Source organism: Wolbachia endosymbiont (group A) of Pogonocherus hispidulus (assembly GCF_964028195.1).
Taxonomy (GTDB): Bacteria; Pseudomonadota; Alphaproteobacteria; order Rickettsiales; family Anaplasmataceae; genus Wolbachia.
The window spans coordinates 1,441,058-1,498,728 of record NZ_OZ034750.1; the positions used below are offsets into that span (position 1 = coordinate 1,441,058).

The 57,671-nt window shown below is 35.7% G+C and carries 46 protein-coding genes, 2 tRNA genes and 4 pseudogenes (2 of these 52 running past the window's edge); 26 read left to right on the forward strand and 26 right to left on the reverse strand.

Going from position 1 to position 57,671, the window contains the following annotated elements:
• The 3 genes in view from rplJ to ABWU58_RS07045 are tightly spaced (at most 58 nt apart) and all read left to right on the forward strand, a layout consistent with a single transcriptional unit that may run on beyond the window.
• Positions 1-246 carry the 3' portion of a 50S ribosomal protein L10 gene (gene rplJ, locus ABWU58_RS07035; protein WP_353283033.1) on the forward strand. It extends 273 nt beyond the left edge of the window, so the window shows 246 of its 519 coding nt (coding positions 274-519); the start codon falls outside the window, past its left edge; the stop codon is at positions 244-246.
• 26 nt (positions 247-272) lie between these two features.
• The gene (rplL, locus tag ABWU58_RS07040; protein ID WP_353283034.1) at positions 273-671 is read left to right on the forward strand and encodes a 50S ribosomal protein L7/L12; all 399 of its coding nucleotides are present in this window, start codon (positions 273-275) and stop codon (positions 669-671) included.
• Positions 672-729: 58 nt separating this feature from the next.
• Entirely contained in the window at positions 730-9,243 is an 8,514-nt protein-coding gene (locus ABWU58_RS07045; RefSeq protein WP_353283035.1) for a DNA-directed RNA polymerase subunit beta/beta', read from the forward strand.
• A gap of 6 nt (positions 9,244-9,249) precedes the next feature.
• Here the strand turns inward: ABWU58_RS07045 and dusB are convergent, their stop codons facing one another.
• Complete coding sequence (gene dusB / locus ABWU58_RS07050; RefSeq protein WP_353283036.1) at positions 9,250-10,212, reverse strand: tRNA dihydrouridine synthase DusB; 963 nt, start codon at positions 10,210-10,212, stop codon at positions 9,250-9,252.
• A 28-nt stretch (positions 10,213-10,240) separates the two neighbouring features.
• A complete protein-coding gene (locus ABWU58_RS07055) occupies positions 10,241-11,524 on the reverse strand; it encodes a hypothetical protein (RefSeq protein WP_353283037.1) in 1,284 nt (427 codons plus the stop codon).
• A gap of 143 nt (positions 11,525-11,667) precedes the next feature.
• On the opposite strand from ABWU58_RS07055, the gene serS reads away from it, so the two are divergent.
• The 5 genes from serS (at position 11,668) to ABWU58_RS07080 (ending at position 16,936) form a co-directional block, all read left to right on the forward strand.
• Entirely contained in the window at positions 11,668-12,945 is a 1,278-nt protein-coding gene (gene serS / locus ABWU58_RS07060) for a serine--tRNA ligase (protein ID WP_353283740.1), read from the forward strand.
• Between the two features lie 34 nt (positions 12,946-12,979).
• Positions 12,980-14,251, forward strand: a complete 1,272-nt coding sequence (purD, locus tag ABWU58_RS07065; protein ID WP_353283038.1) for a phosphoribosylamine--glycine ligase — start codon at positions 12,980-12,982, stop codon at positions 14,249-14,251.
• A gap of 708 nt (positions 14,252-14,959) precedes the next feature.
• Positions 14,960-15,514, forward strand: a complete 555-nt coding sequence (locus tag ABWU58_RS07070; protein ID WP_353283039.1) for a hypothetical protein — start codon at positions 14,960-14,962, stop codon at positions 15,512-15,514.
• Between the two features lie 133 nt (positions 15,515-15,647).
• Positions 15,648-16,175 carry a c-type cytochrome gene (locus ABWU58_RS07075; protein WP_353283040.1) on the forward strand — a complete coding sequence of 176 codons (528 nt, stop codon included), beginning with the start codon at positions 15,648-15,650 and terminating at the stop codon, positions 16,173-16,175.
• A gap of 5 nt (positions 16,176-16,180) precedes the next feature.
• The gene (locus ABWU58_RS07080; RefSeq protein ID WP_353283041.1) at positions 16,181-16,936 is read left to right on the forward strand and encodes an alpha/beta hydrolase; all 756 of its coding nucleotides are present in this window, start codon (positions 16,181-16,183) and stop codon (positions 16,934-16,936) included.
• Positions 16,937-16,940: 4 nt separating this feature from the next.
• Here the strand turns inward: ABWU58_RS07080 and ABWU58_RS07085 are convergent, their stop codons facing one another.
• The 3 genes from ABWU58_RS07085 to ABWU58_RS07095 form a co-directional block, all read right to left on the reverse strand.
• Positions 16,941-17,822 carry an Rpn family recombination-promoting nuclease/putative transposase gene (locus ABWU58_RS07085; protein WP_353283042.1) on the reverse strand — a complete coding sequence of 294 codons (882 nt, stop codon included), beginning with the start codon at positions 17,820-17,822 and terminating at the stop codon, positions 16,941-16,943.
• Positions 17,823-18,144: 322 nt separating this feature from the next.
• The gene (locus ABWU58_RS07090) at positions 18,145-20,058 is read right to left on the reverse strand and encodes an ATP-dependent helicase (protein ID WP_353283043.1); all 1,914 of its coding nucleotides are present in this window, start codon (positions 20,056-20,058) and stop codon (positions 18,145-18,147) included.
• Positions 20,059-20,180: 122 nt separating this feature from the next.
• Positions 20,181-20,609, reverse strand: a complete 429-nt coding sequence (locus ABWU58_RS07095; protein WP_353283044.1) for a hypothetical protein — start codon at positions 20,607-20,609, stop codon at positions 20,181-20,183.
• A gap of 204 nt (positions 20,610-20,813) precedes the next feature.
• On the opposite strand from ABWU58_RS07095, the gene ABWU58_RS07100 reads away from it, so the two are divergent.
• The 10 genes from ABWU58_RS07100 (at position 20,814) to ccmE (ending at position 30,321) form a co-directional block, all read left to right on the forward strand.
• Positions 20,814-21,716 carry a hypothetical protein gene (locus tag ABWU58_RS07100; RefSeq protein ID WP_353283045.1) on the forward strand — a complete coding sequence of 301 codons (903 nt, stop codon included), beginning with the start codon at positions 20,814-20,816 and terminating at the stop codon, positions 21,714-21,716.
• Positions 21,717-21,789: 73 nt separating this feature from the next.
• Positions 21,790-22,377 (forward strand): NADH-quinone oxidoreductase subunit J, encoded by a 588-nt coding sequence (locus ABWU58_RS07105; RefSeq protein WP_353283046.1) that lies wholly within the window; start codon positions 21,790-21,792, stop codon positions 22,375-22,377.
• Entirely contained in the window at positions 22,368-22,676 is a 309-nt protein-coding gene (gene nuoK, locus ABWU58_RS07110; RefSeq protein WP_006012916.1) for an NADH-quinone oxidoreductase subunit NuoK, read from the forward strand. The genes ABWU58_RS07105 and nuoK overlap by 10 nt, the downstream gene beginning before the upstream one ends.
• A gap of 4 nt (positions 22,677-22,680) precedes the next feature.
• Entirely contained in the window at positions 22,681-24,537 is a 1,857-nt protein-coding gene (nuoL, locus tag ABWU58_RS07115) for an NADH-quinone oxidoreductase subunit L (protein WP_353283047.1), read from the forward strand.
• A 3-nt stretch (positions 24,538-24,540) separates the two neighbouring features.
• Positions 24,541-25,983 (forward strand): NuoM family protein, encoded by a 1,443-nt coding sequence (locus ABWU58_RS07120; protein WP_353283048.1) that lies wholly within the window; start codon positions 24,541-24,543, stop codon positions 25,981-25,983.
• Positions 25,980-27,368: an NADH-quinone oxidoreductase subunit N gene (locus tag ABWU58_RS07125; protein WP_353283049.1), complete on the forward strand. Its 1,389-nt coding sequence runs from the start codon at positions 25,980-25,982 to the stop codon at positions 27,366-27,368. Before ABWU58_RS07120 ends, ABWU58_RS07125 begins: the two co-directional genes overlap by 4 nt.
• Before the next feature lie 50 nt (positions 27,369-27,418).
• Positions 27,419-28,858 (forward strand): hypothetical protein, encoded by a 1,440-nt coding sequence (locus tag ABWU58_RS07130; protein WP_353283050.1) that lies wholly within the window; start codon positions 27,419-27,421, stop codon positions 28,856-28,858.
• Positions 28,859-28,878: 20 nt separating this feature from the next.
• On the forward strand, positions 28,879-29,802 hold the full coding sequence (locus ABWU58_RS07135; protein ID WP_353283051.1) for a biotin--[acetyl-CoA-carboxylase] ligase: 924 nt from the start codon (positions 28,879-28,881) through the stop codon (positions 29,800-29,802).
• Positions 29,799-29,936: a hypothetical protein gene (locus ABWU58_RS07140; protein ID WP_182158513.1), complete on the forward strand. Its 138-nt coding sequence runs from the start codon at positions 29,799-29,801 to the stop codon at positions 29,934-29,936. Before ABWU58_RS07135 ends, ABWU58_RS07140 begins: the two co-directional genes overlap by 4 nt.
• Complete coding sequence (ccmE, locus tag ABWU58_RS07145) at positions 29,920-30,321, forward strand: cytochrome c maturation protein CcmE (protein WP_353283052.1); 402 nt, start codon at positions 29,920-29,922, stop codon at positions 30,319-30,321. The genes ABWU58_RS07140 and ccmE overlap by 17 nt, the downstream gene beginning before the upstream one ends.
• A 181-nt stretch (positions 30,322-30,502) precedes the next feature.
• Here ccmE and ABWU58_RS07150 read toward each other — a convergent pair whose 3' ends face one another.
• The 4 genes from ABWU58_RS07150 to ABWU58_RS07165 all read right to left on the reverse strand — a co-directional run bounded on the left by ABWU58_RS07150 (position 30,503) and on the right by ABWU58_RS07165 (position 33,185).
• The gene (locus ABWU58_RS07150; protein ID WP_353283053.1) at positions 30,503-30,748 is read right to left on the reverse strand and encodes a hypothetical protein; all 246 of its coding nucleotides are present in this window, start codon (positions 30,746-30,748) and stop codon (positions 30,503-30,505) included.
• Positions 30,749-30,849: 101 nt separating this feature from the next.
• Entirely contained in the window at positions 30,850-31,302 is a 453-nt protein-coding gene (locus ABWU58_RS07155; RefSeq protein ID WP_353283054.1) for a hypothetical protein, read from the reverse strand.
• 45 nt (positions 31,303-31,347) lie between these two features.
• Entirely contained in the window at positions 31,348-32,916 is a 1,569-nt protein-coding gene (locus ABWU58_RS07160) for a magnesium transporter MgtE N-terminal domain-containing protein (RefSeq protein WP_410542039.1), read from the reverse strand.
• Between the two features lie 193 nt (positions 32,917-33,109).
• Positions 33,110-33,185, reverse strand: a tRNA-Ala gene (locus tag ABWU58_RS07165).
• Positions 33,186-33,500: 315 nt separating this feature from the next.
• On the opposite strand from ABWU58_RS07165, the gene ABWU58_RS07170 reads away from it, so the two are divergent.
• Positions 33,501-33,576, forward strand: a tRNA-Lys gene (locus ABWU58_RS07170).
• A 527-nt stretch (positions 33,577-34,103) separates the two neighbouring features.
• On the opposite strand, the gene ABWU58_RS07175 is transcribed toward ABWU58_RS07170, so the two are convergent.
• From ABWU58_RS07175 to ABWU58_RS07215, 9 genes and pseudogenes are all read right to left on the reverse strand, one after another.
• On the reverse strand, positions 34,104-35,669 hold the full coding sequence (locus ABWU58_RS07175; RefSeq protein WP_353283055.1) for a recombinase family protein: 1,566 nt from the start codon (positions 35,667-35,669) through the stop codon (positions 34,104-34,106).
• Positions 35,669-36,040, reverse strand: coding sequence for a DUF2924 domain-containing protein (locus ABWU58_RS07180; RefSeq protein WP_353283056.1), 372 nt, complete (start codon positions 36,038-36,040; stop codon positions 35,669-35,671). The genes ABWU58_RS07175 and ABWU58_RS07180 overlap by 1 nt, the downstream gene beginning before the upstream one ends.
• An 89-nt stretch (positions 36,041-36,129) precedes the next feature.
• Positions 36,130-36,891, reverse strand: coding sequence for an ankyrin repeat domain-containing protein (locus tag ABWU58_RS07185; RefSeq protein WP_353283057.1), 762 nt, complete (start codon positions 36,889-36,891; stop codon positions 36,130-36,132).
• A 192-nt stretch (positions 36,892-37,083) separates the two neighbouring features.
• Positions 37,084-38,244: a phage tail protein gene (locus ABWU58_RS07190; protein ID WP_353283058.1), complete on the reverse strand. Its 1,161-nt coding sequence runs from the start codon at positions 38,242-38,244 to the stop codon at positions 37,084-37,086.
• Complete coding sequence (locus ABWU58_RS07195; protein WP_353283059.1) at positions 38,244-39,050, reverse strand: baseplate J/gp47 family protein; 807 nt, start codon at positions 39,048-39,050, stop codon at positions 38,244-38,246. The genes ABWU58_RS07190 and ABWU58_RS07195 overlap by 1 nt, the downstream gene beginning before the upstream one ends.
• 2 nt (positions 39,051-39,052) lie before the next feature.
• Complete coding sequence (locus ABWU58_RS07200; protein WP_353283060.1) at positions 39,053-39,388, reverse strand: GPW/gp25 family protein; 336 nt, start codon at positions 39,386-39,388, stop codon at positions 39,053-39,055.
• Between the two features lie 5 nt (positions 39,389-39,393).
• A complete protein-coding gene (locus ABWU58_RS07205) occupies positions 39,394-39,648 on the reverse strand; it encodes a PAAR domain-containing protein (RefSeq protein ID WP_353283061.1) in 255 nt (84 codons plus the stop codon).
• 3 nt (positions 39,649-39,651) lie between these two features.
• Entirely contained in the window at positions 39,652-40,116 is a 465-nt protein-coding gene (locus ABWU58_RS07210) for a phage baseplate assembly protein V (protein ID WP_353283062.1), read from the reverse strand.
• Positions 40,103-40,354: pseudogene (locus ABWU58_RS07215) on the reverse strand (hypothetical protein); the annotation flags it as partial. The pseudogene ABWU58_RS07215 and the gene ABWU58_RS07210, both read right to left, overlap by 14 nt.
• A gap of 252 nt (positions 40,355-40,606) precedes the next feature.
• Between ABWU58_RS07215 and ABWU58_RS07220 the strand changes: the two are divergent.
• Positions 40,607-41,626, forward strand: a complete 1,020-nt coding sequence (locus ABWU58_RS07220) for an IS110 family transposase (RefSeq protein WP_353283063.1) — start codon at positions 40,607-40,609, stop codon at positions 41,624-41,626.
• 363 nt (positions 41,627-41,989) lie between these two features.
• Here ABWU58_RS07220 and ABWU58_RS07225 read toward each other — a convergent pair.
• The 8 genes and pseudogenes from ABWU58_RS07225 to ABWU58_RS07260 form a co-directional block, all read right to left on the reverse strand.
• Positions 41,990-42,226: pseudogene (locus ABWU58_RS07225) on the reverse strand (hypothetical protein); the annotation flags it as partial.
• Entirely contained in the window at positions 42,223-42,747 is a 525-nt protein-coding gene (locus ABWU58_RS07230) for a phage tail protein (RefSeq protein WP_353283064.1), read from the reverse strand. The gene ABWU58_RS07230 and the pseudogene ABWU58_RS07225, both read right to left, overlap by 4 nt.
• Positions 42,748-43,053 (reverse strand): hypothetical protein, encoded by a 306-nt coding sequence (locus tag ABWU58_RS07235; protein WP_353283065.1) that lies wholly within the window; start codon positions 43,051-43,053, stop codon positions 42,748-42,750.
• Positions 43,054-43,226: 173 nt separating this feature from the next.
• Positions 43,227-44,142: pseudogene (locus ABWU58_RS07240) on the reverse strand (major capsid protein); the annotation flags it as partial.
• Between the two features lie 32 nt (positions 44,143-44,174).
• Positions 44,175-44,543 (reverse strand): head decoration protein, encoded by a 369-nt coding sequence (locus ABWU58_RS07245; protein ID WP_353283066.1) that lies wholly within the window; start codon positions 44,541-44,543, stop codon positions 44,175-44,177.
• Positions 44,544-44,614: 71 nt separating this feature from the next.
• A complete protein-coding gene (locus ABWU58_RS07250; RefSeq protein ID WP_353283067.1) occupies positions 44,615-46,078 on the reverse strand; it encodes an AAA family ATPase in 1,464 nt (487 codons plus the stop codon).
• 112 nt (positions 46,079-46,190) lie between these two features.
• The gene (locus tag ABWU58_RS07255) at positions 46,191-47,279 is read right to left on the reverse strand and encodes a S49 family peptidase (protein WP_353283068.1); all 1,089 of its coding nucleotides are present in this window, start codon (positions 47,277-47,279) and stop codon (positions 46,191-46,193) included.
• Between the two features lie 30 nt (positions 47,280-47,309).
• Positions 47,310-47,565 (reverse strand): annotated as a pseudogene (locus ABWU58_RS07260) (transposase); the annotation flags it as partial.
• 562 nt (positions 47,566-48,127) lie between these two features.
• On the opposite strand from ABWU58_RS07260, the gene ABWU58_RS07265 reads away from it, so the two are divergent.
• The 6 genes from ABWU58_RS07265 to ABWU58_RS07290 form a co-directional block, all read left to right on the forward strand.
• Positions 48,128-48,370: a hypothetical protein gene (locus tag ABWU58_RS07265; RefSeq protein ID WP_353283069.1), complete on the forward strand. Its 243-nt coding sequence runs from the start codon at positions 48,128-48,130 to the stop codon at positions 48,368-48,370.
• A gap of 318 nt (positions 48,371-48,688) precedes the next feature.
• Entirely contained in the window at positions 48,689-48,829 is a 141-nt protein-coding gene (locus tag ABWU58_RS07270) for a hypothetical protein (protein WP_019078704.1), read from the forward strand.
• Between the two features lie 52 nt (positions 48,830-48,881).
• Positions 48,882-50,126: a group II intron reverse transcriptase/maturase gene (gene ltrA, locus ABWU58_RS07275; protein WP_353276809.1), complete on the forward strand. Its 1,245-nt coding sequence runs from the start codon at positions 48,882-48,884 to the stop codon at positions 50,124-50,126.
• 53 nt (positions 50,127-50,179) lie between these two features.
• Positions 50,180-51,040 (forward strand): group II intron reverse transcriptase, encoded by an 861-nt coding sequence (locus ABWU58_RS07280; protein ID WP_353283070.1) that lies wholly within the window; start codon positions 50,180-50,182, stop codon positions 51,038-51,040.
• A gap of 1,494 nt (positions 51,041-52,534) precedes the next feature.
• Positions 52,535-54,685: an AAA family ATPase gene (locus ABWU58_RS07285; RefSeq protein ID WP_353283071.1), complete on the forward strand. Its 2,151-nt coding sequence runs from the start codon at positions 52,535-52,537 to the stop codon at positions 54,683-54,685.
• Between the two features lie 1,115 nt (positions 54,686-55,800).
• Positions 55,801-57,671, forward strand: the 5' portion of a protein-coding gene (locus ABWU58_RS07290) for a UvrD-helicase domain-containing protein (protein WP_353283072.1). It continues 124 nt past the right edge of the window; the window shows 1,871 of its 1,995 coding nt (coding positions 1-1,871); it begins with the start codon at positions 55,801-55,803; its stop codon lies beyond the right edge, outside the window.

Consider the following 57,671-nt stretch of genomic DNA (forward strand, 5'->3'; position numbering starts at 1 on the left):
AAGTTAATAGTTGATTTTATTAATGCTAACAAAGAAAAAATGTCTGTGATTTGCGCGGCTCATATAAATGAATTGTTAACAGTGGAAGATGTTAATAAACTGGCTAAGTTGCCTTCTCTGGATGAATTGCGTGTTAAAATTATGCATTTAATATCTTATGATATTCCTGCTCGATTGGCGTTGTCTATTAATTCATCTTCTATGAGGCTTATGAGAGTTTTGGATTATTATAGTTCTAAAAAATAAATTTGTTGTTAAGTAAGGTGGTAATTATGAGTAATGTAACAAGTGATTTGGTTGATAAAATATTATCTTTAAACTTATTAGAGGCTTCTGAACTTGTAAAAGTTCTAGAAGAGAAAATAGGGTTACCTGCTGGTTCTTTTCTTGGTGGGGCTGTTGGTGCTGGGGCGCCTATTAGTGATAATGCTGCTCCTGCTGCTCAAGAAAAAGCTGAGTATAAAGTTGTGATTAAAGAAATTGATGCGAGTAAAAAAATAGGAGTTATTAAAGCTGTGAGAGAAGTTAATTCTACATTGGGTTTAAAAGAAGCAAAAGAGTTGGTTGAATCTTTACCTAAAGATTTAACTGCTAATGTTCCTAAAGACGAAGCAGAAAAAATCAAGCAAAAACTTATTGAAGCAGGAGCAACTAAAGTGGAGCTTGAATAACGTTTAATATATTAATTTTATATTGATATAGCTCTTTTAATTAGTTTGGGGTATTTTAATGGTTGATTCTTCTTATATGTACGCTTCCGGTGCTTTTGTTCCTAGAGTTTCTTATTCTAGGTCGATTGATTTAAAAGATTCTTTATTGGATTTGGTTAAGGTTCAAAAAGAATCGTATGATTCATTTGCTCCTAAGAATAAGGGTAATGAAAGACTTGAAGTTATCTTTCATACAATCTTTCCAATAAATGATCCTTTGCGTAGGGCTACTATTGAGTTTATAAGTTGTAGGGTAGATGATCCTAAGTATGATGAATCTGAGTGTATAAAGCGTGGTGTAACTTTTTCTGCTCAGGTTATTGCTTCTATACGTCTTGTTGTTATGCAGGATGGTATTTCTCTTGATGAATATAAATCGATTAAAGAGAGTGGAGATCATTCTAAACTTGCAACCGTTGTAAAATCTATAGAAGAGCAGAAAGTCCACTTTTGTGGGTTGCCTATGATGACTGATAAGGGCACTTTCATCATTAATGGTGTGGAAAAAGTTATCGTCTCACAAATGCATAGGTCTCCTGGTGTATTTTTTGATAGCGATAAGGGAAAAACTTACAATTCTGGTAAATTGATCTATTCTGCTAGAATTATTCCTTATAGGGGTTCTTGGCTTGATATTGAATTTGATGTTAAAGACCATTTGTATTTTCGTGTTGATAGAAAAAGAAAATTGTCAATCTCAGTTTTATTAAAGGCGTTGGGTCTATCAAATAATGATATACTCGATAGATTTTATGAGAAAATAAAGTATGTAAAACATAAAGATGGTTGGAAAGTGCCTTTTGTTCCTGATAAATTTAAAGGAGTGAGGCTGCCTTTCGACTTAATGGATATTGAAGGTAATGTGCTGCTTAAAGCTAACGTTCGTATTACCTCAAGACTAGCTAAAAAGCTATATGATAATGAATTGAAAGAGTATCTGGTTCCTTTTAATTCTATATGTGGTTTATTCCTCGCAGAAGATTTAATGGATAGTGCTAGCTCTACGAAAATTTTATCTGCTGGTGAATCTATAAAGCTGGAAGACATAAAGAAGCTTGAGTTATTGTCTGTGGATGAAATATCAGTATTGAACATAGATAATGTATCTGTTGGACCTTATATATTAAATACGCTTTTCTTAGACGAAAACATGTCTTATCAGGATGCGCTATATGAAATATATAGAGTTTTGCGTCCTGGTGAAGTTCCTGTTTTAGAGATAGTAGAGGAGTTTTTCCGTAATCTTTTCTTCAGTCCGGAATATTATGATTTGTCTAACATTGGTAGGTTGAAGCTTAACTCTTACCTTGGATTAAATTATGATGAGGATTTAACTGTTTTAACGTATGAAGATATTATTGAAATTGTGAAAAAAATAGTATTGTTACGTGACGGTCAAGGATCTGTAGATGATATTGATCATTTAGGAAACAGAAGAGTAAGATCAGTTGGAGAGTTTATAGAAAATCAATTTAGAGCTGGGTTGTTGAAATTGGAACGCGCAATAGTTGATTCTATGTCCACTTCTAGTTTAGATAAAGTTTCTCCATCTGATTTTATTAATCCAAAAGTGTTAACTAATGTCTTAAGAGATTTCTTCAATTCTTCTCAATTATCTCAATTTATGGATCAGACTAATCCGTTATCTGAAATAACACATAAAAGAAGGTTGTCCGCGTTAGGTCCTGGCGGTTTAACAAGAGAACGGGCAGGATTTGAAGTGCGTGATGTTCATCCAACTCATTATGGAAGAATTTGCCCTATTGAGACTCCTGAAGGGCAAAATATAGGGTTAATCAACAGCTTAGCTATATACGCGCGTATTAATAAATATGGTTTCATTGAAAGTCCTTATAGAAAAGTAGTTAATAGGGTTGTTACTGATCAAATTGAGTATCTGTCTGCCATAGATGAAGGTTTATATTATATAGCTGATACCAGCGCAAAGCTCGATGAAAATAATTGCTTTGTTGATGATATGCTATACTGTAGATATGCTAGTAGTTTCATTATGGTAAGTAGTGATCAGGTGAGTTACATTGACGTATCTCCTAAGCAGGTAATATCAGTTGCGGCTTCCTTGATTCCATTTTTAGAAAATGATGATGCTAATAGAGCATTAATGGGCTCAAATATGCAACGTCAGGCCGTACCTTTATTGAAGCCTACCGCTCCTCTGGTTGCTACTGGTATGGAGTCTTTTGTAGCTTCTGGCTCTGGTGCTGTAGTTTTAGCAAAACGCGATGGCATAGTTAATAGTTCTGATAGTAACTCTATAGTTATACATGCTTTTGATAAAGAAAGGGTTAACTACTTGGACGTAGATATTTATCATCTAAGGAAATTTCAGCGTTCTAACCATAATACTTGTATTAATCAAAGGCCGCTAGTGTGCGTAGGTGATTATGTTAAAAAGGGTGATGTAATAGCTGATGGTCCTGCAATTAACAGTGGTGAGTTGGCGCTTGGTAAAAATTTGCTAGTCGCTTTTATGTCTTGGCAAGGTTATAATTTTGAAGACTCTATTATTATTTCTAGTGAAGTTGTTAAAAAAGATCTCTTTACTTCTATTCATATAGAAGAATTTGACTGCGTTGTACATGATACCCCTTTAGGATCAGAAAAAATAACTCGTGCTATACCTGGTATTAATGAAGAAAATCTATATCACTTAGATGATAGTGGTATAGTGAAAATTGGTACAAGAGTTGGTCCAGGCTATATTTTGGTAGGTAAAGTTACACCTAAACCTTCTCTTTCATTGCCTCCTGAAACAAAGTTATTAATGACAATTTTTGGTGAAAAGTCATTCGATTGTGCGGATTCCTCTTTATATACATCTCCAGATGTTGAAGGGACAGTAATTGATGTACAAGTCTTTACACGCAGGGGGGTTGAAGAAAATGAAAGGGCATTACTCATCAAACAAAAAGAGGTAAATGACTTTGAGGAAGAGCGAGATTATATAATCAATGTTACTAGTGAATATTTCTATGATGAACTGAAGAAACTTCTTATTAATTCTGGTTCTCAAGATCGAGAAAAATTTGACTCTATTGAACGTGAGCAATGGTGGGGTATAGGATTAAAAAACCAATCCATTTCTGAGCAAGTTAAGAGCTTAAAAAAAGATTTTGATGAAAAAGTATCACATGCAATAGCACAGTTTAAGCGAAAAGTAGAAAAATTACATGAAGGTTATGACCTGCCTCAAGGTGTGTCGATGTCAGTAAAAGTTTTCATTGCTGTGAAACATAGTCTGCAACCAGGGGATAAAATGGCTGGTAGACATGGAAATAAAGGTGTGATTTCTCGAGTTGTGCCAGTGGAAGATATGCCTTGTTTAGAAGATGGTACTCCTGTTGATATTATTCTTAACCCTCTTGGTGTTCCTTCGCGAATGAATGTAGGGCAAATACTGGAAACGCATGTAGGTTGGGCTTGTAGAAAATTAGGGGAAAAGGTAAGTAATATTCTCGATGAGATCAATAAAATCAAAAGTGCTTTTTGCAAGGGAATTAGGTCCCTTAACGATGATAATTTTACACAATTTGCAGTAGCATACCTTAACAATAAAAAAATTGAAAATATTGATGATGATGAAATAACGGCTTCTGTTTTAAATACACCTAATAAGAATGCACTAAATGACGAGTTGAATGCATTAGTAGAGAGTTATTTGAACTCTTGTAAAAGTTCATACAGCAATTTACGTGACTTCCTGATTGAGGTTTATAGCTGTGGCAGTAACGTATCTATCTGTAATGATATTCGTAATATTAGTGATAATAATCTCATTGAATTTGCACGCAAATTACGTGATGGCGTTCCTGTTGCTGCACCTGTATTTGAGGGTCCAAAAGATGAACAAATAGCAAAATTATTTGGACTTGCTGGTTTGGATAACTCTGGACAAGCTGTATTATATGACGGTTGCAGTGGTGAAAAATTCGACCGCAAGGTTACAGTTGGTTACATGTACATGCTTAAGTTGCACCACTTAGTTGATGGTAAAATTCATGCGCGTTCAGTAGGGCCTTATAGTTTGGTTACTCAACAACCTCTAGGAGGAAAATCTCATTTTGGTGGTCAGCGTTTTGGTGAAATGGAATGTTGGGCATTACAAGCCTATGGTGCTGCTTATACTTTGCAGGAAATGTTAACTGTGAAGTCTGATGATATTAATGGTAGAGTTAAGATTTACGAATCGATAATAAAAGGTGACAGTAATTTTGAATGTGGAATTCCTGAATCCTTTAATGTGATGATAAAAGAACTACGTTCTTTATGTTTAAATGTAGATTTAAAGCAAAATGATGTAGTGATTGAAGATATATCTCACACTAACATTGCACAACCTTTTAATGAGGTTAGCATATCGATTGCTAGCCCTGAAAGTATTAAGCGTATATCTTGTGGTGAGATAGAAGATGTTTCAACTGCAAATTATCGTACGTTCAAAGTTGAGAAAGGTGGATTATTTTGCCCTAAGGTTTTTGGCCCTGTCAATGACGATGAATGTTTATGTGGAAAATACAAAAAAAGAAGACACAGAGGTCGCATATGTGAAAAATGCGGAGTAGAAGTTACATCTTCTAAAGTAAGAAGAGAAAGGATGGGTCATATAGAGCTTGCATCTCCTGTTGCTCATATATGGTTTTTGAAATCGCTTCCTTCAAGAATTGGAGCATTATTGGATATGTCTCTCAGAGATATTGAGAATATTTTATATAGCGATAATTATATCGTGATAGATCCTCTTGTTTCGCCTTTAGAAAAAGGTGAGATTATTAGTGAAAAAGCTTATAATGAAGCTAAAGATAGCTATGGGATCGATAGTTTTGTAGCTATGCAAGGTGTTGAAGCTATAAGAGAGTTGCTAACGCGCCTTGATTTACATGAAATTAGGAAGGATTTAAGACTAGAATTAGAGTCTGTTGCTTCTGAGATAAGAAGAAAGAAAATTATAAAGAGATTGCGTATTGTTGAAAACTTCATTAAGTCTGGAAATAGGCCTGAGTGGATGATACTTACAACTATACCTATTTTACCACCTGATTTGCGTCCTTTGGTATCGCTTGAGAGTGGTCGTCCTGCAGTTTCTGATCTGAATCATCATTATAGGACTATTATTAATAGAAATAACAGGTTGAGGAAATTGTTGAGCTTAAATCCTCCTGAGATTATGATTCGTAATGAAAAAAGGATGTTACAAGAAGCAGTTGATTCTCTTTTTGATAATAGTCGTCGTAATACTTTGGTAAATAAAGCTGGTGCTGTTGGATATAAAAAGTCCATTAGTGATATGTTAAAAGGAAAACAGGGTCGTTTTCGCCAGAACCTCTTAGGAAAAAGAGTAGACTACTCTGGACGTTCTGTAATAGTTGTTGGTCCAACTTTGAAACTAAATCAGTGTGGATTACCAAAAAGAATGGCTCTTGAACTATTCAAACCTTTTGTTTACTCAAAGCTTAAGATGTATGGTATGGCTCCAACTATTAAGTTTGCTAGTAAGTTGATAAGAGCAGAAAAACCAGAAGTTTGGGATATGCTTGAAGAGGTAATAAAAGAGCATCCTGTTTTGTTGAATAGAGCGCCTACGCTACATAGACTTGGTATTCAGGCTTTTGAGCCAATCCTTATTGAAGGCAAAGCAATACAGCTTCATCCGCTTGTCTGTACGGCGTTTAATGCTGATTTTGATGGTGACCAAATGGCAGTGCATGTGCCAGTTTCATTGGAAGCTCAGCTTGAAGCTAGAGTGTTGATGATGTCCACTAATAACGTTTTAAGTCCTTCTAATGGCAGACCGATTATAGTTCCTAGTAAAGATATGGTACTTGGTATATATTATCTGACTTTACAAGAACCTAAGGAAGATAATTTACCATCTTTTGGTGCTTTTTGTGAAGTTGAGCATTCCTTGAGTGATGGTACTTTACATATTCATTCTAGTATAAAGTATAGGATGGAGTATATTAATAGCAGCGGTGAAACTCACTATAAAACTGTTTGTACAACTCCTGGCCGTTTAATATTATGGCAGATTTTTCCTAAGCATGAGAATCTAAGCTTCGATCTAATAAATCAGATATTAACAGTCAAGGAAATAACTGGTATAGTTGATTTGGTATATCGTAACTGTGGTCAAAGTGCTACAGTGGCATTTTCTGATAAATTAATGGTACTTGGCTTTGAGTATGCCACATTTTCTGGTATTTCTTTTGGTCGTTGTGATATGGTTATACCTGAAACTAAAGCTACACATGTTGATCACGCGAGGGGTGAAATTAAGAAATTCTCTATGCAATATCAAGATGGGCTAATAACTAGAAGTGAGAGGTATAACAAGGTTATAGATGAATGGTCTAAGTGTACGGATATGATAGCTAACGATATGTTAAAAGCAATATCTATATATGATGGAAATAGTAAGTACAACTCAGTGTATATGATGGTTAACTCTGGTGCAAGGGGTTCTACTTCACAGATGAAACAGCTAGCAGGAATGCGAGGGCTCATGACCAAACCTTCTGGTGAGATTATAGAAACACCTATAATTTCTAATTTCCGTGAAGGATTGAACGTATTTGAATACTTTAATTCTACTCACGGTGCGCGTAAAGGTTTAGCTGACACTGCGCTTAAAACTGCAAACTCTGGATACTTGACTCGTCGTTTAGTTGATGTGTCTCAAAATTGCATAGTTACAAAGCATGACTGTAAAACAAAAAATGGTCTTGTTGTGAGAGCTACAGTTGAAGGAAGTACTATAGTTGCATCTCTAGAGAGTGTTGTGCTGGGTAGAACAGCTGCAAATGGTATATATAACCCAGTGACAAAAGAATTATTAGTAAAAGCAGGGGAATTAATTGATGAGGATAAAGTAAAGCAAATCAGCATTGCAGGTCTTGATGCTGTAAAAATTAGATCGCCTTTAACTTGTGAAATAAGTCCTGGTGTGTGTTCTTTATGTTATGGAAGAGACCTTGCAACTGGTAAAATTGTTTCAATAGGTGAAGCAGTTGGTGTTATAGCTGCTCAATCTGTTGGAGAGCCAGGTACTCAGTTAACGATGCGTACTTTCCATATAGGTGGAGTAATGACTAGAGGCGTTGAATCCTCGAATATTATAGCTTCTATTAATGCTAAAATAAAGTTAAACAATAGTAATATAATTATAGATAGAAACGGAAATAAAATTGTGATAAGCCGTTCCTGTGAAGTCGTGTTGATTGATAGCCTTGGTAGTGAGAAATTGAAGCACAGTGTACCTTACGGCGCTAAACTTTATGTAGATGAGAGTGAGTCAGTAAAAGTTGGCGATAAAGTTGCGGAATGGGATCCTTATACATTGCCTATTATCACGGAGAAGACTGGTACAGTGTCTTATCAGGACTTAAAAGATGGAATTTCGATCACTGAAGTGATGGATGAATCTACAGGAATATCAAGCAAAGTAGTAAAAGACTGGAAATTGCATTCTGGTGGAGCTAATTTACGTCCTCGTATTGTGCTGCTTGACGATAATGGTAAAGTAATGACACTCGCAAGTGGCGTTGAAGCATGTTATTTTATACCAATCGGTGCAGTGCTCAATGTACAAGATGGCCAGAAGGTTCATGCAGGTGATGTTATTACAAGAACACCAAGAGAGTCAGTTAAAACTCGTGATATTACTGGTGGTTTACCGAGGGTTATAGAGTTATTTGAAGCACGTCGTCCTAAAGAGCATGCTATTGTTAGTGAGATAGATGGCTATGTAGCGTTTTCTGAAAAAGACCGTAGAGGAAAACGCAGTATATTAATTAAACCTGTAGATGAACAAATTTCTCCAGTTGAATATTTGGTATCAAGAAGTAAGCATGTAATAGTCAATGAAGGTGATTTTGTACGTAAAGGTGATCTATTGATGGATGGTGACCCTGATCTTCATGATATTTTACGTGTGCTTGGGTTAGAAGCTTTAGCACACTATATGATTTCTGAAATACAGCAAGTTTATAGATTGCAGGGTGTTCGTATAGACAACAAGCATTTAGAGGTGATCTTAAAACAAATGTTACAAAAAGTGGAAATTACTGATCCTGGTGATACTATGTACTTGGTTGGCGAAAGCATTGACAAGCTGGAAGTTGATAGGGAAAATGATGCTATGAGTAACTCTGGCAAACGGCCTACTCATTATCTTCCTATCCTGCAGGGGATTACTAGGGCAAGCCTTGAAACTAGCTCCTTTATTTCTGCTGCCTCTTTCCAAGAGACAACAAAAGTACTTACAGAAGCAGCATTCTGCGGGAAGAGTGATCCTTTAAGTGGATTAAAAGAAAATATTATAGTAGGAAGATTAATTCCTGCTGGTACAGGTTTGATTATGAATAAGATCAGAGCACTTTCACTTTGTGATAATGTAGATCAATATGAAAAATATTTTGATATTGAAACTTATGATGAGAAATGGTTGATGGATAATGGTTGTCATTTACACTCTGGTGAGGAAGAGAGCGTAGTGGCATATGATCAGTCGAATTGAGTACAGCTAGTGTGTCTCTTGACCAAAAAAGCCAATAATATTTTCTTTTACTTCCGTGCTATCTGTCATGTTATTTACTCTCATGCGAAATTCAGATGAGCTTTGAAGCCCGCTACTGTACCAACCTATGTGTTTGCGGGCCATCTTTATTCCTGTGTCATTTCCATAGTACTCAAGAATATTGTCGTAATGCTCGAGTATGATGCTTAATCTCTCTGAAGCTGTTGGTTCAGAAGTTTCACTTTCACTGAGAAAGTTCATTGCTTGATTAATCAGCCAAGGTTTACCGTAGGCACCACGACCTATCATCACTCCGTCTGCTCCAGATTCTTTGAGAGCATTCTGAATATCATTTAAATTTTTAATATCACCATTCACTATAACTGGGATTTTTACTTGTTCTTTAACATTTCTAACGAATTTCCAATCTGCTTGACCGTTATAGAGCTGCGCTCTTGTTCTTCCATGCACAGTAATCATTTTTGCTCCTAACTCCTCGGCAATTTTTGCTAAACGCGGAGCATTGCGATTTTCATCGTTCCATCCAGTGCGCATTTTCACTGTAACTGGCACATTCACTGCCTTGACTACAGCCTCAATTATCTCAGCGGCTTTTTTCTCATCACGCATTAGCGCTGATCCTGCATAACCGTTTACAACTTTTTTAACAGGACAACCGAAATTTATATCTATTATTTTTGCACCCATATCCTCATTTAGTTTTGCAGCCTCTGCCATTACATCCGGCTCGCATCCAGCAAGCTGAACAGCAGTTAGCTCATCAACTTTTGCTTTTTGTAGACTCTGGCGAGTTTGCATGATCATGGCTCTGCTTGCAATCATCTCTGAAACCAACAAACTTGCACCTAGCTTCTTTACAATACTTCTAAACGGATAATCAGTTACCCCTGACATTGGAGCTAAAATAACTGAAGAATCAATCGTCAAACTTCCTATTTGCAGGGGCATGAGGTTAATGATAATTCTTCATTGTGAACTACGTAATGTTACAAAACGAGCCCGTATGCTGCACCTCTGAAGTAGAAGATGTCTTCGTCCTTGGCGAAAGATCGCATAAAAGTTCATTTTCTAGATTTTCTCTCCACTCTTTATCCTCCATAAGTACTTTTGCAAACTCTCTTCTTTTCCCATTCAAATCAAATTTATATTCTGATAACTTTTTGTCAATCTCATCAAATGATTTGCCTTCATTAAGCATTTGTGTAACTCTACGAGCATTTTCTAATGCGAATATTCCACAGTTATGCCCATCGCTTTGTTGTCTGGCTCCGGAGCTTCTTATATTACAGTTTTCTATTTCCAAAACTGCTTCCAGTGCGCTCACTATATTATCAGTATTTATTGGGACATTAATTAATTCATTTTTCTTGTCCCGACACGTTTGTGCTGTTTTTCGGACATCTTGACCCATTTCTTTTTTTCCTTGTGCATTTAACTCACTGGCTTGGTTAGTAAGAGGTGTAAATAACTTGTCTTTAATTTCATTTGCAAGTTTTATACTACTACGTTTACTACCAGGACTTGGTAATTTAGCACTAAAGGAATCACAGTAATAAGCACTAAATTGTTTATCATCTGGGTTGTACGCGACAACTAGTGTGGTCCAATGAAGATTTCCTAAATTCACCACTGAAGTGAACGTTACTTTTAGATTTTCCTGTTCTGCTTTATTTTTATATTCTTTCAATCTTTCATTTAAAGAGTCAAGATTACCAGGGATACAGAAGAATACACCATCCGTAAAACCTTCTGAATACTTATATTTAATTCTTGCAATATGAGCAATATCATGTTGCTGCAACCAGTAAGCGTAATTCTTTCTATTTGTCTGATGCACAAGAGTGTCCAAATTTTCATGAAACTCTTTACCACCCAAACCACTATCCAAAGAGCTTCTACGGCTACTGTTCCTTGAATCGGGTTCACTGCCTGGTACAATACCACTATCTCCATCTTGAGTTTTTTGCTCACCTTGACCTGCTCCTTTCCCATTAATATAACCCTTCGCTAAGTAAAATAAAGGTTCAACAACCATTTTGTATGCTGCTGTAACAACTATTCCCATTATAATCCAAATCACAGGATGAGAAATTAGCATAGCAAGTGGAAAGGTCAATAGAGGAAATCCTATTATCAACCCCAAACAGCCAACAGCAAATGTGGCTGCTAGGCATACACAAGTAGCGTAGATAACGAATTTCCCACCAGCAAAGTAAGTGCTCTCTTTAAATTGATTATATTTTTCTGTGATGCCCAACATACTATATCCTATGAACGCTAAGTTAATTAAATTTTAACAAATTCTAACAAAAAAATCAACCATAATAATTTTAGTAGTATGAGAAAATATTGAGTATTAAGAGCTTTTGAAGTACAGTAGCAATGTTAGTAATAGCACAATATATGCACGATATAGAATATATACGCAAAAACCCTGAAGGATTTGAAAAGGCAATGAGAAGCAGGGAAATTAGAGAATCTACTGCAAAAGAGATATTAGAAATTGATCACGAGAAAAGGTCATTAACCACTAAATTGCAAGATTTAAATAGGCAGCGCAATGAAATCACAGAGGAAATAAAGAAGCTTAAAATGAGCAAGAGCCCCTGTGAAGAGCAAATAAAATCATCAAAAAGCATCACAAATGAGATAGAGGCAATCAGCTTAAAAGAACAAGCAGAAAAGGATAAGTTAGTGAATGTTTTATCTAGCTTACCAAATACTTCTGCGCAAGATGTGCCAATAGGCGCAGATGAGAACTCTAATTTAGAGGTGAGAAGATATGGAGGAAAAAGACAGTTTGATTTTACAGCAAAATCTCATTATGAACTCGGAGAAAAATTAGGTTTAATGGACTTCGAACAAGCGGCGAAAATTTCCGGATCAAGATTTGCGATATTAAAAGGACAGTTAGCTAAGCTTGGACGAGCGCTAATAAATTTTATGCTTGAAATGCATGTTAATGAATTTGGCTATACTGAGGTGTACCACCCAGCTTTGGTGAAAAACGAAGCTATGTATAATGTTGGTCAGCTACCGAAATTTTCTGACGATTCGTATTTAACTACCGACGAATTGAGGTTGATTCCCACAAGTGAAGTGTTTTTAACAAATTTGGTTGCTGATAAAATAGTAGAGGAAAAAGAACTGCCTATTCGTTTTACTGCGTATTCAGAGTGTTTTCGTAAAGAAGCAGGCAGCGCAGGGCGAGACACGAGAGGCATGATAAGGCAACACCAATTTGGTAAAGTGGAGTTGGTGAGTATTACAACTGAAGACCAATCAAATGATGAACTTGAGCGCATGACGAGTGTTGTTGAAGAGATATTAAAAAAACTAGAATTACCGTATAGAGTAATGCTACTGTGTAGTGGTGATATGGGTTTTGCTGCACAAAGGACTTATGACATAGAGGTATGGTTACCTGAGCAAAATAAATATAGAGAAATATCAAGCTGCTCAAATTGTGGTGCATTTCAAGCAAGAAGGATGAACGCTAAATACTCTTCAGAAACTGATAAAAAGATAAAAAAATATGTTCACACTTTAAACGGCTCAGCTTTAGCTATAGGAAGAACGATTGTTGCCATAATGGAGAATTATCAAAATTCTGACGGGTCGATTGCAATACCAAACGTGTTGCAAAAATACATGAGTAATGATACTGTTATAAGCAAATAATAATTTTGACATATAGAAAAGCGAGGAAATAAAGATGAAGGTTCTGGTTATAGGTTCTGGTGGACGTGAGCACGCTCTACTTTGGGCTCTAAAAAAATCTCCTATCTTGACTGAGTTATATGTAACTCCTGGTCGCCAAGCTATGAAAGATCTTGGGACTCTTGTGGATGTAAATATTCAAAATTCAGTGGATGTTACACAATTTTGCAAGAGAGAAAATATAGAGTTGGTTGTTATTGGTCCAGAACAACCAATAATTGATGGGCTTGCTGATGATTTAGTTGCAGAGGGAATAAATGTTTTTGCTCCGAGTCAAGCAACTGCAAAACTTGAGGGATCAAAGTCTTTCACCAAGGGACTATGCAAGCGATATGGCATACCAACTGCCAAGTATGAGTGTTTTGTTGATGAAGGATTAGCTAAAGATTTTGTACGTAGCAATAAAATAAAGTTTCCACTTGTAGTGAAAGCAAATGGAATTGCAGCAGGGAAAGGCGTGATGATATGTTGCGCAGAAAACGAAGCTTTTTCAGCAATAGATTCAATGCTAGTGGAGAAAAAATTTGGTGAATCAGGTGAAGAAATAATCATAGAAGAATTTTTAATTGGAGAAGAAGTAAGTTTTTTTGCTCTTGTTGATGGGTTGAAAGTAGTAACTCTTGGGTGCGCAAAAGATTATAAGAGAGTGAATGAAAATAATGAAGGCCAAAATACTGGGGGTATGGGATCGTACTCATCACCTTCAATTATAAGTAAGGACATGGAGCAAAAAATCATCCAAAAAATAATATACCCTACAGCTCAAGCATTGGTTAACATGGGTACGCCTTATAAGGGAGTACTCTTTGCTGGTTTAATGATTTGCAGAGATGGCCCAAAACTTCTCGAGTATAACGTTAGATTCGGTGATCCAGAAACGCAATCTATATTACCTAGATTTGATTCAAATTGCGATTTGTTAAAATTGATGTTGTCAGTTGCAGAAGGAAAGTTAAGTACCAAAACGGTAGAGCTTAATAACAAATCTACAATTTGTGTGGTTGTTGCAAGTAAAGGCTATCCGGGTGATTATCAAAAGGGAGAAGTAATTAAGGGATTAGATAAAATTGAAAGCATTCCTGGTATATTGGTATTTCACGCTGGTACTAAATTAGATGAGAGTGGTAATTGGGTTTCAGATGGCGGAAGAGTGCTAAATATAGTAGCAGAAGGGAGCACTATAGAGGAAGCCAAAAGTAAGGTGTACTCAGCATTAAATTTTTTAGAATGGCCAGGGGGCTTCTTCAGATACGATATTGGTAGTTAATGTTAGCTGTCGGTTAACAGGTAGCTCATAGAAACGAAAAAACTTACTTGACAAACTCCGCCAGCCCCCTTATCATGAAACTGAAGCTATTTATTTATCTTCTCTGTACAGATTAAATGACAAAAAAACTCACGTATCTGGCGTATCATGTTTAATTTTTTGCACTATGTGCACCTTATGTCTTTATAAAATTTCTACCTACATAAGCTGAAACGCGCTTATAAAGCGTTTAAAACATAAAAAAACGCCAACTTAAAAAATGGATAGTGAATAACTAGCTACCCTAGGGTTTCTTTTGCCTTTTTTTCTGTTTAGTAAATTTCTTAACGTTTATAATTTAGGTTAGTTGCATTTAAAAGCAGCTGAATCGCGGTTATTAAGCGTTTAGAATAAAAAAACGCCATACTTGAAAGTATAATGTAAGTAACTAGCCAACCACGGGGCTTCTTTTGCCTTTTTTTCTGCTTAGTAAATTTCTTAAATATTAAAGCTAAGGTTAGTTGCACTTAAAAGCAGCTAAATTGCAGCGTTTAAAACATAAAGAAACGCCAATATTTAAAAATAGATATCAACCGGAGTTTCTTTTGCCTTTTTCTATGCAAGAAGTCTATTTTATTCTTCTGAAAATAATTATATACTTTTGGTAGCTTGACAGTTCGATGTAAAAGTGCTAATGTATGCTTTTCAATAAAGCATTAAGGAGGTTATATGAGTGGCAGAAAATATGATTATGTTTACCCTTTGAATAAAAAAATAGATGAGTTTTATGAATTGCAGTCTTTCGCAAGAATAGTTGTAGGAGCTGTTGTAGGAGTGGGTGCTGTAATAGGAGCTCTTGCAGGGCTAGGGCTTAGTTTTACAGCTCTGTCACCTTTGGTTATAGGTGGAGTTATTGGTGCTGTATTTCCGGCTTTGCTAACACTTATGGCTATAGGAGCACGCTATTACCTTCGCAATAATATTAACGAAGGGAAAAAGGAAGAAGGTATTGTAGAGAAACGTGCAATAGCAGCTCTTATAACACCCTTTCTTTTTATGGCAATTGCAAGTGTAGCAACTGGAGTGAGCCTTGCTGCAACCGCAAATGCTGTTCTTCCTGGTATCTTTGCAACTTGGTGGGCAATAGCAGCAGGTGCAGGAATAGGAGCCATTGCATTACCCACAGGAATAGTTACAGGTGTAACTGTTGCATCAATGTTTGCAGGAAGTATACATGAATGTATTATGTCAGATGATTATGTGCTTGGACCACGGACTGCTTAAGCAGAACGGGAAGGAGGCTTACTCTTATTTTAAGTGGTAGAGACTCTAATCTTTAGCGAGCTTCAAGGTAATTGGTTGCTATTTGCGAAAATATTCGCATAATTTAAGTAACATTACTTAATAAAAATTAACTATGGAGCTTAATAAGATTGCAGCATCGATTTTACTTTCTGGGCTAATCATTATGATAGTTAGTAATGTAGTTGATATGCTGTATAGTCCGGAAGAATATGAGATCGAACACCAAACGATAGTAGCTGCTGGCAGCAATGAATCTCAGCAAAAAATCGAGCAAGTGGCGCTCGATATTGGAGCGCTCATGCAGAATGCTAGCTTTGAGAAAGGTAAATCAGCAGCAAAAAAATGTATAGCCTGCCATAGTTTTGAGAAAGGTGGAATGAATAAAGTAGGACCAAACTTATGGAACGTAGTTGGAAACAAAAAGGCTCATCTTGGCAACTCATTCAATTACTCAAAAGCAGTGCTTGAAAGAGGTGGAAAATGGGGGTATGAGGAGCTATTTGCCTTTTTAAAGAACCCAAAAGCCTATATAAAAGGTACACGTATGGCATTTGCAGGTATTTCCAATCCACAAGAAATTGCAGACTTAGTCAGTTATTTGCGTCAATTAAGCGATAGTCCGGTTGCTTTGCCAAAGTAATTGTTATGAATTATTTTAAGTTGCCTTGCGAAAATAATGGTTATATAGCTTACAAAAAGCTGTCAGGGAGGAAAGCTTCTGTAGTTTTTTTTGGTGGATTTGCATCCAATATGGATGGAACGAAAGCAACTGCTATTTACAAATTTTGCCAAGAAAATGACGTAGCACTTGTGCTATTTGATTATTTTGGTCACGGTAATTCAAGCGGTAATTTTTCTAATTATACAATAAGTGATTGGCAAAAAAATTGTGCTAAAGTGATGAGTGAATTAACTAGCGATAAACAAATAATTATAGGTTCAAGTATGGGAGGATGGCTGATGCTGCTCACTGCCCTTCAATTTCCAGAAAAAATTGCAGCATTAATCGGCATATCGTCTGCCCATGATTTCACTGAAGATTTGATATTCAAGCAATTGTCAGGCAAGCAAAAAGAAGAACTAGATTCTAACGGTGTAATAGATTTCACTTCAGAGCGTTGTACATACAAAATAACTAAAAATTTGATCGAAGATGGCAGAAAGAACCTTCTTTTAAACAAAGAGACAATAGATATAAACTGTCCTGTGCGCTTACTGCATAGCATTAATGATAAAGATATTCCTTATCAAACTTCATTGAATTTAGCTGAAAAAATCAAGTCAACCGATGTTGAAGTATACTTGATAAAATCAGCAGAGCATAACATGTCTGACAATCGTTCGCTGGAAGTTTTATTTAAGACCATTAGAGAATTTTTGCCAGGAGAAACATATAGGTAACCGTTCACAGATTTCCTCTTAATTCTTCAATCTCACTAATAGAAAGGCCTGTAAACTTGACAATAGTGTTGACGTCAACATTATTAGCCAGCATTGCTTTTGCAACTTCAATTTTCCCTTCCTCTTTACCAATTTTTTTACCTTTCTCTTCAGCAAGATCAAGTCTGTATTCAAGAATGGCTTCTTCTTTCCGTAGATCCATTATTCTTTCTTCGTAAGCTACTAAATCTTTTTCGTTCCAACGAAACTTGTCTAATTCATCATATGCTAGCTTTATTATTGGCGCTTTTTCTGCTATCTCTTTTAAGTCCTCTTCTGTTGTTTCTTCTGCGTATTTAAAAAAGAAACACCACCTTTCTATTGTGCTTTCTAGTTCCTCCACTCTGCTTTTTGAAAATTTGGGCAATTCTATAAAGATAAATTGAAAATCTTTTAAGTAATGGCCGTTGGTTTTTATATCACGTATATTATGAGTAGAGATATAATCAACTTCTTCAGGAAGTAAGTTACAATTTGATATAGCAATAAAGAAGACTTTCTTTAAATCAATGTAGTTGCCAGATTTATCTAATTGTCTTGAGTAGGCTTTAGCGGCATATAATTGAGCGCGTTTTTCGAAGCCCTTGTCTCTAGCGAGCTGCATTTCTACTATATATCTATTTCCGTGAGAATCCTTGCAGAGAACATCAACAATACTTTGTTTATCAGAGGCAACTTCGGGATCCATAATAGTACTGAGGAATTCAACTTCTTGTATTGCATTTATCTCAGTAAACCCTAAAATATCGTTCAAAAAGTGGATCAGGATATTCTTATTTTTTTCCGTTCCAAAGATTTTTTTGAAACACAAATCATTGCGAGGATCGAGAAATTTTGAAAGAGCCATGGCAAAAATGCTTGAAAATATTAATAATTATACACTATTATTAACAATTATTCAACCATATTTTTGAAGATAGCTATAGCTATGCCGCCGCGAACCGTCATACCGCCGCGGTATCTCGGCCGCTAACTAGTAGCGGAATGACGGTTTTTCAAATTGTCGTAAGTCAGTTTAGCTATAGGCAGCAATTTTCTGTATTTATTTTAAATTGAAGAAAGCTCAAATGAAAGATCGTGTTTTGCTAAAAATCACAGAATGCAGTCTGGTTACACATATAGTTGAAGTAATTCAGATTTGTAAGATATGTTTATCTGCAGTTATAGCTTCAACAGTAGGCGTTACTCTTGATTACCTCAACATTTTCTCTTGGCAATTCTTTAATGAACCGAGAAGTGCGCATCGGTTGCCACTGGTTGTTAATTTCCCTCCTATCTGCACATGAAATGATTAACCTTTCCTTTGCCCTGGTTATGCCAACATATGCAAGTCTCCTTTCTTCTTCTAAAGCTTTACCACTTTTATCTTCAAAAGATCTTTGATGAGGAAATAATCCCTCTTCCCAACCAGGTAGAAACACGCACGGGAATTCAAGTCCTTTGGCTGCATGAAGAGTCATAACATATACGGTGTCATCGTTATTCATATTATCCACTTCCATCACTAGACTTATATGCTCCAAGAAAGTTGTGGCATTATCGAAATTTTTTAAAGATGAGATGAGCTCCTTGACATTTTCTATTCGTGCTAAGCCTGTTACCTCCTCATTTTCAAGCATTTCAATATACCCTGATTGGTTTGCTACGATTTTAACGAATTCATGCAGTGGTTTTACGCTTACTATTTCTTCCCAAGCTTTAATTTTATTTAAAAAATCATTTAGTGAGAGTTTAATTCTTTCGGTTACTTGATTACTATTAACTAATATTTTTGCTGCCTCAAAAAAAGAAATTTTGTTATCCTGAGCAGTCGTGTATATTTTCTTTAGAGTTGTAGCTCCTATGCTTCTTTTTGGCCGATTTACGATCCTTTCGAAAGCTAAGTCATCGTTATTGTTTGTAACAAGCCTTAAATATGCAATTATATCCCTGACTTCCTGACGTTCGTAGAATTTTACGCCACTTATAATCTTGTAGGGAATTGAATATTTTATAAAATACTCTTCGAGAACTCTAGTTTGAAAAGTGGCCCTTACCAGCACTGCAATGTCACTAAATCTGTATTTATTGAGCTTTAATATCTGTTCGCTTATGAACCTTGCTTCAGCTTTTCCGTCCCATAATTTTGTTAGATTTACCTTTTCCCCTTCAACGTTTGTTGTCCACAATTTTTTTTCTAAGCGAGTCTTATTGTGATTGATAACATATGACGCAGTTGCAAGTATGTGAGATGTTGACCTGTAGTTACACTCTAGTTTAACGGTTTTTGCATTTTTAAAATCATCGGAAAATTTCAAAATATTTTCAACTTCTGCACCACGCCAACTATATATCGACTGGTCATCATCTCCTACACAGCAAATATTTGAATGCTCTTTTGCAAGGTATTTTAGCCAAAGATATTGTATTGCATTTGTATCTTGATACTCATCTACCATGACATACTTAAACTTGTTTTGGTAGTAGGACAGAACTTCGGTCTTTTGATTAAAGAGTTGTATGTTATATAGCAATAAGTCACCAAAATCGACAGAGTTAAGGAATTTTAACCTTTCCTGATACTGGTGATAGACTTTGAGTGCAGTTACGTACACTGGCCTAAATGATTGAATATCTTCCACTTCAGGTGGCAATAAGCACTTCTCTTTCCATTGCTGAATAATATTCATAATGGTCTTACATTTTTCTGATAGGTAATCAGGGCTTATTTCATTAATAATATTTTTTATTACCTGTAATTGGTCATCCACACCAATAATTGTAAAATTGGAATTTAGCCCCACGACTTCAGCATGATGACGTAGAATTTTTGCTGCAATTGCATGGAAAGTGCCAAGCCATGGTATGTTTGTGCCTGTTAGCTCAAGTACCCTTGATACCATCTCATTTGCTGCTTTGTTTGTGAATGTAACAGCTAATATTTCATCAGAATAAGCATGACCGTTTCTAATTATGTGCGCTATTCTTGAAGTAATCGTTCTTGTTTTTCCCGTTCCGGCTCCTGCCAATATTAAAACCGGTCCATCTATGTTAGTTACAGCTGATTGTTGTTCTGGATTTAGCAGTGAGAGATAATCGTTCATTTGCAGCCCTATAGATTATAACTTCGTAAAGTTAAACCTATGATCAAAAGATTGTAAAGGTTTTATTGAATAGAACAGTTAAAGAATGCTTCACTCAAGTACTTTAAACGTAGGTTTTGCATCTATCTTGTTGGGGTAGTTTCAGGTGTATGCTGAGTAACAACAACTTGATTTGAGGTGTTGGCACCAGAACTTCTGCTTGTTGGGTGGATAGGTGGAGTTTGGAATGGCTTATATGTATGGTTTAGTTCCTTCATTTCTATTTCTTCAACTTCAACAAGTGGTTTTTCTTTTGGGGTATAGTGATTACGCGTTGCAGGTCGTTCAGTGAGACTTTCATATGTTTCTTTCAACCAAGCTCCGATATCATACACAAATCCATACGCTTTTTCTTTAAATTCTCTCAATGATCTACTGAAACTTGCTAGTGTGTTATTGAAGTAAATTGTCATGTAATCTCTTGTGGTGTATTGATAACTTTCTCCATCTAGTCTGCTACTTTGTGCGTTAGAACTATTGTTGCTTTTGAAATAACCAAATATGTTGTACATTTTGAGCTACCGTTGACTATTAATATACATATATTATGCATTAATAAATTAAAGTTGTCAAGAACAAGTTAACATTATTGTTTGCATTGTGTAAAGTTTTTGTTGTTTGTCTTGAACTTTAAGAAAAATGGACGCCTAAATTTGACAATTGTGAAAATATTAGTTAAAATTATTGTATGTTAAGTATAGTAAATAGGAGAAAATATGCCTACTAACTCTGATGACCAAGGAAAAATATCGCTTAAAGAATTGGAAAGTGCTGTTGTGGGCATGTTGCTGTGTAGAGACGGACACAAATTAGAAAGATATGAATCAGGACGAGGTGCTGCAGAGTTATCTAAAAAAAATACCGATATCATAGATAAGTATATTGAATGTGTAGGGAAACCTTCTGAGCAATTTATTAAAGCAATTAAGGAAACAGAAATCCGCTATGTGCTAATACTTGATAAACTTTACCCTGATACTATTGAAAAATATGTCAATGAAGGTAAGATAGACATATTAAGAGGGTATATAAAATCTATTGGGAGCTATGTAGAATATATTTCGAAGATTTTGGAGAAATGTGGTAGTTCAGATGGTACGGAGATTGGTAGACGTTTACTTGCAATAGCACTTGAACAGATAGAAGAAGCTTCAAAACTTGACGTGCGGAATCAAAGGGATTTATCAGCGAGTACCGATTTAAGTAGTGGCAGATTAATTAATAAAGCCAACAATCAAAACCAAGGTGACACTAATAAAAAGGAACAGGGGGTACAGTCTGCACCTGATGTAAAACAGCAGAAGGGAGTGCCAAATCCACAAACAGAAGTGAAGATCAAGACAAGTATCTATAAAACTTGTTGTGCTTTAAGTGGTGGTGCAATTATTGGAGCAGCTATAGCATACCTTTCAGGAGCTACTACTTTAACTCCTGTTGGTGCTGTTGCAGTATTTATTGCAGCCACTGTTGTTGATGCACTGGTGGGTTATGGTATTGGAAAGTTTTGCGAGAAAGTAAGTGAAGAAAGGCAAAAGGATCGCCATATGAGCATAGGTACTGCGATTAAGAATGTCCTTACTCCTGAGTGTTTAAAATCACAATCGCAAGTTCATCCATAAGGTAGGCATTTAGTATTGACTTTACAACGATAGTCACTTTAAATTAGTAATTGTTGTTGCAGTTAAAGTATCGATGCCTTTTTTCTTTTATTTTTTTTCGATTCTTAGCATTTTATCTGCTGTTTGTGTGATTAGCGTAAGAAATCCTGTGCATGCAGTATTATTTTTAATTTTCACCTTCGTTAATTCTGCAGTTCTTTTTATTCTCCTTGGAGCTGAATTCATCGCTATGATGGTATTGATAGTATACATCGGTGCGGTTGCAGTGTTATTCCTCTTTGTAGTTATGATGCTCGATATTGACTACATAAAATTGCGCCAGGGTTTTGCGAAGCATTTCACTCTTGGTGCTATGTTATGCGTTGTGTTTTTTCTAGTCATCAGCTTTGTAATCCGCAGCTCAGCACCGAATATAAGCAATGTTATAAACTATAATACCAATAACGTGAAAGCTATCGGTAATTTGCTCTACACTGACTACATGTACGCTTTTCATCTTTCTGGTATTCTGCTGCTTGTTGCAATTGTCGGTGCAATCGCTCTTACTTTGCAGGACAAGAAAAAAGGAGTTAAAAAACAGAATGTATTAAAGCAATTGACACAATCTTCATCTGTAAAATTGGTTAAGGCTAAATTTGGAAAAGGAGTAGAATGGAAATAGGATTAAATCATTTTTTGATAGTTGCTGCTGTTTTGTTCACTATTGGGGTGTGCGGTATTTTCATTAACCGTAAGAGCATAATCAATATACTGTTATCAATAGAAATATTATTGCTGGCAATTAATATCAATCTAGTTGCTTTTTCTGCCTTTATGAATGATATAGTTGGGCAAATTTTTGTGATGTTTGTGTTGACTGTTGCAGCAGCAGAGTCAGGAGTTGGGCTTGCAATATTGGTTGTATATTATAGAAGCCGTGGCAATATAGATGTTGAACAAGCGAACTTAATGAAAGAATGAAAGTATGACGTATATACTGAAATTAATAGTATTTTTGCCACTTTTTGGTTCGCTATTTGCAGCACTTTTTAGAAGAGATGTTTTTAGTCAGTTAATTACAACTGCAGGGATTGGAATATCTGCAGTTTTATCTTGGTATGTTTTTCTTACCTTCTCTGAAAACTATCATTTAGTTTTATTTCCTCTATTTTCATTAAGTGTATTAAAAGTAAATTGGGCAATTAGTGTGGATGCTCTCTCATCCTTAATGCTTATTGTTATTACCACTGTTTCACTGGTAGTACATCTCTATTCTATCGGTTATATGGAGCATGATAAGGGGAAGTCGAGGTTTTTTTCTTACCTATCGCTATTTACGTTTTGCATGATTGTGCTGGTTGTAAGCGATAATTTCGTGCAGCTTTTTTTTGGCTGGGAAGGGGTTGGCCTATGTTCTTATTTACTCATAGGATTTTGGTTCCAAAAATATTCTGCAAATAATGCAGCAATTAAAGCATTTGTTGTGAATAGGGTAGGAGATTTTGCACTATTGATTGGGATCTTTCTCATTTATTATACATTTCACTCTTTGAAATTTACTGAAGTTTTTGACACAGCTGATCTTCTTGGCGCACAGAACATTAGGGCATTCTGCTGTGAATTTAAAATAATTCATATAATATGCATATTACTTTTTATTGGCTGTATGGGTAAATCTGCACAGCTTGGTTTACATGTTTGGTTGCCATATGCAATGGAAGGGCCAACCCCTGTTTCTGCACTCATTCACGCAGCAACGATGGTAACAGCAGGTATATTTTTAATAGCAAAATGTTCTCCATTGTTTGAGTTATCAAATGTGGCACGAGAATTAATAGTTATTGTTGGTGCGCTCACTGCTTTTTTTGCAGCTACTGTTGCGATTACTCAGAACGATATAAAGAAGATAATTGCTTATTCAACCTGCAGTCAACTTGGTTATATGTTCATGGCATGTGGGCTTTCTGCTTACAATGTTGCTATTTTTCATTTAATGACACACGCTTTTTTTAAAGCTCTACTATTTCTTGGTGCTGGCAATGTAATTCATGCAATGCATCATGAGCAAAACATTCAGAAAATGGGAAATTGCTGGAAGAAAATCCCTTGCACTTACGCTCTCATGTGGATTGGGTCTCTTGCGCTTTCTGGAATATTTCCATTTGCAGGTTTTTACTCAAAGGATTTGATAATTGAACATGCTTATAGCACGGATAGCTTTGCTTTTGTAATAAGCTTAGTTGTTGCATTCTTCACAGCGTTTTACTCTTGGAGGTTATTGCTTCTTGTGTTCCATAGCCAAAAACAAAGTAAAATTAATATACATGAAGCACCGAAGATTATGCTTATACCATTACTGATACTTGCTTTTGGATCGGTATTTTCTGGAGTGTGGGGAGCAAATATTTTGAACATAACTAGTAATGCGTTTTGGAAATCAAGTTTAATGGTGATTGATGAGCATGGAGTTCATAATTTCTTTATAAAACTACTGCCAACCTTAGCGAGCCTAAGTGGAATAGCTCTTGCGTACCTGATTTACCAATATCAAGTAATTAGGCAAATTAAGAGTAAATTTTTACTTAAGTTTTTGCAGAATAAATGGTACTTTGATGAGGTGTATGAGTTTGTTATAATTGCACCGATAAGGTTTATATCTAGGCTTCTATGGAAGTTTGATGTTAAGGCTATTGATTCATTTGGACCAAATGGTGTTGTAAGGTTGGTTAATGAATGTTCAAAAAGTTCTATAAAGTTACAAACTGGTTATATATTTGATTATGCATTTATTATGTTTGTTACTTTAATAATCGGTGCTTTATATATTATTGGAATTAAATAGAAGGTGTTGTTACTTAGTATATTCTTGCTTCCACTGATAGGAGCGTTGACTTTATCCTCGATCAGGATTAATCATCAATCTATACACCTAAGATTCCTTGCCCTATTTTTTGCTGTACTTCCATTTTTGCTTAGCATTGTAGCTTGTATAGAATTTGATTATAACGATGCGGACTTTCAGTTTGTCAGCTATCCAGTAAGAGATATTGGAATAGGGGTGGATGGAATATCGTTGCTTTTCCTTCTACTTACGACCTTCTTGTTTGTTATTTGTATGCTCTATAATTGCAAAATGAGTTATACGACTCTCAAGCCATACATGGCATTGTTTCTGCTACTTGAGAGCTTTGTAGTCGGTTTTTTTATTTCATTGAATGCTATAAGCTTTTATGTGTTTTTTGAAGCTGTTTTAATACCAATGTTCTTTATTATTGGCATTTGGGGAGGGAAGCAAAGGGTATATGCGACGTTTAAGTTGTTTCTTTATACATTAACTGGCTCATTATTATTTCTACTTGGATTGGTGTACATCTATAGCATTTTTGGGACGTTTAATATACAAGAATTAGCTACATTAGTGCCAAGCCTTGATCTTAAAGTACAGTCATTGCTGTGGATTGCATTTTTTATTTCTTTTGCAATAAAAGTACCGATGTTTCCATTTCACACTTGGCTTCCTGATGCACATGTGCAATCACCAACTTCTGGATCTGTGATTTTAGCTGGCTTGCTTATTAAAATGGGGGGATATGGATTTTTAAGGTTTTCTATTCCAATGCTTCCTCAGGCAAGTTTGTATTTTTCAAATTTCGTTGTTGTGCTGAGCATTATTGCGGTGATATATGCTTCTCTAGTTGCGTTTGCTCAAGATGATATAAAGAAGTTAATAGCTTATTCTTCAATAGCACATATGGGGATCGTTACTGCTGGCCTCTTTTCATTTTGTGAGGAAGGAGTACTGGGTAGCATATTTCAAATGATTAGTCATGGCCTTATTTCTGCTGCTTTATTTTTATGTGTTGGAATGCTATATACTCGAACTGGGACTTTGGAGATTGCAAAATATTTTGGCATAGTAAACACAATGCCAAAATTTGGTTTTATGTTCATTTTATTTTCAATGGCTTCAATAGGGCTACCTGGAACATCTGGGTTCGTAGGTGAGTTTTTGGCTATGGTTGGAATGTTTAAGAGCATAGGGTTTTTTACAGGATTTATCGCTCTTGGCACTATTTTAAGCGCAGTTTATATGCTGAATTTATGTAAGCAAATAATATGGGGGGTTAGCTATTCTAAATTATTAAATAACCGCTTGGATAGCATAGAATTTTCTGTCTTAATTCTGCTTGCAGTGTTTGTTATTTTGCTTGGATTCTACCCAACCCTTGCACTGAATTATTTGAAGCCATGTATGGCAAATTTGTTAGTCAAATATGATGCGCTATGAATTATATACAGATATTGCCGGAAATGTTCTCTATTATCTCCTCGTTAGTGTTGCTACTGCTTGGAATTATATTTAACCGCCGAACTATCAACTTATTAGCACTTGGCTGCACAGTGATAACTTTGATTATTTTAATTATTTCGGCAGAAAACAATGAAATTTTTCTCTTTAATTCGTTGTTAAAACTCAATTTATACATCAGGTCAGCCCAAGGGTTAATTCTCAGCACAGGAATTTTAATACTTTTGATGCTGAATTTATCAAAATATGACTATAAATATGAATTTTCAATACTGATTCTTTTTGCGCTATTTGGCATGATAACTTTAGTTTCAGCAAATAGTCTGATTTCTTTTTACTTAGCTTTTGAGTTGATGAGTATATCTTTATATGTTCTTGCGAGCTTTAATAAAGATTCGATTTATTCATGTGAAGCGGGAGTGAAATATTTTACACTTAGTGCACTATCTTCCTGCATTATGCTATATGGAATGTCGCTGCTTTATGGATATACAGGACAAGTCAATTTCTCTGAGCTCAGTTCATTCTTGCAAAACCATCAGATAACTTATGGAATAGTCTTTGGGTTAGTCTTTGTTCTAATTGGTTTGTGTTTCAAGCTTGCTATTGTTCCTTTTCATATGTGGGCTCCAGATGTCTATCAAGGTGCACCTACCATAGTAACTGCGTTTTTTTCTACGGCCCCAAAAGCTGCACTTGTAACATTTTTAATTCGATTGATGAATGAAGAGTTAGTAAATGTAAAAAGTTATGTTCAGCCTATTTTCTTATACGTTTCAGCATTGTCTGTGCTTATCTCAGCTTTTGGGGCCTTGCGTCAGCAAAACTTAAAAAGGCTGCTTGCTTACAGTTCAATTGGTCACATTGGTTTTATATTTGCTTCACTTTCTATTTTTACACAAGCAGGAACAGATAGTGCCTTAATGTATCTGGTTATATATATCATCACAAGCATAGGGCTATTCTCATATTTCATACAAATGAACGATGATGATTGTGATATTACAAATTTATCTGGTATAGGGAAGAAACGCCCAATTGTAGCATTTCATCTTTCTGTGCTGTTACTCTCGATGTCGGGAATACCTCCACTTGCAGGTTTTATCGCTAAATTTTTTATATTCAAAAGTTTAATAAATTCTGGCTTTATCACCCTGTCTTTGATCCTTGTAATGGCAAGTGTTATATCGTGTTACTATTATCTAAATATCATAAAAGTTATGTATTTTGATAAAGCTAGTGGTAATAAGGTTGCTTATTCTAAAGGTCTATTCATTATCACTTCAGTGGCTTCACTGATCAACCTTGTTCTTTTCTTGTATGTAGAAGATCTTTACTCATTGATCAATGCATTGACAAATTAACAATTTAGTGTTTATAATTAATTGATTTTTAATATTGTATGTGAAGAAAAATGAGTAAAAGAAAAACTGTTTTGAAATTTTCAATTGCCGCTCTCTTGCTAGGAGGATCGAGCACTGTAGCTGTTTTATATTTCCCTTATGTTGCTTTAGCAATTAAATTTGGTATTGTAATTTCTACAGCTCCTCTGGCAATTTTTGCCATTTCTGCAGTTGCTGTATTAGCTTCAGTAATTACATTAGCAGCATTTACTATTTCCGCCATACGCAGTAAGGGTAAATCTAATAAGGTTAGTAGCGAACCAAGAAGTAAAAATGAAGAAAAAGGACAAAGTCTAGTACAAGAAAAAGATGCACCTACTCCTACGCCGCCGTTGCTTTCGCAAGAGCCTGAAAAGTCGGTTATTCCTATTCCACAACAACCACCAGTTGATGATCCAGTGGAAGAAACAGAAACACCGCAACCTGAAAACGTTATGGTTAATGGTGCTGATCAGCAAGCTAACCAAACAGAGGAATCGTTGCCACCATATCCAGAAACTACCTCGCCTCTGAATAGCATAAACCAGAATCAACCATTTTCTATCTTACCATCAATTTTCATGGATAGACATAATAGTTCTGAAGGTAGTGGTAATTATGTTCAAAATCTAGATGATAATTTTTCTGGACTAAATAATGTTCATGATATATTCGAGCATCGAAGACGGGTATCTCTTATGCGTAATTGCTCTAGCAGTTGTCATACTTCTATGTTTTCATCAATACAAGAATCAGAGAGTCTACAAGCAAGCTTAGGAAGTGATAATCCATCAGTGCAGTCTTTTCAACCAAAGAAGGAGCTTTTATATGATGTAAATAAAAAAATTTTTGATAGCGTTGATTATGAAGTAAATTATACTAGACTTTCTGAGAATGCAGGGGAAGCTCCTAATTACGAACGGGAATTTCCACTTACTGAAACAAATGTTAACAGCGGTCCTGAAGCAATGTCCTATGATGTAAATGATAATAGGGTTCCATGCGAACAAACTAGAGAGAACACATTATTAGATTCATTGCCTTCTTATCCAAGCACGTCTTCTCCTCTAAACAGTCTAGATCAAGCATTGACTAGCTTACCAATGTTTGCTAAACTACGGGTAGCACTTGATCAACGTAAACAGCAACAGCCTAATAGTATTGATTTTCACAAAGCTGATGATGTATGTAGTGTAACTTCAACTGACGTTTCAATAACTACATCTGCGTCTTGTTCTAATCATGCTAGTATGACAAATAGTTATACTTCTTGGGATACTAATTGGGGTGATTCAATTACACCATCACTAGCTTACCAATATAAACCATCTTTAACCTCAATAATTGAAGGTGTGGAAAGTGGTCCTGAAGCAACGTCCTATAACGTAAATGACAATAGGACTCCATATAGCAATATGCAATCACCTGTATTATCAAGTTCTGCTAACCGTATCAGCAGTTTTTCTGGATAATTTTTGATACAATTAAGAAAATGATCCCTGAAACATTTGAGAGCTTTCGTATTCATCATTACAAAGAAGTTTCAAGCACTAATGAAGAAGCGTTGGATTTAATTGATAAAGGAGTATCAAATGAAACTGTTATTATTGCCGATAAACAAACAGAAGGCAGGGGGCGCACCGGAAAAAGTTGGGTTTCTCCAGAAGGTAATTTCTATGCGAGTTTGGTAATAAACCTCTTTAACGATTATCTGAATGAAAGCCAGCTTTCGGTGTCATTCCAGCGCGTGACGCTGGAATCTAGAAAAAAAGAAGAATGGATCCCAGTGTCAAGCACTGGGATGACATCAGAGGGTACTGGGACGACATCAGAGGGTACTGGGATGACATCAGAGGGCATTGGGATGACAGAGAAGGGTTTGGTGAATAAAATTGCGGATGTTAGCAAATTAACAGAATTGACTTTTGTTACTGCTTTTGCTGTTGGAAATACTATACTGTCATTTATAAATGGTCTAAATCTCCAGTATAAGTGGCCAAATGATGTCCTTATTGATGGCAAGAAAATAAGTGGAATATTGCTTGAAAAAAGATCCAATTCGAATTGGCTCATTATAGGAATTGGAATTAATATCAATCATGCACCACTTCCAGGAACAACGTGCATTAGCAATTACGGTGAGTCTGTATCTAATACAGACCTGTTAAAAGAATTAATAATAAACTTTAATAAGCTAAGGAAGCAATGGCTATTTGATGGGTTTTATGCTATAAGAGAAATATGGCTCACAAGAGCATTTAAGCTGAATGAACAAATCAGTGTAAAGTTAGCTGACAAATTGTATGAAGGAATTTTTGCTGATATAGATAAAAGTGGTAAATTGGTGTTGCAGCAAAAGGATGGAAGCTTAATTTATTTTGATGCAGGTGAGTTATTTATTGATAATGCATTATGAATACATATGTAATTTTTGCTTACCTTATTAGTTTTACGTTGATTACCGGAGAACTGATTTTTACCATTTCTTGCTATACTAAAAGTAAAAAAATTCTAGAAAGCCTGAAAGATAATAATGAAGAAGAAACATAAGCGATTACTTATAACTTCAGGAATTTTCTGCTTTTTAAGCTGCATAGTCTTTTTTATTTTAACGATGCTCAAAGAAAATATCTCATTTTTCTATACAGTAAGTGAGGCAATAGTTTTACCAAATAATCAAAAGCCAATCCGTGTTGGTGGGATGGTTGTTGAAAATAGCGTGATACGCAACGAAAGTGAAGTAATTTTTCAAATGACAGATTTTAACAAAAGCGTTATGGTGAAATATCAGGGAATACTTCCACCAATGTTTTCAGAAAAAAGTGGTATTGTTGTGCAAGGTAAAATGTTTGATAATAGTACCTTTCTTGCAGATACGGTGTTTGCAAAACATGATGAGAACTATATGCCGAAAGTTTTCAAACAAACTCCCTAACCCCAGGTGTACCTAAATAGTATGTGGAGAAAGCAGCAGCCTGCTAGCAAGCTGTTACTTTCCTAACTACTTACAATATATCAAAGTGAGTTGGTGCTTTCCAGTCATCTTCGTTATTTGGGTCTATCTCCTTCTTCGGTGATGTTAAACCATCTACTTCGTCTCTCAACAGCTTAAGCTGTTATTTTAAAGTACCTTTTGTCTGATCATCACCGATCGTACTAGTTAAGTTATCAAACTTGTCATCTAATTCAGGAACGAATTTCGTGTTCAGCTCTGCGATTAATTTATCTAAAGCTTTGTGGACATAACCAAGCTGCGCTGGATTTCGCGCAACTGTTTCATCATAACCTTTAGGTTTGGTGTTAACTTCTATTTTGCTTATTACTTTAAGTTCGTTTTTGCTTTCTTGTTTACTATTATTCATGCTAACTCCTATAAAAAATTATAATTTCAAAATCAACTCAGCTATATTGAAATGGTATGTGGAAAGGGTAACAGCCTGATATCAGGCTATTACCTTTTTTATTAAAGCAATCCGTTCTCTTCGCCAGTAATATGGAGTAATGGAGGAGATTCTCCAATCTCTGGTATATCATCAAGTCTAGCCTGAAGATCTTTAAGTTTAGCGTCTATCTCGCTTGTCTTTGTGCCTATGTTTTCTATAGTTGATGACAGTGGTCTTACTATGCCGCTTGTAATCACATCACTTACATCATCGTTATATTTATTAATACTTTTCATCAGACCATCATAAAAATTTTTAAGATTCTTAACGCTTACCGTGATCGTCGGTATAGCATTAATCTCTTTTTCTTCCATAACCTTAGTTATATCAATTCCATCCGGTGCGCTTTTAGTAGTAATCTTCTTTATTTCTGGTATTGCAAAATTTGGTTTATTAAACGCCGGCTTCGGAAGTTGTAATGTATTATTTGATTCAACTTCTTCACTAGAATATAATTCTGTATTTTTACTCATAATAGTTACCTCCTATAAAAAACTACTTATCTTTATAAATCACTACTATACAAATAACAGTGAGTCATTATTAATGTCTACTATTGTGAAGTCTGGGGCCTGTCCGATTTCTGGCATATCGTCCTTGATTTGCTTGAGCATCTCAATCATTTCCTTGTTCTGTTTACTCTGCTCGTCAAGTTTCCCTTTTAATGCATCAATAATAGCTTTAGACTGATCTTGATTGCCAAGATCACCAATCACAGCTGTTACTTTTTCATAAGGCAGTTTGTGAATGATGTCTTTAAGCTCTTCTGCACCTACGTTATCCAAAAGTTCTTTAAACTGCTCATTAGACATATTGCGAGCAAAAGCTTGAAGTTTTTCTGGGTTGTTAGCTAAAGACTTAATGATAATCTGAATCCTATTAGAATCAGTTAAATCCTGAGCTATTGCTTCGAGTTTCCCATGATCAAGCTTATTAACTAAGTCTTTCAGTTGATCTTCCTGCAAGCTGTTTACTAAAGCTTTTAACTGGTCACCTTCTAATTCTTTGGAGAGTATTGTCAAGTGGTGCTCAGCCAAGTCTTTTGCAAGCACTGTAAATTGCTCGTCATTTAAAGTTTTAATAAGTGCTTTGAACTGATCCACTTTTAAGTGAGGTAAAATTTCTTTTACTTGCTCTGGATTTAAGTCTCTCACTAGAGCTTCAAGCTGAGCATCATTTAAAATAGGAACAATTATTTGTAACTTTTCTGGATTTAGTTCCTGAGCAAGAGTTTGTAATTGGTGATTGGTTAGATGATCCACTAAAGTTTGGAGTTGTTCATCTGTTAAGTTCTCTGCTAAAGCCTGCAACTGGTTTGAGCTCAACTTAGGAACGATTTTTTGTAGTTGCTCGTTGCTAAAAGTATTGGCAAGAGTCTTTAGTTGATTTGAACTCAGCTCAGGAATTATTTTTTGTAGTTGCTCGTTACTAAGAGTATTGGCAAGAGTCTTTAGTTGGTCGTCTGTTAGGCCCTGAATAAAGACTTTGGGAAATGTGCTTGACACCACTGTGTTCTCCGATATGCTAGATAGTATATTTTTTATTGCCTTTTTCTCATCATATAATATCATGTCTTGTAATACTCTGTTGTGAGGTGAATCGATTATATTTCCTTCCCTGTCTGAAAAATAATATTTATTGTCACCAGTATCTGACTCTTCCCATGTTACATATTGATATTTCAATTGTTCCGATCCAACAGTATTCTTCAAAGCATTAGTAATACCATTATACACAAACTCTGATTTCACTGATAATCTAGCTAATGTATTACCGTGATATACAAATGCATGGCTGTTTTTTGAATAATCCGGGTCATTTCTAGAAACTTTGTATGTCAGAGTGTTTCCCTTTTCCCCTATGCAATATAATCCAGCCCCCCAGAGAGGGCCGCTGCAAAATCTTATAGGTAATTCTAGTACTCCATCTTCTTTACTCAGTGGTGTAAGCTCGACTTTTCTAACAAATTTAAGATGATCAAAGTTAACCCAATAGGTGTTACTGCCAAGTTCTTTTGACAACTCTTTTCCAGGCACCATCTTAAAAACATGTTTTTTTCCACTCATAGGTGTTACCAATAAATTCATTGTTAGTATTCTAACATTTATTGATTAATTTATTGTTAAGTTAGTATATATTAGAATTATAATAACAAATATTACTTGTGTAGAGAAAAGTTATGAAAAGAAATAGGGATTTTTAGGAAACTAGTATAAAACACTCCTAGATTAAAATAAGCTGTTTTGACAGGTTTTGTGGCGTGCTAAAGCTAATATAGACTGGTGGAGGCAAGCGGGATCGAACCGCTGACCTTCTGCGTGCAAAACAGATGCTCTACCAGCTGAGCTATACCCCCAGTAATTCTTGCTTAAAGCATAAATCACTCAGGCTGAAATGCAAGAAATATTTATCTATTGCTAAATAGTGCACAAATTCTGCAGTTATGTATAATTCTCTATCTTTTTTCTTTTCAGATTTGTAATCACTCTATAAACTTTCCAAAATGAATCTGTGAATTGAAAATTAACAAGAAGTTTGCCTTCAAAAATTTTTAACTAAATTATCACTAATGCAGTATATTATATAATTTATTTAACCACACATGAAAATTTTAGTTTGATTAAAACGGATAAAAACTGTATTGATGTTTAGTATAGCTGAAAAATGAAATGATCCCGTAGCTCAGCCGGTAGAGCAACTGACTTTTAATCAGTGGGTCACGCGTTCGAATCGCGTCGGGATCACCAGTCGTGTTTTACGAACTTCTCTCTATAGTAATTTACCACAACATAAAACCCGCCACAGTAGCCTGTTTTAACCACCTATACGTACAGCCTTTTTGTCTAATTATTTGCCCCAAAATTCCTGTTTTCTTTCCGTAATCTGTTAATTTTCTACTATTTTTCTCAAAAAGGTAGGTACTTTTTTGCTATTTTGAGAAAAGTAAATGAGTAAATAAATAAATTTCGCGTGACGCTAAAGAGGACCTGTTTTCTCCATGAACATAGTTTATAGCTTCTTTCAATATTAAACGTAAGAAAAAATAGATTTTAGCTACTCCTGTTTGTTTAATTGAAGGGGTGCCCTCATAGTGACGCTGAATACTCAAAAAGTGTAGCTGCAACCTGCGTTCTATATCCAGCCACATAATAAGCAGCTATGCCTGCCAAATTAACGACTTTGTGGCTTGCCTAGACCGGTATTGGCTGCCAACCTACTGCATATTAGCAGCACTGTTGTTGCCCAGATGTGCACTTTTTGCAGCATTTTGCTCCTAAGCAACTTTTTCTGTTGAGCCGTAAAATTTCTCCAACTGCTCACTCCATAATATCGGTATCTTGGTTTTTTTGAAGTCTATCAATTTTAGGTGACGGGGTTGTGTTCCATTCAATATGTCTTCTTTTATCTTCGGTGCTAGATAATTTAGACGTAAAATGCGTTTTACATAGTCTAATCCAAGCTTCTCATGGGCACAGAGCTCGTTTATAGTTGCAAATTTTCCGCTACTTAGTTGCCTCTGCCACAAATCTGCTCTCACCAATGCTTTTAGTAATGGATTATCTACTTCCTTATCTTTCCCTTCAGGATCTATTATCATTGTTCTTCCTCCTCGTTTTTTAAATTTTACTGGCATGAAAATTGTTTCTTCATTTTTGTTCATGCAGAATTCAATACCATCTTCACATACCTTTAAGTTTTTAATTACCTGACGAATTATTTTCTCTTGCTCTATCGGATTCCACGTTTCTTCACTTATACCCTTCTCACAATTAAGTGGATTACTCAGTATCTGTGGCATATATTTTATTACTGTTTGTTCTATCTCACCTGCTGCAATATTACGCTGGCTAAATGTACATTCTATTCCCTGTTGATGATTTCTACAGACGTAGTAACAATAATTTCTCCTTTTCTTCTGAGTATAACATGACATCATTGATGCTCCGCAGCTACAACTTATTATCCCCTTTAATAAATGATTTGTTGCTGTTGGACTTTTCCTACTCTCGGGATTTTTAAAAGTTGCTTGCACTTTTTGCCATAGTTCATCATCAATTATTGCTTCTTGCTGCCCAGGATATAGATTTTCTTTATATTTTATACGACCATTGTAGATTGGGTTAGTCAGAACGCGATATAAATAGTACTTTTGAAATGAATCTCCTCCGAAAGTTTGGCCAGATTTCTTTTCATACTTCTTTGTACAATGTCCTTTCTCATTTAATTCCCTAAGGGTTTTAATCGCAGACTTTGTCTCTACAAAACTCTCAAATATATTCTTTACTAACTCTGCTTCTTTTTCGTTCACAACCAGCTTTTTATCTTTTACATCAAAGCCAAGTGGTGGCAGACCTCCTGTCCATAAACCTTTCTTACGTGATGCTGCTATTTTATCTCTTATTCTTTCCGCTGCTAACTCCCTTTCATATTGCGCAAAGCTCAGTATGATGTTTAGCATTAATCTACCTATAGGGTCTGCTGTATTGAATGATTGTGTAACTGACACAAACGTAACTTTATGTTTATCAAATAAATCCACTATTTCTGCAAAGTCAAGTAATGACCTTGATAAGCGATCTATTTTATAAATCACCACACAATCTATTGTACCTGCTTTGATATCTCCAAATAACTTCTGTAGTGCTGGCCTCTTTAAATTCCCTCCAGAATATCCTTCATCATCATATCGTTTATCCACTGTAACCCATCCCTCTTGTTGTCGGCTTTTTATATAATGTTCTCCAGACATCCTCTGTGCATCTAGACTATTAAATTCTTGTTCAACTTTATCTTCACACGATTTACGTGTATATACTGCACATCTAATTTGTTTTAACATTATTTCACTCCAAAAAAAACTAATCCATTCCATCTTGTTCCTGCTATTTCAGTTGCTATTGCAGATAGTGAGGTATAAAGTTGATCTTTATATGTAAATGATCTTTTCCCTCTTACTGTTACTTTATGAATTTCTCCTTTATATTCTTTTGTAAGTACTGTTCCTACCGGTAAAGCATTACCACTCCATACCTTCTTCCCTTGCTCCAATTGATTACGAAGGGAGGTAAGCTTTTTTTCCCCTTCACCCGACATACTACCACAAGCAATTTCCTGTAAACGATAAGCTACGCGCTTTATTAAAGATTTTTTGGAGTATGGTGGTGCGTCAGATTGAAATAAATCCTTCCATATTTCCCTCAGCTCTTCCAACGCTTTTTTCTCTAAACATTTTACCTCTTTTTCTACTTTTTTTCCATATAATCACCTTTTCAAACACAGCACTTCTGAATTTTTAAACGCTATAGCACTTTCTCATCCACAAGCTCTTCTTTTACACCTGCTGCCGTACTTTCCGATACGGTTTTTATTTTTTCTATGAACTCCCTCTGTTTATTTGCCATTTTTACGTTCTCTAACACTTCTTTTATCTCTTTATTATTTCTCACATAATCCATTGCCGTTTTGCCAAATTTATCCTTTTGCTCTACATTTGCTCCGGCTTTTACTAGCTCTTTTATTATCTCTTTTGTTTCTCCTGTTTTGCATGCTATATGCAGTGGTGTATATCCTTTATGATCTCTCGCATTTACATCACCTCCAGCTTCTAATATCGCTCTCACATTCCCTATTTCCCTCATAAATACTGCTTCATGTAGGGGGGTCCTTCCTATTTTATTTCCTATATTTACATTTGACCCTCCTTTTATTAGTGACCTTACCGTCTCTTCATACCCCATTAGGCTCGCATAATGTAATGCCGTATTTCTCTTACCGTCTCTAGCATTTATATCTGCTCCTTCCTCCAACAGTACTTTTACATTCTCTACCTTTCCATAGAATGCTGCTAGGTGTAATGGTGTTTCTCCGCTATTGTTTTCTATATTTGTTTTTGCTCCTTTTTCTATTAATAACTTCACTGTTTTGCGATCGGAGATTTTTACTGCATGGTGCAATACTGTTTCACCTTCTTCGTCTTTTTCATTAATATTCTTAAACGAGTTCTCTAATAATTCATAAAATGACTTATTAAAAGCTTCTCTTTTTTCCTTGCTAAACCTCATTTCATACCTCACTATAAAAACATACATAAAATGGCCAATTTGGCTCATTCTAGCGTAAAGTAAACTTCTTATGTTTACCCACTACTATTCTAGTTATGTCTGTTTTAGTATAAAAAGGCAAGTCTTTTTTCGCGTAGTACACCTTTTTTAACTAAATACTAATATAGTATATGAAGATATAAATATATATGCTTAACACATTAAACATATAACTTGTGTCTCTTTCCAAGACCTGTTCAAGTGACGATGTTCGTGCCACGTTAGTACGCCTGGGTAAAACACTAAAATGTAATTTTCCGGTTCATGTATTGAATCCTTTTGCTCTGAATTTAAATCGCTTTCAAAATGAACATTGTGTTCTGCTAAACCAAATCTTATAACTTTCTGGTTGGTAAAATCTTCTACCTTGTAGTGGTGAGTAACGCTAAACCTTTCTAAAATTGGCTTGTATTTTAAATTCCACAGTTGTTCAGATAGTTTGTGGTCATTCAAATAGAACTTTTCTCCACATTCTTCTATACTCGTAACCGGAAAACATGCGTTTATTTCTCCTAAGTTCCAGCTATCTGATAATACTATCTGCGCTTTCGCAAACTTAATTGCCGGTAATAAGCTCTGTGGTAGCGGATATAGTGCTTTGAAGTTATACCACACATGATTTCTTTCATAAATACCGTTATAATTCTTCGTGTGAGGCTCGGTTTCTCCAAGGATTGCTACATCCAAGCGATATATATCATTGCTTAAAGCTCGTTCATGATGATCGCGTAGATAACTCTCTATAACCTCAATTAATGGACTGCTAGATCTGAAAAAGTTCACTCTTCCAAATGATAACACTGGTCCATCTTTTTCTATTTTTACCCCCGAATAATCCGATAATAAACTTCCGAAAAAACTCTCATCCAATATGAACCTGCTAATGTTGTAGTGGTCATTGAAAAGCCTCATTAGCCTCGATCTTGCAGGTAGTGATAGTTTTGCTAGTTCTACTACTGCATCTACAAAGAAATCATTTGGTACGTCTCTTATCCCTATCTGTAATTCAAAAAAGTGTTTACCGGGTGGCTCTTCAATAATCGTAATATCTTCTATGTTTGCCCATTTTAATGCTATTTTCAGTGAGGCAGGTGTTCCTCTTAAACGCTGAAATTCTACCCCTTCTTTTATCGCTCTTCTTTTCTCTTTTGCCCAATGCAGAATCTCTTCTAGACCATATTCCTCTACTATCCATGGCAATATTTCATCTTTAGGATTAAACTTAAATCCTCTTATCCTGCTTGGTTCTACTTTGTAATCGATTGCATCAACCAGCGCTTTTTCTTGCTTTGTTGCATTTGGCGGTAATAGCATTAATTCAACTTAACATTTAAACTTCTTAAGGCAGCACACTCATTCCCCAGTACCACAACATCCTCTCTTGGCTCTATTAATTCCACGTTTTCCACGCCTTCTATGAATAGATTTGCTATAATCCACGATCTTGTTACACTCCATCCTAAACTTTTTGCTGATTCAAATTTTTCTATAAATTTCTTCTTCACCGTTTCAATAATATCTGGTCTTTTAATGCTAATTTTGCTGTGGATATTTATTTCAATAATATTGCAACCAACTACTGTTATCGTATCTGTTAACACCCTTATATCATCCCTGGTGACTCGCTTTTTTACAATATCAAGTAGTTCTTCAGACCCTATGCCATTTGTGGATAACTCTGTTGATAAAATTGAGATCTCCACACCCCCTGGTACTCTTGATTCAACTAGCGCATCCTTTACTCTTCTATCTGCTGAGAGTGCTTGAAACCTATAATGCTCTTTACTTCCTCCTGTGCTCCAGCCTACTATTTTTGCCTTGATTCTTTCCCTAAAACGTTCATCTTTTTCTTCTTTTTCCTTTTCCCTTTCTACTCCATAAAATTCAGCTAAATCATCAAGTTCTTTCCCCCTTGCAAACTTAAGTAAGTTGCCCTTTGCTGCTTCGTTTATTCTTTCTCTCAGCAAAAGTTCTCGCCATGCTGCTATTTCTAGGATCTTTGTCGCTGGATCACTTTCTACTAATGCTGTGAAACTTGCGTCACGCTTCACCAACTCTTCTTTCATCCGAGAAAAAATCTCTTCAAAGTTCAGTGGTTCGATAATATTTGGCTGCTCCATCTTTATACTACAATTCCTTCAAAATGAATATTTTTCCCATTTGGTAGATAAATACCATCTAATGAAATATTGACCTTTCCTTCTTTCACCTCTGTGATTTTTACCTTTTCGAGTTTGAATCTTTTTTCCCATTTTTCTAGTGCTCCTGCTGTTGCTGCGTAAATTTCTAACGTAAAATCACGATTTACTGGCTTATCTACTAATTCAAACAATCGGGAACCATACTCTCTTCTCATAACACGTGATCCAATTGGCGTGGTTAATATATCAATAATTGATTGTTTCAGATGGTCTAAATCTTCCAGTTCTTTCCCACTAGTAGCACTCATACCACGCATCTTTTTTACCCTGCAAATACATTTTTGCTATCACCCATCACATGAAAACCACACGATGCCAAGTCACCGGTTCTTGTTATGCCAATATCATTCACAAATACGCTGTTTGAACCTTGTATTAGCTTCTCTCCCAGAGTTAAGATATCACCTTTTCGACACACAGATCTCCCTTTCTTAAAAACATCACTACTTCCACTCATACAAACATGTGCCGGTATTCCACTGCAATAATCCCCTATACAAACGATTGCTTTACCCATATACTAGTTTAGATCTATTCTCCTTCCCTTAAGTTTTATTCCCTTTTTTGTCATTTTTATACTTGATTCCCCAACTTTCAACGTTATTTTATCTACTACTTCAATCTCAAGATGATGATTCTCCTTATCATACGATAATTTCGTTCCATCCTGAAACTCAAAAATATGCGCGTCTTTTCGGCATTCCGAGGGAAAATACTTCTGCTGATAAATTGCCGGTAACACCACCCCTAATGACAACTCTCCATATGGCGATAATACTATTACTTGCTCATCAATATTCGGCGCAAACCAACTTCTATCTTCTCCTGCTCTTGCCGTTACCCACGGAAGCCAATCGGTTATAAATTCTCCTACTTTGACCCTTACTCTTGCCTTTTCATGGTCTATTTCTTTAACTAGACCTATACGCATAATGTTCGCTAGCCTTCTATTTAGCTCTGCAATGGCAAAATTATGCTCTAACATCTATCTCTATAATATGCGGCGTAACTCCGCCTGAAAATATTGACTTGCCTACATGGATTTCATGCACCCATTCAACCATCCACACTAGATATGCATCTAATTCTGGCCTAAAATCATCTCCTCCTGCTGATATAAATTCACCTGCTGAAACATTTTCCACGTCCCAAGTATTCTTATTCACTACTCTCGCAACTTCTGCTGCTAATTCTCTCACAACTACCGAGATGATATGAATTGTTATTGCTTGGCTGGAAGCATGAGAAGATAATAACTTCTCAGAGTGGATAGGTGGCAGGTTGAAAGGATTCATGAGGCCCTATTTTGCTTTTATATGCAATAATGGGATTAGACCTCGTTACCGAGATTAACCGCCCCTGCCACCGAAAACCATCGTGCAGCCCATAAAATTTGGTGACCGCGTATAGGAGGTTGGACCAACCGGTAATATTCTACTCTGATATTTTGTAGTATTCAATAAGAGGGAAAATTTATGCGTTACATAGGTGTTGATTTACACACTAATAGCTTTACTGTTTGCTACTTAGAAACAGGAAAGCAAGAATATATTCGCACATTTCACTTACAGGACTTGGACAATTTCGTTGAAGGTCTTAAATCAGAAGATGAAATAGCTTTCGAAGCTACAGGTAATAGCTGTTTCTTTTATGATGCAGTGTCATCTTACGTCAAGCGCGCAGTGATAATTGCACCCTGGCAATTTGAAGTTATTCGCCGCTCTGTAAAGAAGACAGACAGGCATGATGCAAGAGCTATTGCTTTCTTTCTAAGCAAGGATATGTTGCCTGAAGCGAGATGTAAAAGCAAACAATGCCAGCAGTTAGCTTCTCTTCTTCGAACAAGAGAGCAGTTAGTGAAATCACAAGTATCTCTAATCAATAAAATGCACGGTCTTTTTAATTATCATGGGATAAAAATTAAGAAGGAAACGCTGACAACTAAAGCTGGATTTGAACGCTCTATTCAAAAACACAATTGGGATTATATAGAAAAGATAGAGATTGAAGTAATTAGCTATCAACTGGAAGCTATTCGAGAAAACCTCAAGAAGCTTAAAGAAGAAATTACCGCTTTTGCTAAACAACTTCCTGGGTTTAATAATATTATCAGTATTAAAGGTATTGGTGCAATTTCTGCAGCAGTTTTTATCACGACAATTGGCGATATTAATGATTTTAGCAATCCTGAAAAGCTCACTGCTTATTTCGGAGTTGTACCATCAGTTTCTCAATCTAATCAGCAATGTACTATTGGAAGAATCACCAAATATGGGCCAAAAATGGCACGAACTTCTTTAGTACAGTGTACCTGGGTCGCTATACGATATAGTCCTTACCTGAAAAGTTTTTACGAGCATGTGAAAAAGAAGCGTGGTTCTGCTAAGGCTATTATTGCAACTGCTAGAAAATTTCTAACAACCATTTTCTATACACTGAAAAGGAAGTGGATTTTTGAAGATTTTACAAAATTTGAATTTTTTATTGAACAATAATTGTAAGGGAAAATATGATACCTTAGTTTTTATAAGCCAAATGAATATGTGCTTTAAGTGTATGTAGACGCACATATTCATTAGCTACATTAATTTAAAAAATATTAATTAAAAACTTAGTATTAGTATTTTTGTTGTCAATGAAACAACTTTTGATCGAATAAGATGGTACAGTAATAAATAAAAAATTGCATTAGAGCTGAATTTTACATCAGAAAATGTTTTAAGTAATACAAAAAATCATTATTGACTTTTATGCAATTGAGAGCTACCGATTTCTGACAGACATTTTCTACACACTTAAAGACAACCGGGTTTTAAAGATTTTACAAAATATGAAATTTCTTATTGACAACAATCATAGGAGGAATCCTCGACTGTTCCATCAACTACAATTCTCGCTTCAAATCTTGCTCTCAGCGCAAACTCCTCTGTTCCCGGATCTTTCCCTGGTTCTAAACTTGCAAGCTCTACAAATACTGCTGGCGCTATTATTTCCCGACCTACCGCTCTATACACTTCGCACGTTTGTATTGCTGGGATTTCTTCTTTTAGCGTTTTACAAATTGCCTCATGTAAACCTTTCCAAAATTCTTTCATTGCTTCTTTAAAAGAACATTCAACTCATGCTCAAAATATTCCTCAAACACTTTTCCTGTTTTATAACTAGCCATTTCTTTTACTATCTTTTGCACATTTTCTCCGATCGGTACAGTAACTTCATAAATCGGCAAGGCTGTTCTTCCTCTTCGTCTAAAAATACCTCTATGTCCGGTTGGCATCTTAGCAATAAATGCTCCTTCAAACATATGTTTCCCTGCCTTTGCTCCTTTTGCCATTTGTTTTATATCGCCAAGCTTTGAAGATTTTACTCCATATAACCCTATCCTTACTAGAGCCCTCTGATAATTTCTTGTTGCTCTCACTATCCATAATCTTTTTCTGATTAATTGCCGTTTTATTTGCGTATCTTTACTTAGTTCTTTCGTAGCTTGCTCTTTTGTCCACAATGCCGTTTTGTTTAATGCTCTTACTGTTGCTCTTGTTATCTTAGCTTGGCTAGCTTCAATACTTTGAATTATTTTCTCAATGCTGCCGCTTATTCCAATTTCAACACGCATTTACACCCCCGATGCTTGAATTTTCCATACCATTCCCGAATTGTCCCTAAGCGGCGGTGAATGTACTTTGTATCTACGGTTACCAATAATAAAGACATCTCCTACCATTGGCTTTAATATATCAAAAATGCTGACCTCAAGTATTAACATTTCTCCGATAAATTGTCCTTCACCAATCTCGTATAATTTATCTGGCTGTTGCTTCAATATTTGTACCATATATGCCTTATCCTTTGACTCATACAACGCTTGCTGCCCTAGATGTGCAAAACAGTCTTTAAATAATCTTTTTATTTTTTCTTGCATCTTTTTCCTTTATGCACTAATCTCTACATGTACGCTAAGAAGGGGCATACTGGTAGAGCAGTCTCATGCCTCACCATTTTGTAGTTGCTCTACCAGTATTGTTATGCTGCAGCGATTTTAACTAATATCCCCGGGCGGTGGCACATCGGCAAAGGGTTGGATTGGGTATGAAGGTCAGTTCCTCTATCAAATCTTCTTGGCTCTTGTTTTGCATATAATGGCTGTCCAAGGGTATTCACTGTTTCATTAAAGTCCGCTGGGGCAAAGTATGTCGTAAATGTGCTTGCTGTTCCTAGTGGAAAACAGTGTCCTGTATCTTTTTCTATAAACCTTCTCACAATTCCTTCAGGGTCGGTTGCTTGCCCTCTATATTCCTCAAATGTTATTCCACAGAACGTAAACCCTGATCTCATATCGTTCCGGAGTGCTGCACCTTCTTGCCATCTCTCGTATGCTTCTTTTACTTTGGCATGCGATGTTAATGCATCAAAAAACTCAGGACTTACCAAGGCATGAATCCCAGTCATATATTCACCACTGAAGTTGTCCTCAACATGGCGCAATACTTCCAGACACTTACGCTTTACATCGGTGGTTGCTGTTCCCAGTGCAAAATTTACTACTTTCGGTGTAATTTCAAATTCGTTGTAAAGGTTTAATAACTCACTGCCATCAGCGTCCAGAATAATTCCTTTGAGCGCACCCATTCGCAAATGTTCTAATGTTATTGCGTGCTTGTTTCTCATCAATTCCAGGTGATCTGTTACCACGTTAGCCAATGCTTTCAGTTCATTCTCTGACCCAAATGCTCTTATCCCTTGCACTTCCTCAGGTAACACTACGTCATCATGGGGAATATGTGGTATCGTAAATGTTCTTATTTTTCGTTTTCCCACTGTTGCTGGTGCTCCAGGAACTTGCGTTGGTCAATACTCCGTTTTGCTCTTCTATGGTAATATGTCGAAATCTTACCGATCTACTTGGAAATAAATTTAAATTTTCGACGCGACCATAATTTATCGGCAATATGTTTATTGCTTTAGTCAATTCCGTCATACTAAATGCTGGATTTGTAAATGGATTTTGCATTTTTTTTCTCCCTTTTTTCCTATTAATTTAAGTTAAACTCCCTTACGGATGATGATCCCTCGTGTTTCAAGTTGCTTTATTGCTGCAGCTTTCTGCTCTTCTGTTATATTTGCTGGCCATACAACCGCATGATCTGCTAACATTGCTATACGTGTAATGATTACTGCTTTGGTGGTTTCCGTTGCGTTTACATCACTTGTTATCACTCCTATCGCTGTCTGCGTACCATCCGTGGCTGCTAAGTTTATAATTTTAATTAGATCATCTTTATCACGACCGACAACCGTGCCAAGCTTAAGGTTCTGCCCCTTTGCTACGGTTATTTGGTCTCTTGAATATAGATTAGACGCTTCATATTTTAGAAGATCGCCTAAATTATTTCCTTCAGTTATACTTGTCATGTTTTTTCTCCTATATTTAGTTTCTCTTACTTAAAAAACTGCGTAAGTTTTTCTAAAATTTTGATGTTAAGTTAAAATAAATCTTCTAACGTAATCACTTTGTTGATTATATCTCTCAAGTGCTGGTTTTCAGTTGCTCCGTTTGCAGCAATAAGTACCCAGAATATTTGTTTTCTTGACCTAGTTTTTTCTTTATAAATTGACTCTTTTTTTCTTAATTGTTCTATATATTCTTTTGTTATCGTATAAGGCTTATCACTGTATTTTATTTCACAAAGTGTCGTACATCCATCCTCTCGATCAAACACCAAGTCTATCTGAGCACCACTTTCTTCGCCGTTTTTCTCTGGGTGATATTGCCACTCACCACATATAGTTAGTATATGTTCTATCTCTAGTTTTCTTCTAATCGTATTGGCATGTTTAAAACACACTGCTTCAAATGCTTGTCCTGTCCATGTTAGCCAAGCTGGTTTTTTTATTGCTAACTCCCAATAATGAACATCACTTGTTATTGCCTTTTTCATTACTTCTCTGAATGGTTCAATCCACGTTAGATAAAATAACACATATTCGTCCATTACCCTGTAATATACTCCTCTCTTTGCCTTATTCAGTGGTAAAAAACCTCCAATAAATCCTGCTGCTTCTAAGCTCCTTAGTTTAGTAGTTAAGTATCCACCTTCAGTGATTTTAGTTGCTTTTATAAGTTCTTTCCTGCTGATCCCTTTTGGCTTTTTTGCAATCACACGAATAATATTTATATACATTTCTGGTTCTTCATACAACGAGTGAAACAACATATCAAATTCATCAAATAACAAACCTTCCTTCTGAAAACAGATCGCATTAATATTTTGTGCTGCTGATAATCCTTGACTTACTTCCTTAAGGTAGTGTGGTATCCCTCCCATGGCCATATAGATCTGTAATATCTGCTGGTGATTAAGATTGACTCCTAAATACCTTAGATACTCTTTAGTTTCACTTAAGTTAAAAGGCTGCAAAGGTATTCTTGCAGTAATACGGTTATGCAATCCTCCTTTATTATAGATTAAATTTTCTAACATCCATGATGCTGCTGAACCACACACGATCAATATAAGCCTTTTTCGATATGTCCAATACACATTCCAGAAGTGTTCTAGTGCTACTAAAAATCCAGATTTTCTTGCAGCAAGCCATGGCAACTCATCAAAAAATAAAACAACCTGCTCATTTCTATGAATATCAATCGAAAGAGTTAATTGACGCAATGCATCCATCCAGTTTTTAGGCAAAGCCATTCTTACACCATTGTAAAAAGATCTAGACAATGATTCTGCAAAGATCTCAAGCTGCTCCTTCAAAGCACCTTTGTTGAGACCTGTCTGCTCAAATAGGATTACATTACGTTTGTTGAAAAATTGTTTTATTAAATATGTTTTTCCTACACGACGTCGACCATACACTGCGATAAACTCGGCTGATTGGGAAAGAAGCTTATTTTCTAGAATCGCTGTTTCTTTTTCTCTACCAATTATTGGTTCACTCATACAATTTACCGCGGCGTATGTTAGCATTATATACCGCGGTTATAAGATGATCAACTTTATTTTACCGCGGCGTATGTTAGTATTATATACCGCGGTTAAGAGTAGACCACCATCAAATGCCCGATTTTGCTCGACTTTTCGCTACCTGCATCATTAAATCTTCTGATGAACTTTGTGGTATTGTACTCAAAATCTCTGTCTTCTTCGTTCTCTCCGCCAGTATCGACATTAATATTTCTTGGGCTTGCTTTGCATTCACATCCTGCTCAATAAATTCTCCTATTTTCTCTGGCATCTTTGATAAATTACATAATCTTATCACTTCTAATACTTCTTTACGGCAGCTTTCGTACCCTAAACATCTTCCTTGCTCAATATCAATATCTATTGCTTGTTCTTTTATCTCAATTTTGCTCATATTATTTCTCCTATAATTATCTATAAATTCTGAAAATGTCGTAATTCCATCCGCAAGACCTACCTCTATTGCTTTCTCACCAAAATATAGCCCTGCTTCCGTTGATTTGATTTTTTCCGTGGAAAGATTTCTGTTTCGTACTATGAGCTCGACAAACATCTCATATAGGCGATCTACTTCCTCTTGTAAGCTTTCCACACTTTCTGATGTTATTGGCTCATGCGGATTTAAATCGTTTTTTCGACTTCCTGCAAAAACAGTTGTGTACTTAATACCTTGTTTTTCATCGAATCCACTTTGATCAATGTGACTTGCTATTACTCCTATACTTCCTACCCCTGATGTTCTGCTTACATACACCTTTTCAGCGCTAGAAGCTATAGCATACGCTGCAGAGTAAGCATCATCATTCGCTATTGCTATTATCTTTCTTTCACCCCTTGCTTTGTAAATAAAGTCAGAAAGGTCGAATAAACCGTTTACTTCTCCTCCGGGGCTGTCTATGTCCAAAATTATTGTTTCTACTTCTTCATCTATTAAAGCTTCCTCTATCTTTTCACGTATCTTCTCATACGATGTCATCCCCAACACATCATCAAAAGCTTCTGACTTTTTTGTCAAGATTCCATGTATTGGTATTACTTTTATTCCCCTTTCATTATTTATTACTGCATGTTTTATGTTTTTAAAAATTGGCTGCTTTCCTGCTTGTAATGACAGTAACTCAAAACTTCTTGGCTCTACCATCATTGGTTTATTGAGCCAGCTCACTTGTATTGTCATATCAACTATGTTTTTTTAAAAATTTTTTATTTGTGTAATTTCATAATTCATTTTCTCAAAAATTCCCTGCTTCTTCCATTGCCTGAACTGCTCATACACAGTCTTCCATAGCATTTGGTAAATAACGCCATTGACACCCTGTACGCAATACATAGAAAATTGCTTCTAATATTTCTCTTTTGCTATACTTTGGCGGCCTTCCTCCTTTCTTGTATGATACTCTGAAGTGTTTTTCTATTCTTGCCCATTCCCTTTCGCTTAGATCTGTTGGATACTTTTTTCTCATCTTTACCCCGTACTAAAATTTCAGATATTATAGCCTTTTACTAGTTTCCGGACAACCTCTTAGATAAGAAGTTGTATTACATACCCACTATGTTTTGTTGCAGTATTTTATTCTATGACAAATATTACGGGATTTTACATAAATCCATTTGTTGGGCTTTTAAAGTATATTACAGAGGTAGTTATAAAAAACGTAGGGAGACCTGTTTTCTATTGATTGCATTCAAGATAACGTTTTCTAACTCCTATTTTAGTAAAATCGTGTGACTTCATAAATGGTTTTATAAGACCCATAAGCTATTTGAATATTTCTTGACTCATTGAACTTTGCAAGGAAAATTATCTTTATTCGCTTCTTTAACACGAACTAAGTAAATAGTATACTTTATCTTTATTTTATAATCTTTTCTTTCGTTTTTTACCCCTACAATTCCCTTTCCAATTCTTGTATATAAGCGCCATCTACCTATCTTCTTTCTTTCATAGCTTTGAGCAAAAAGGATTGACATCATTAGAAGAAGAAGTATATCCTCTAATAGGATAATCAATTAGTACAATAAAAAATGGGAACGTATATTACTTCTTATGCAGTTAGGGCTAAAGATCTCGAAAAAGCAATCGGTTCGAATGATAATCATTTATACGAGAATGTTTTAAAATTACTTTCTTCTGATGATGAAAGTGCTTTGAAGGATTTAATATTCAACCAATCCAATCATTCGGATGAGCTTTATGTGTTTGCAATTGAGGCGCTATGTTCTTACTTTGGTGAAGAATTAAACTACTGGGACGACTGTGCGCCGTAGAAACACGGAAAGTGTTGAAGCTGTGCAGTAGATGAGGGAGGGCCCCTCGGAGCCGGTTTGCAAGAGCAGGCTTCAAACAGCCATAAGCTGCTTTGGTAAAGAGCTAAGGTAGTGAGCGTTATGGAAAAGGCACAATTATGTGTCATGTATGAAATAGAGAGACGAACGCAAGTGAACCACTGATGAAGTGTCGAAAGCGTAGAGACGACGTCAAAACCAGGGGGTAGTCGTTAACCTGGGATGAATCTACAGGGAGCTTGTTTACTGGGTAGGTGGCGTCCGGCATAAAAGTGGCGTGAATCTATTTTAGGCTATTGCATGGAACTACGGGAACCTGTCGTTTCGATGAAAAGGGAGAAGTCCAAAGAGCTGATCTCTGAGGATGAGAGTACCGATGCGAAAAACAGGGGCGGATTAGCTCGTAGTAGCGAAGAAGTTTCTGTAATGGAAATGGAGTGAAGGGGCTAAGTTATTTAGTTTTAATTATTTATCAACCGAAAGGGAGGAGTTAATGAATGAAACAAAGTCTTTTGATATACCAAAGCAACTTATTTGGAGAGCTTATAAACAAGTATCGAAAAATAAAGGTGCAGCAGGTGTAGATGAGGTCTCGATAACAAAGTTTGAAGAAAATCTAAAGGATAATCTATACAAATTATGGAATCGGATGTCATCCGGAAGTTATTTTCCAGAGCCGGTAAAAGCTGTTGCGATACCAAAAGATACAGGAGGGCAAAGAATTTTATGTGTGCCTTCAGTATTCGACAGGATAGCGCAAACAGCAGCTACAATGTATCTTGAGCCGTTAGTAGAACCGAAATTTCACGAAGATTCATATGGTTATAGACCAAATAAGTCTGCGCTGGATGCGGTATACACAGCACGGAAGAGATGTTGGAAAAATGATTGGACGGTAGATCTTGATATATCTGGATTTTTCGACAATCTGGACCACGATTTAGCACTGCAGGCTATCAAGAAACACACAGACTGCAAATGGGTCATACTGTATGTTGAGAGGTGGATGAAAGCCCCCATTCAGCAAGCAGATGGCAGTAGGGTAACAAGGGATAAAGGAGTTCCGCAAGGAGGTTCAATAAGCCCAATCATTTCAAGCATATTTATGCACCATGCGTTTGATATGTGGATGAAACAAAATTATCCAACAGTACCATTTGAAAGATATGTAGATGATGCGATAGTGCACTGCAGAACTAAAAGACAGGCAGGATTTATGAAAGTAATGATTGAAGAAAGATTGGCTAAGTGTAAATTGAAGTTACATCCTGAAAAGACACAGATTGTGTACAGTAAGGATGATGATAGAAAAGAACAATTTCCTAAACAAAGCTTTGATTTTCTAGGTTATACTTTTAGACCTAGAGTAGCAAAGAATAAGATGAGGAATTATTTCATCTCATTTCTACCTGCAATTAGTAACAAAGCCAAGAAGAAGATCAAGAAAACCATAAAGTCATGGAGAATACATCGGATTACATGGACCACACTAGAGGAAATATCGAAGAAAATAGATCCAATAGTCAGAGGCTGGTTTCAGTACTATGGCAGGTTTTATAAATCAGAGATGTATCCATCTCTCAGAAATATAGAGAGATACCTCATAAGATGGGTCAGGACAAAATATAAGAAACTTCGTGATCACGGAAGACTAGCAAAGCAATTTCTAGGAAAAGTGAGAAAGAGGTCTCCAAGTATTTTCTATCATTGGACACTTGGGTTAGGATCAAAAGGCTAAATAATGGGAGCTGTATAAGCCGAGAGGTTTCCGTGCAGTTCTGCGAGAGACTGGTGGGGAAGTTCCGCCGGTCTACTCTCCTTGTTATCATACATGAGAGTGAAGAGATTATTCTGAAGGCTAAGGAGCTAGTCGAAAGTTGGTTAAAAACTATCGGGTTAGAGCTAAAACCTTCAAAAACAAAGATCTCTCACACTCTCAAGTTTTCCAATGGACAGAAACCAGGCTTCGATTTTCTTGGTTTCACAATACGACAATATCCAGTGAAAAGTAAGAAAGGTTACAAGTTATTGATTAAACCAAGTCGTAGTTCTGTTAAACAGCATACGCTGGTTATTAAACATGAGTTAAGGGAAATGCGAGGCGAATCGCAAGAAGCTGTAATAAATAACCTCAATCCAATTGTTAGAGGATGGTGTCAGTACTACACTTCGGCAGTCTCAAGCAAAATCTTTAACTCAATGGATATGATTATGCACACCCAACTTTGGAGGTGGGCAAAATATAGACACCCAAACAAAGGAGGATGCTGGATTAAGAGAAAATACTTTAAAAGGTATGGTAACGAAAATTGGAGATTTATGACAGGTAACGGAATACGTATTACAAAACATGGAGAATATGCCAGTAGATGGCATATCAAAGTGAGAGGAACCAAATCTCCTTATGATGGAGACTGGCCATACTGGGGAAGTCGTTTGAGCACAATTCCAGGAAAATCGCCACAAGTAATAAAACTATTGAAGATACAACAAGGTAAATGTAATTATTGTCATCTTTGGTTTAGATTTGATGACTTAGCACATGTGCATCATCAGGACCGCAATAGACTCAATAATAACATCAAAAACTTATCCTTGTTACATAAGCATTGTCATGACCAATTACACGGAAGTCTGCGTGACAAGCACTGAATTACAGAGAAGCCGGATAACGGGAAACTGTTAAGTCCGGTTTTGAAGCCGAGGGGGGAAAGGCGACTTTCTCTCCTTAGGTAACAATAACTGTTTACTGGAGCTGAGAAGAGGTCACATGAATTTTTGATAAAACAGATACTCCCCTCTATCTAGCTCATTAATAAGTTATAATAGCCTTCTAAAGACGGTTTAAAGAATTTAGTTGCAGTAGAGACAATTAATTGGTTAAATTCCTTAAACTTCATTGATGATCAATGGTTGATTAAAGGATAAATAGGAATGAAAAATATAATATATAAATAGGGTATGTGTATACCTTATATTATTATTTATAATAATATATATATTATAAGGTTTTTCTCTAAACTAAGAAATATATAAAATCAGTCAAGGAGTAGCCTTTTATGGTATTGGAGCAGTTTGCTTAACTTGTAATCTTAAATTATACTAAACTCCTCTACAATAGCCCACTTCTCAGCTTAATAAGATTTCATTTTATAATCTAAACTGGCTTAAACTGCCTAAAATCAGCGTAATCTAAAATCTTACTTCTTAAAATTTTGGACGAATTTAGAACGGACCGCGTATATATATAAGATTTTTTGGACGAAAAACAAGCGAATCCTGTATATATTATAGGCCCCTAAAGTTTTTTCAAAAATATTGAACAGTTTTTGGAATTTTGGTGAACATATATATAGCAAGAAAGCATTAAATCCATATATTTTCATAAAAGGAGTAAACATGTATACTATTACTTTCTTTCGGAAAAAACCTTCTACTCTCTCCGGAAAAAGTCGTAAGAAATCCGGTATTACTATAGTAGGGGTACAAACACTTTTCTATTCGCTTATAATTCCACCTTAAATCAAACTATTCCTAACCTCCAAAGACACCATTATGAACTATACAGCAGAAAGAAAACATTAGTTTTTTTTAATTTATTTTAAATAAAATGCAAATCATTTGGCAAACTTACCAAATAACCAAATGAACTTACAAAGAGAAATGCAGGAAAATCAATACTTTAAAGGAATTTCAAATGGCAAATAAGATTTCATTTGGCAAAACTGCCAATCAGCCTCAAAGCTGCGTATATGGGGAGGTTTAGCCAAAATGTTAAATGGTAAATTTCCTTATATATAATATATATTACATATTAGTAGTATGTAATATATCAATGTGACAAAATAGAAGCATTATGACTTTATGATTATTTTATTTAATAAGAAGTTGACATAGTAAGAAAAATACTGTAGAATAGGCGTAGAGGATTATCTCTTAATTAAAAAGAGCTTCAATACCCTCACAACCTACTAAAGCAGCCAACCAATGAAAAACTTTCTTAATATACTTTTCACTTAGGCGTAAAACATATGCCAAAAGACCTCCCACCATAGCTTTCCCTTAACAACAAAGAGTAAGACCCCAATCAAAACAGCCTTACCCAAAAACCTTTCAAACACTTAACTTTAAAAGGAATTTCAATTCATGATACAAGATTTTTTAACTGATGTCAAACAAAAAAATACTTCAAATGATGAATATTATGATTTTAACAATACTGTCTCACATTTAGAACCATTAGAGCAATTTGATGTAGAAGAGATAAAAAGACAACTATTATTGAACATCAGATCATGCCTTTCTTACTTACTACCTAATGGCACTTTTTGCAGAAATGAGTTTCAAGTAGGTGATATCTGGGGTAATAAAGGAAAAAGTTTAAGAGTAGAATTAAGTGGCAATAAAGCCGGGTTATGGAATGATTTCGCAACCGGAGACGGTGGTGACATTATCGACCTTTGGGCGGCTGTGCATAGAAAAAACGCCAAAACAGAGTTTTCTGAGGTAATGGTTTCAATAAGTGAATGGCTTGGAAAGAAACATACTAGAGAGAGAAGAAGTATCAAAGATCTAGAACAATACATGACTTGTAGCTGGAACTATTACGATGAGAACAACCAAGTTATCGTCATAGTCTACCGATATGATCCACCTAAAAGAAAAAAAGAATATCGTCCATTTGATGTTAAAAAGCTGAGTTTTGGCGAACCGGATATAAGGCCACTCTACAACATTCCAGAAATCTTAAAATCTGAGAAAGTTATTCTTGTAGAAGGGGAAAAATGTGCAGAAGCGCTCATAGAGAAAGGAATTACTGCAACAACAGCAATGTTTGGAGCAAATGCACCTATTGAGAAAACCGACTGGAGTCCACTTAAGGGAAAACATGTTATCATTTGGCCAGATAATGATGAATCTGGGGAAAAGTACACTGAAAAAGTTGGAAAAAAGCTTTTGGATATTGGAGTTGCATCACTTTCTATTCTCAAGATTCCTCAAGACAAACCAAACGCTTGGGATGTTGCAGACGGTGTGCTAGAAGGAATGAACGTTGAAGAATTTATTCTTAACAATAAAAGCCCTTATTCTCCGAGAAAGTCAAAAAGGATTGATACTACAGCTTGGACCAACACCCCTCCAGAGAGAAAATGGATTATTAAGGATTGGCTTCCTGTGGGAAGTGTTACAGCTCTTTACGGTGATGGTGGTGTTGGAAAATCTCTCCTTGCTCAACAACTAATGACAGCCGCTGCTGCTGGTAAACCTTGGCTTGGAATAGATCTAGAACAAATAAAGACATACGGTGTGTTCTGTGAAGACGATGAAGAAGAACTTTGGCGTCGGCAATGCGCAATAAATGAATTTTATCAATCAGGTATGGAATCTTCTGATTTTCAGGATAATGTTGGCTTATGGTCCCGAGCAGGGCACAATAATCAACTTATGGTTTTTAATAACAAAGATACTGGTCAATTAACTACTTACTTTCAAGAGTTACTTGAGGACATTGAATCGTTTCAGCCGAAGCTTGTGGTATTAGATACAGCAGCAGACCTATTTGGAGGTAATGAAAACGATCGCTCTCATGTAAGACAATTTATTCAAACCTGTTGTGGTCGCATAGCTCAAGTAATAAAAGGAGCGGTTCTATTGCTTGCTCACCCTTCTGATTCGGGAATGATACGTAAAACTGGTACAGGTGGTTCAACAGCATGGAATAATACAGTAAGGTCTCGTTGGTATTTGACTAGACCAGATAAAGCTAATGCTTCTCCTGATGAGAGAATTTTATCGCGTAAAAAATCTAATTATTCGCAGTGCAATAACGGGCAAATGACACTTTACTGGAAAAATGGGGCATTTGTACATGACAATTCAGTTTTAAATTCAGAACCAATAATCAGAGATCAATATAGCAAAAAGCTGGATTTAGAACGGATGAGAAAACATGAGGTTATCTTGAGTTTAATTCGCAGTAGCGCATATCAAGGTAATATTTATACTGCTGGACAATTTGCAAAGCGTTTTGAAGGAGAAGAGGGGCTTGGCAGTGAGCGCAATATCAGAGAAAGAATAAATAATCTTGCAACTCTTGGACAGATTAAATTCTTTCGTAATGCTGAGGAATATGGGATATCCAATACCAATTCTAAGTATGGATTTCTTTGTGTGAAAGATATGGAACTTAAGGTTTCTATAGAAGGTAAAGTAGAATACAAATTAGTAAAACCAACACATCATTATTTACTAGCAAATGGTGTAGTCTTACCTATTAAGGATTTAGATGTTTTATGATAAGCCGTCTGTAAAAAAGTTTCTGAAAACAGCAATTACTTTTTTGTTCACAAAAAGCCTATGTTTTCATTTATTCAGATTTTTAGGGTGTTAAGAACATTTAAGAAAGGTAAGTGAATTTTCTAAAAAACCTTCATACAAAATTTTTTCTTTACAATGAATAAAAATGACGTTAAACTTACTTGTAAGTTTACCTTATAGTAATAGAATTGTTAAAGATGCCTTTTATTCAAATTTTAAAGGGCATTACAGGTGTTAAAGGGTAAAGTTTATATATGAAATCGCTTTAAAACGTAATTACAGGCTTTTTGGTTAGAATAAAAAGCGAAGTCTTGACGAAAGGAGTTCAGATAGAAATGTTTTTGTTCTTGATGGTAACCACTGATGCTCAAATTTCGTTAAGATCTTGAGAATAAGGAAGAAGATAAAGAATTTTAGCATGCCATTTTAGCAAGATTACTGACTTTTTTTCGATTTGTGGAATGTTGCATTGTCAAGGATACTAGAATAAACGATTCCACAACAAAATCCTCTCATAACCTTTGGTTTTTATTGCTGAAAGTGATTGAGCTGTTTAAGTTTTTAACAGTATGCAATGCTAAATTAATAGAGATTTATTTGAAAACAATGGAATAAAATCTTTATTATTATGTAGTTGATTCTAACTTTACTTGCACTTTTCTTTGCTGTAGTTTTTTTAGTTCCGATTTTTTCCCATTTACCACAGCTTAACTTTCTTGCCATTTCTTTTTGATAAAGCCAAAATTTATAATCTCAAAAAAACTTGTTGCAATCAAAAATATTTGTGCTATAGGTAATGAATTTACATAATTTAGTAGCAACTTTATAATGTAAAGTAAAGACTAGTATCATTGGAGGGTTTATGAGGGAAGTTAATCAAGAACTATTTGATGCTGCAGATCAAGGCAATCTTGGTGAGGTTAAACAATGTCTTAATAGGGGAGCTGATCTATTGGCAAGAAATAGTCATCTCTAGAAGAATTTTCCCAAGGAATAGTACCTTAAGGGTCTCTTGGCAATTAAAATGAAGTCTGAACGACAATTCATAGTATCTGTTAGGTTAACTTTTATAGCTTAAATTGAGAGGGGAAGTTATGTGTCCTGTATTTTATTATGAGAACTTTAATGAGCCTGGCTTAGGTGATAATGGAAATCCTTTAAGAAGAAAGTTCAATACAATAGTTAAAGATTTAAGTGAAAATAAATGTACATATCAGGGAAGTATAAAGCTCATACCGAGTAAGGGTGGTATTAAATATCTTCGGGCTAAATTAAGTGATAAGGGTAGGTTGTTGTTCACATGGGTAAGGTACAAAAACGAAGATGTTTTTGTTATGTTAGAAGTAATTCCGGATCATGATTACAAGAGCTCGTACTTTTTAAGCGACGCAGGCAAAACAAAAAACATAGAAACAAAAGAAATGAAAGTTACAAAAGAAGGAGTCGTTGAAAAATCTTCTGGTACAGGCTCAGTTAAGATTAAAGATCTTCAACAAGCTCATTGGTTAGGTAAATTTATCACTTTTAGTGCAAAGCAAGAAGAAATTGTTGAAAATACTGGTAATCTACCTTTAATTGTTAGTGGATCTGCTGGTAGTGGAAAGACATCAGTGGCTTTGGAGAAGCTTAGGAAGATAGAAGAGGAGTTTAAAAAAGAAGAGAAGTGCGAGGGGGGCGAAAAAAAGAAAATTCTATATATTACCCAATCCGGAAGTCTCGTAAAAGAATCAAAAAAATTATATGGATACTGTGATGAAGCTGCTGGTGAAATTCCGCAGCGAGTTGAGTTCTTATCTGTTCATGAGTTTCTTGAAAAAGTAATCAGGGAATATGTAAAAGAGAAAATAAAAGAGTGTGTAGAAGGGAGGAAGCCAGTCAATCAAAAAGAACTTTTATCTTGGTTAGAGAGTAATACACAAAAACAATCAAGTGAGAACAAGAAGTCGACTATTCAAAGTACATTTTTATCGTTGTTCCGTGATGTTCAGGAACAATTTAGTAAGAAAGATGGAAAAGAGCTGATTAGTAAGAATGATTTTCTTTCATTATTTAACAACACACAAGAACAATTAAATAAAGTAGAAGGAAAGAAGCCGATCAATAGGAATGCATTTTTTTCATGGTTCAACGAAGAATGTAAGAAAGGTAAGTTTGAGAAGTACGCAAAAGAAGGAGATAAAATATTCGAAGAATTTGCGGCTGTGATTGGGGGAGGAGGTTTGTTGGGAGAAGAAGGAAAAAATCAATATGTTAATTTAAGAAGTAGACAAGCTATATTTCCTCAATTGGAAAGAAAAAAGATCTATGCCCTTTTTGAAGAATATAAGAAATTTATAGAAGGAAGTTCAGAATATTATGATACTAGTCTCATTGCTCATGAGTGTGTTGAAAAGGTGCAGGCTAATAAAGTTTATGATGCAGTTGTTGTAGATGAAGTGCAGGATTTGACTGAAAGCACATTAGGTCTGATATTAAAGAGTTTAAAAGACGAGAGTAACTTTTTATTATGTGGTGATGTTAATCAAGTGATACATCCAAGTTTTTTCTCTGTATCTAGGTTAAAGTCTTTTCTCCGCAAAGGTAGTGGCCATGAATTACGAGTTTGTACTCTTGAAAAGAACTACCGTAATAGTAAGCAAGTTATTGAATTAGCCAACCGTATACTACACCTTAAGAATTATTGTTTTGCTTCAGAAGACAAAATGACAGCAGATGAAAAAGAAGCTTTTTTCATAAAGAGTGATACTGAAAACACAGGTAATGTTGGCTTTATTGCTAAGGATAAAGAACAAGAAATAGCAGAAAAAGTACCTGAGTCCGTAAATTGGGCTGTTTTAGTCCTGGATGATGAGAGTAAAGAAGATGCTCGTAAATTGTTTAAAACTCCACTTGTGTTTAATATACAGGAAGCCAAGGGTTTGGAGTTTGAGAATGTGATTCTTTACAAATTCACGTCCCATGAAGC

Coding starts and splice junctions, on each gene's coding strand:
- ABWU58_RS07235 (WP_353283065.1), bottom strand. CDS start 43,053: ATGCAAGAAAAAATAAAAAGATTATTTAAAGACTGTTTTGCACATCTA.
- ABWU58_RS07175 (WP_353283055.1), bottom strand. CDS start 35,669: ATGTTAAAACAAATTAGATGTGCAGTATATACACGTAAATCGTGTGAA.
- ABWU58_RS07185 (WP_353283057.1), bottom strand. CDS start 36,891: ATGAGGTTTAGCAAGGAAAAAAGAGAAGCTTTTAATAAGTCATTTTAT.
- ABWU58_RS07075 (WP_353283040.1), top strand. CDS start 15,648: ATGGAGCTTAATAAGATTGCAGCATCGATTTTACTTTCTGGGCTAATC.
- ABWU58_RS07245 (WP_353283066.1), bottom strand. CDS start 44,543: ATGACAAGTATAACTGAAGGAAATAATTTAGGCGATCTTCTAAAATAT.
- ccmE (WP_353283052.1), top strand. CDS start 29,920: ATGAAGAAGAAACATAAGCGATTACTTATAACTTCAGGAATTTTCTGC.
- ABWU58_RS07285 (WP_353283071.1), top strand. CDS start 52,535: ATGATACAAGATTTTTTAACTGATGTCAAACAAAAAAATACTTCAAAT.
- dusB (WP_353283036.1), bottom strand. CDS start 10,212: ATGCCCCTGCAAATAGGAAGTTTGACGATTGATTCTTCAGTTATTTTA.
- ABWU58_RS07195 (WP_353283059.1), bottom strand. CDS start 39,050: ATGGAGCAGCCAAATATTATCGAACCACTGAACTTTGAAGAGATTTTT.
- ABWU58_RS07190 (WP_353283058.1), bottom strand. CDS start 38,244: ATGCTATTACCGCCAAATGCAACAAAGCAAGAAAAAGCGCTGGTTGAT.
- ABWU58_RS07230 (WP_353283064.1), bottom strand. CDS start 42,747: ATGCGTGTTGAAATTGGAATAAGCGGCAGCATTGAGAAAATAATTCAA.
- ABWU58_RS07090 (WP_353283043.1), bottom strand. CDS start 20,058: ATGAACGATTATCTCTCACTGCTAAATCCAGAACAACAATCAGCTGTA.
- ABWU58_RS07125 (WP_353283049.1), top strand. CDS start 25,980: ATGAATTATATACAGATATTGCCGGAAATGTTCTCTATTATCTCCTCG.
- nuoK (WP_006012916.1), top strand. CDS start 22,368: ATGGAAATAGGATTAAATCATTTTTTGATAGTTGCTGCTGTTTTGTTC.
- purD (WP_353283038.1), top strand. CDS start 12,980: ATGAAGGTTCTGGTTATAGGTTCTGGTGGACGTGAGCACGCTCTACTT.
- ABWU58_RS07105 (WP_353283046.1), top strand. CDS start 21,790: ATGCCTTTTTTCTTTTATTTTTTTTCGATTCTTAGCATTTTATCTGCT.
- ABWU58_RS07270 (WP_019078704.1), top strand. CDS start 48,689: ATGGAACTACGGGAACCTGTCGTTTCGATGAAAAGGGAGAAGTCCAAA.
- ABWU58_RS07140 (WP_182158513.1), top strand. CDS start 29,799: ATGAATACATATGTAATTTTTGCTTACCTTATTAGTTTTACGTTGATT.
- ABWU58_RS07100 (WP_353283045.1), top strand. CDS start 20,814: ATGCCTACTAACTCTGATGACCAAGGAAAAATATCGCTTAAAGAATTG.
- ABWU58_RS07085 (WP_353283042.1), bottom strand. CDS start 17,822: ATGGCTCTTTCAAAATTTCTCGATCCTCGCAATGATTTGTGTTTCAAA.
- ABWU58_RS07255 (WP_353283068.1), bottom strand. CDS start 47,279: ATGACAATACAAGTGAGCTGGCTCAATAAACCAATGATGGTAGAGCCA.
- ABWU58_RS07160 (WP_410542039.1), bottom strand. CDS start 32,916: ATGAATTTATTGGTAACACCTATGAGTGGAAAAAAACATGTTTTTAAG.
- ABWU58_RS07250 (WP_353283067.1), bottom strand. CDS start 46,078: ATGAGTGAACCAATAATTGGTAGAGAAAAAGAAACAGCGATTCTAGAA.
- ABWU58_RS07070 (WP_353283039.1), top strand. CDS start 14,960: ATGAGTGGCAGAAAATATGATTATGTTTACCCTTTGAATAAAAAAATA.
- ABWU58_RS07220 (WP_353283063.1), top strand. CDS start 40,607: ATGCGTTACATAGGTGTTGATTTACACACTAATAGCTTTACTGTTTGC.
- ABWU58_RS07205 (WP_353283061.1), bottom strand. CDS start 39,648: ATGGGTAAAGCAATCGTTTGTATAGGGGATTATTGCAGTGGAATACCG.
- ABWU58_RS07045 (WP_353283035.1), top strand. CDS start 730: ATGGTTGATTCTTCTTATATGTACGCTTCCGGTGCTTTTGTTCCTAGA.
- ABWU58_RS07095 (WP_353283044.1), bottom strand. CDS start 20,609: ATGTACAACATATTTGGTTATTTCAAAAGCAACAATAGTTCTAACGCA.
- serS (WP_353283740.1), top strand. CDS start 11,668: ATGCACGATATAGAATATATACGCAAAAACCCTGAAGGATTTGAAAAG.
- ABWU58_RS07130 (WP_353283050.1), top strand. CDS start 27,419: ATGAGTAAAAGAAAAACTGTTTTGAAATTTTCAATTGCCGCTCTCTTG.
- ABWU58_RS07135 (WP_353283051.1), top strand. CDS start 28,879: ATGATCCCTGAAACATTTGAGAGCTTTCGTATTCATCATTACAAAGAA.
- ltrA (WP_353276809.1), top strand. CDS start 48,882: ATGAATGAAACAAAGTCTTTTGATATACCAAAGCAACTTATTTGGAGA.
- ABWU58_RS07055 (WP_353283037.1), bottom strand. CDS start 11,524: ATGTTGGGCATCACAGAAAAATATAATCAATTTAAAGAGAGCACTTAC.
- ABWU58_RS07150 (WP_353283053.1), bottom strand. CDS start 30,748: ATGAATAATAGTAAACAAGAAAGCAAAAACGAACTTAAAGTAATAAGC.
- ABWU58_RS07155 (WP_353283054.1), bottom strand. CDS start 31,302: ATGAGTAAAAATACAGAATTATATTCTAGTGAAGAAGTTGAATCAAAT.
- rplL (WP_353283034.1), top strand. CDS start 273: ATGAGTAATGTAACAAGTGATTTGGTTGATAAAATATTATCTTTAAAC.
- nuoL (WP_353283047.1), top strand. CDS start 22,681: ATGACGTATATACTGAAATTAATAGTATTTTTGCCACTTTTTGGTTCG.
- ABWU58_RS07080 (WP_353283041.1), top strand. CDS start 16,181: ATGAATTATTTTAAGTTGCCTTGCGAAAATAATGGTTATATAGCTTAC.
- ABWU58_RS07200 (WP_353283060.1), bottom strand. CDS start 39,388: ATGCGTGGTATGAGTGCTACTAGTGGGAAAGAACTGGAAGATTTAGAC.
- ABWU58_RS07265 (WP_353283069.1), top strand. CDS start 48,128: ATGGGAACGTATATTACTTCTTATGCAGTTAGGGCTAAAGATCTCGAA.
- ABWU58_RS07210 (WP_353283062.1), bottom strand. CDS start 40,116: ATGTTAGAGCATAATTTTGCCATTGCAGAGCTAAATAGAAGGCTAGCG.